The organism is Methanomassiliicoccales archaeon (genome assembly GCA_029907465.1).
GTDB lineage: Archaea > Thermoplasmatota > Thermoplasmata > Methanomassiliicoccales > JACIVX01 > JACIVX01.
On record JARYLV010000011.1, the window covers coordinates 1 to 51,434 of the forward strand.

Annotated in this window: 37 protein-coding genes and 3 tRNA genes; 26 read left to right on the top strand and 14 right to left on the bottom strand. The window is 47.5% G+C overall.

Annotated elements, in window-relative coordinates:
- The 5 genes from QHH00_05330 to QHH00_05350 form a co-directional block, all read left to right on the top strand.
- Positions 1–629, top strand: a 629-nt coding sequence (locus QHH00_05330; GenBank protein MDH7508804.1) for a DNA-directed RNA polymerase subunit B, incomplete at its 5' end; no start/stop codon positions are given.
- Complete coding sequence (locus QHH00_05335; protein ID MDH7508805.1) at positions 626–3,400, top strand: DNA-directed RNA polymerase subunit A'; 2,775 nt, start codon at positions 626–628, stop codon at positions 3,398–3,400. The genes QHH00_05330 and QHH00_05335, both read left to right, overlap by 4 nt.
- Positions 3,401–4,867, top strand: a complete 1,467-nt coding sequence (gene rpoA2, locus QHH00_05340) for a DNA-directed RNA polymerase subunit A'' (protein ID MDH7508806.1) — start codon at positions 3,401–3,403, stop codon at positions 4,865–4,867.
- Positions 4,864–5,142 (top strand): 50S ribosomal protein L30e, encoded by a 279-nt coding sequence (locus QHH00_05345; protein ID MDH7508807.1) that lies wholly within the window; start codon positions 4,864–4,866, stop codon positions 5,140–5,142. Before rpoA2 ends, QHH00_05345 begins: the two co-directional genes overlap by 4 nt.
- A 5-nt stretch (positions 5,143–5,147) precedes the next feature.
- Positions 5,148–5,573 (top strand): NusA-like transcription termination signal-binding factor, encoded by a 426-nt coding sequence (locus tag QHH00_05350; protein ID MDH7508808.1) that lies wholly within the window; start codon positions 5,148–5,150, stop codon positions 5,571–5,573.
- On the opposite strand, the gene QHH00_05355 is transcribed toward QHH00_05350, so the two are convergent.
- Positions 5,560–6,639, bottom strand: a complete 1,080-nt coding sequence (locus tag QHH00_05355; GenBank protein MDH7508809.1) for a radical SAM protein — start codon at positions 6,637–6,639, stop codon at positions 5,560–5,562. The genes QHH00_05350 and QHH00_05355 overlap by 14 nt on opposite strands.
- A 272-nt stretch (positions 6,640–6,911) precedes the next feature.
- Between QHH00_05355 and pyrF the strand changes: the two genes are divergently transcribed.
- The 4 genes from pyrF (at position 6,912) to trxA (ending at position 15,437) form a co-directional block, all read left to right on the top strand.
- On the top strand, positions 6,912–7,598 hold the full coding sequence (gene pyrF, locus QHH00_05360; protein MDH7508810.1) for an orotidine-5'-phosphate decarboxylase: 687 nt from the start codon (positions 6,912–6,914) through the stop codon (positions 7,596–7,598).
- Between the two features lie 84 nt (positions 7,599–7,682).
- Positions 7,683–14,201 carry an STT3 domain-containing protein gene (locus QHH00_05365; protein MDH7508811.1) on the top strand — a complete coding sequence of 2,173 codons (6,519 nt, stop codon included), beginning with the start codon at positions 7,683–7,685 and terminating at the stop codon, positions 14,199–14,201.
- 14 nt (positions 14,202–14,215) lie between these two features.
- Positions 14,216–14,968 (top strand): CARDB domain-containing protein, encoded by a 753-nt coding sequence (locus QHH00_05370; GenBank protein MDH7508812.1) that lies wholly within the window; start codon positions 14,216–14,218, stop codon positions 14,966–14,968.
- Positions 14,969–15,113: 145 nt separating this feature from the next.
- A complete protein-coding gene (gene trxA / locus QHH00_05375) occupies positions 15,114–15,437 on the top strand; it encodes a thioredoxin (protein MDH7508813.1) in 324 nt (107 codons plus the stop codon).
- A gap of 81 nt (positions 15,438–15,518) precedes the next feature.
- On the opposite strand, the gene QHH00_05380 is transcribed toward trxA, so the two are convergent.
- From QHH00_05380 to hypB, 3 genes are all read right to left on the bottom strand, one after another.
- A complete protein-coding gene (locus QHH00_05380; protein MDH7508814.1) occupies positions 15,519–16,145 on the bottom strand; it encodes a hypothetical protein in 627 nt (208 codons plus the stop codon).
- Positions 16,146–16,178: 33 nt separating this feature from the next.
- The gene (gene purD, locus QHH00_05385; protein ID MDH7508815.1) at positions 16,179–17,507 is read right to left on the bottom strand and encodes a phosphoribosylamine--glycine ligase; all 1,329 of its coding nucleotides are present in this window, start codon (positions 17,505–17,507) and stop codon (positions 16,179–16,181) included.
- 194 nt (positions 17,508–17,701) lie between these two features.
- A complete protein-coding gene (hypB, locus tag QHH00_05390; protein ID MDH7508816.1) occupies positions 17,702–18,358 on the bottom strand; it encodes a hydrogenase nickel incorporation protein HypB in 657 nt (218 codons plus the stop codon).
- Between the two features lie 507 nt (positions 18,359–18,865).
- Between hypB and QHH00_05395 the strand changes: the two genes are divergently transcribed.
- From QHH00_05395 to gatE, 3 genes are all read left to right on the top strand, one after another.
- On the top strand, positions 18,866–25,111 hold the full coding sequence (locus QHH00_05395) for a right-handed parallel beta-helix repeat-containing protein (GenBank protein MDH7508817.1): 6,246 nt from the start codon (positions 18,866–18,868) through the stop codon (positions 25,109–25,111).
- Between the two features lie 100 nt (positions 25,112–25,211).
- Complete coding sequence (gene gatD / locus QHH00_05400) at positions 25,212–26,510, top strand: Glu-tRNA(Gln) amidotransferase subunit GatD (protein MDH7508818.1); 1,299 nt, start codon at positions 25,212–25,214, stop codon at positions 26,508–26,510.
- Positions 26,503–28,365 carry a Glu-tRNA(Gln) amidotransferase subunit GatE gene (gatE, locus tag QHH00_05405; protein ID MDH7508819.1) on the top strand — a complete coding sequence of 621 codons (1,863 nt, stop codon included), beginning with the start codon at positions 26,503–26,505 and terminating at the stop codon, positions 28,363–28,365. Before gatD ends, gatE begins: the two co-directional genes overlap by 8 nt.
- On the opposite strand, the gene QHH00_05410 is transcribed toward gatE, so the two are convergent.
- The gene (locus tag QHH00_05410) at positions 28,362–28,931 is read right to left on the bottom strand and encodes a methyltransferase (protein ID MDH7508820.1); all 570 of its coding nucleotides are present in this window, start codon (positions 28,929–28,931) and stop codon (positions 28,362–28,364) included. The genes gatE and QHH00_05410 overlap by 4 nt on opposite strands.
- A 149-nt stretch (positions 28,932–29,080) precedes the next feature.
- Here QHH00_05410 and QHH00_05415 point away from each other — a divergent pair, with 149 nt between their 5' ends.
- Genes QHH00_05415 through QHH00_05430 form a run of 4 tightly spaced genes read left to right on the top strand, consistent with a single transcriptional unit; the run spans position 29,081 to position 31,870 of the window.
- Complete coding sequence (locus tag QHH00_05415) at positions 29,081–29,989, top strand: rhomboid family intramembrane serine protease (GenBank protein ID MDH7508821.1); 909 nt, start codon at positions 29,081–29,083, stop codon at positions 29,987–29,989.
- A complete protein-coding gene (locus QHH00_05420; GenBank protein ID MDH7508822.1) occupies positions 29,986–30,561 on the top strand; it encodes an MBL fold metallo-hydrolase in 576 nt (191 codons plus the stop codon). Before QHH00_05415 ends, QHH00_05420 begins: the two co-directional genes overlap by 4 nt.
- Positions 30,562–30,589: 28 nt before the next feature.
- Positions 30,590–31,201 carry an HVO_0476 family zinc finger protein gene (locus tag QHH00_05425; GenBank protein MDH7508823.1) on the top strand — a complete coding sequence of 204 codons (612 nt, stop codon included), beginning with the start codon at positions 30,590–30,592 and terminating at the stop codon, positions 31,199–31,201.
- A gap of 12 nt (positions 31,202–31,213) precedes the next feature.
- Complete coding sequence (locus QHH00_05430) at positions 31,214–31,870, top strand: protein-L-isoaspartate O-methyltransferase (protein ID MDH7508824.1); 657 nt, start codon at positions 31,214–31,216, stop codon at positions 31,868–31,870.
- On the opposite strand, the gene QHH00_05435 is transcribed toward QHH00_05430, so the two are convergent.
- Positions 31,804–32,532, bottom strand: a complete 729-nt coding sequence (locus QHH00_05435; GenBank protein MDH7508825.1) for an HAD-IB family phosphatase — start codon at positions 32,530–32,532, stop codon at positions 31,804–31,806. The genes QHH00_05430 and QHH00_05435 overlap by 67 nt on opposite strands.
- Positions 32,533–32,592: 60 nt before the next feature.
- On the opposite strand from QHH00_05435, the gene QHH00_05440 reads away from it, so the two are divergent.
- The 7 genes from QHH00_05440 (at position 32,593) to QHH00_05470 (ending at position 37,056) form a co-directional block, all read left to right on the top strand.
- Entirely contained in the window at positions 32,593–33,315 is a 723-nt protein-coding gene (locus QHH00_05440) for a TraB/GumN family protein (protein ID MDH7508826.1), read from the top strand.
- Between the two features lie 53 nt (positions 33,316–33,368).
- Positions 33,369–34,049: an FAD-dependent thymidylate synthase gene (thyX, locus tag QHH00_05445; GenBank protein ID MDH7508827.1), complete on the top strand. Its 681-nt coding sequence runs from the start codon at positions 33,369–33,371 to the stop codon at positions 34,047–34,049.
- 33 nt (positions 34,050–34,082) lie between these two features.
- Positions 34,083–34,274: a 30S ribosomal protein S17e gene (locus QHH00_05450; protein MDH7508828.1), complete on the top strand. Its 192-nt coding sequence runs from the start codon at positions 34,083–34,085 to the stop codon at positions 34,272–34,274.
- Positions 34,275–34,317: 43 nt separating this feature from the next.
- A complete protein-coding gene (locus tag QHH00_05455; protein ID MDH7508829.1) occupies positions 34,318–35,283 on the top strand; it encodes an ABC transporter ATP-binding protein in 966 nt (321 codons plus the stop codon).
- Positions 35,280–36,095 carry an ABC transporter permease gene (locus QHH00_05460; GenBank protein MDH7508830.1) on the top strand — a complete coding sequence of 272 codons (816 nt, stop codon included), beginning with the start codon at positions 35,280–35,282 and terminating at the stop codon, positions 36,093–36,095. Before QHH00_05455 ends, QHH00_05460 begins: the two co-directional genes overlap by 4 nt.
- Positions 36,086–36,940 (top strand): ABC transporter permease, encoded by an 855-nt coding sequence (locus QHH00_05465; protein MDH7508831.1) that lies wholly within the window; start codon positions 36,086–36,088, stop codon positions 36,938–36,940. Before QHH00_05460 ends, QHH00_05465 begins: the two co-directional genes overlap by 10 nt.
- Positions 36,941–36,982: 42 nt before the next feature.
- A tRNA-Arg gene (locus tag QHH00_05470) sits at positions 36,983–37,056 on the top strand.
- 5 nt (positions 37,057–37,061) lie between these two features.
- Here QHH00_05470 and rqcH read toward each other — a convergent pair.
- Positions 37,062–38,981, bottom strand: a complete 1,920-nt coding sequence (rqcH, locus tag QHH00_05475; GenBank protein MDH7508832.1) for a ribosome rescue protein RqcH — start codon at positions 38,979–38,981, stop codon at positions 37,062–37,064.
- A gap of 89 nt (positions 38,982–39,070) precedes the next feature.
- Here rqcH and QHH00_05480 point away from each other — a divergent pair.
- Positions 39,071–39,166, top strand: a tRNA-Thr gene (locus QHH00_05480).
- Between the two features lie 78 nt (positions 39,167–39,244).
- Positions 39,245–40,144 carry an NAD-binding protein gene (locus QHH00_05485; protein ID MDH7508833.1) on the top strand — a complete coding sequence of 300 codons (900 nt, stop codon included), beginning with the start codon at positions 39,245–39,247 and terminating at the stop codon, positions 40,142–40,144.
- A 99-nt stretch (positions 40,145–40,243) separates the two neighbouring features.
- Here QHH00_05485 and QHH00_05490 read toward each other — a convergent pair whose 3' ends face one another.
- From QHH00_05490 to hypE, 7 genes are all read right to left on the bottom strand, one after another.
- Positions 40,244–41,647 carry an Ig-like domain-containing protein gene (locus QHH00_05490; GenBank protein MDH7508834.1) on the bottom strand — a complete coding sequence of 468 codons (1,404 nt, stop codon included), beginning with the start codon at positions 41,645–41,647 and terminating at the stop codon, positions 40,244–40,246.
- 280 nt (positions 41,648–41,927) lie between these two features.
- Positions 41,928–43,139, bottom strand: coding sequence for a DUF1015 domain-containing protein (locus tag QHH00_05495; GenBank protein ID MDH7508835.1), 1,212 nt, complete (start codon positions 43,137–43,139; stop codon positions 41,928–41,930).
- Between the two features lie 272 nt (positions 43,140–43,411).
- Positions 43,412–44,485, bottom strand: coding sequence for a GTP-binding protein (locus tag QHH00_05500; GenBank protein MDH7508836.1), 1,074 nt, complete (start codon positions 44,483–44,485; stop codon positions 43,412–43,414).
- 208 nt (positions 44,486–44,693) lie between these two features.
- Positions 44,694–45,464, bottom strand: a complete 771-nt coding sequence (locus QHH00_05505; GenBank protein ID MDH7508837.1) for an MIP/aquaporin family protein — start codon at positions 45,462–45,464, stop codon at positions 44,694–44,696.
- Positions 45,465–45,970: 506 nt separating this feature from the next.
- A tRNA-Val gene (locus tag QHH00_05510) sits at positions 45,971–46,072 on the bottom strand.
- 310 nt (positions 46,073–46,382) lie between these two features.
- On the bottom strand, positions 46,383–48,569 hold the full coding sequence (locus QHH00_05515) for an immune inhibitor A (protein ID MDH7508838.1): 2,187 nt from the start codon (positions 48,567–48,569) through the stop codon (positions 46,383–46,385).
- Positions 48,570–49,040: 471 nt separating this feature from the next.
- Positions 49,041–50,087 (bottom strand): hydrogenase expression/formation protein HypE, encoded by a 1,047-nt coding sequence (gene hypE, locus QHH00_05520; protein MDH7508839.1) that lies wholly within the window; start codon positions 50,085–50,087, stop codon positions 49,041–49,043.
- 215 nt (positions 50,088–50,302) lie between these two features.
- Between hypE and QHH00_05525 the strand changes: the two genes are divergently transcribed.
- The coding region (locus tag QHH00_05525; protein ID MDH7508840.1) for an iron-containing alcohol dehydrogenase at positions 50,303–51,434 on the top strand (1,132 nt) is incomplete at its 3' end.

Consider the following 51,434-nt stretch of genomic DNA (forward strand, 5'->3'; position numbering starts at 1 on the left):
CGCACGCGATTCCATCGAGGATGACTGTTGCCCATGTCCTCGAGATGATCGGTGGCAAAGTCGGCGCAATGGAATGCCGGATGATCGACGGCACGCCATTCAGCGGGGAGAAAGAGCAATCATTGCGTGAAGCGCTCGTGAGGTGCGGGTTCAAGCATACCGGAAAGGAAGTCATGTACGATGGTATGTCTGGTCGGAAAATCGGTGCGGACATTTTCATCGGTGTGATCTATTATCAGAAATTGCACCACATGGTATCTGGGAAGCTCCACGTGCGCAGTCGCGGACCTGTCCAAATTTTAACCCGACAACCGACTGAAGGTCGCTCGAGACAGGGTGGTCTCAGATTTGGTGAAATGGAGAGGGACTGTCTGATAGGTCACGGCGCGGCAATGGTGATCAAGGATCGATTGCTCGACGAATCTGATGGCACATTCCAGTATGTTTGTGGGAACCCGAACTGCGGGCATATCGCGATCATGGACAGGCGCGGTGTGCTGAGATGTCCTGTTTGCGGTAATAACACGAATATCAGTCTTGTCCAGACCTCATATGCATTCAAATTGCTGCTCGATGAACTTCTTTCGTTGGGCGTTGTAATGCGCCTTCAATTGGAGGATTTAAGATGATGCGAGGTGTCTCCAAAAGGATAGGGGCGATCAAGTTTGCAGTGTTATCGCCAGATGAAATTCGGCGGATGTCAGCGACGAAAATCATCACGGCCGACACCTATGACGATGACGGATTCCCCATCGAAATGGGATTGATGGATCCTCATCTGGGCGTCATCGAGCCCGGTCTGCGCTGCAAGACATGCGGGCATAAAGCTGACGAGTGCCCAGGGCACTTCGGTCACATCGACCTTGCGATGCCAGTAATTCATGTTGGTTTCGTTAAGGAAATTAAGAAGCTCTTGCAATCAACCTGTAGGTCCTGCGGGCGCCTTCTCCTGACTGAGGATCAAGCTAGAGAGTACAGGGAGGCGATGGAGTCGCTCGAAACGCTTGGCGGCGATGCGATCGAGGTTCGCATGGTCTCAAAGGAAACAGCCAAAGATGCGGCTTCAAAACCTGTCTGCCCGCACTGCGGTGCCGAGCAATTGAAAATTACACTTGATAAACCGACGACTTTTAGGGAAAACGGACATAAGCTCACCCCAAAAGAGGTTCGGGAACGTCTCGAAAGGATCCCGGATGAAGACTTGATACCGTTGGGCATCGATCCCAAAGCATGCAGACCTGAATGGATGATCCTCACCGCACTCCCTGTCCCCCCTGTCACTGTGAGGCCGTCGATAACGCTAGAATCAGGTGACCGTTCAGAGGACGATTTGACGCATAAACTCGTTGATGTATTGAGGATCAACCAGCGTCTGAGGGAGAACAGGGACGCTGGGGCACCGCAACTCATTGTCGAAGACCTCTGGGAGCTTTTGCAGTATCATGTAACGACTTATTTCGACAATCAGACCTCAGGAATCCCCCCGGCGAGGCACCGCTCGGGAAGGCCGTTGAAGACCCTCGTTCAGCGGCTTAAAGGAAAAGAGGGAAGGTTTAGGTCAAACCTTTCGGGAAAGAGGGTCAATTTTTCCGCTCGTACTGTCATATCACCTGACCCCTCCCTCTCGATCAACGAGGTCGGTGTCCCTGTCGAAGCTGCGAGGGAACTGACTGTCCCCGTCTATGTGACAAAGTACAACATCGAAACACTGAGGGAAATGGTCAAGCGGGGTCCGAATCCACAAGGTTCAAAATACCTACCAGGTGTTAACTACGTGATTCGGCCCGATGGCAGGAGGATCAGGGTAACGGAGAAAAATGCGGAGAGTGTTGCCGAGACTCTCGATATTGGTTTTGTTGTGGAAAGGCACCTCGTTGATGGTGATATCGTCCTCTTCAACAGGCAGCCTTCGCTTCACAGAATGTCGATGATGGCACATACGGTCAAAGTCATGCCATGGAAGACATTTAGGCTCAATCTCTGTGTCTGTCCACCGTACAACGCGGATTTCGATGGGGATGAGATGAATCTCCACGTTTTGCAAAGCGATGAGGCGAGAGCAGAAGCCCTCATCCTCATGAAAGTTCAGGAACACATCCTCTCACCGAGGTTTGGGGGTCCGATTATTGGTGCTATCCACGACCACATCACTGGTAGCTTCCTCCTCACTCATAAGGATTCGAAGTTCACACTGAGCGAAACACTCTTCATCCTTTCAAAAGTTGATCATAAGCCTCTCCCAGAACCTATTGTCGAAGAAGGCAAAAAATATTGGACGGGAAAGCAACTGTTCTCACTGATATTGCCAGATGACCTTAGGATGACGTTTAGGGCGTCGATTTGCAGGAAATGCCCCGAATGTCTTAAAGAAAAATGCGATCTCGACGCCTACGTGAAAATCAGAAATGGCACACTCTTATGCGGCACGATAGATGAAAAAGCGATCGGCGCTTTCAAGGGCAAAATTATCGACAAGATCGCCAGGGATTACGGCTCAGATGTCGCGCGTACGTTTATTGACAACCTGACGCGACTTGCAATCGGCGCAATCATGGTACGTGGATTTACGACAGGAATTGATGATGAGGATATCCCTGAGGAGGCGAAGAGACAGATTGAGGAGGTGCTTCAGGACGCGGCAAAGAAGGTCGATGAACTCGTGACTGCGTACCGTGAGGGCATTCTCGAACAGCTTCCAGGAAGGTCTCTCGAAGAAACCCTTGAAGTTGAGGTCATGAAGGTCTTAGGAAGGGCGAGGGACGAAGCGGGGCAGATTGCGTCAAGGCATCTCGGTCTCGAGAACTCCGCCGTGATTATGGCACGATCTGGAGCACGAGGTTCGATGCTCAACCTGAGCCAGATGGCTGGTTGCATCGGTCAGCAGGCGGTCAGAGGAGAGAGGCTTTCGAGAGGATATTGGAATAGGACTCTGCCGCACTTCAAAAAGGGCGATCTCGGTGCGAGAGCAAAGGGATTCGTTGTCAATTCCTATAAGAGCGGTCTGACGCCAACTGAATTCTTTTTCCACAGTATGGGTGGTCGTGAGGGTCTCGTCGACACAGCCGTTCGTACATCGCGATCGGGTTACATGCAGCGCCGTCTTATCAACGCGCTCGAGGATCTCAAGTTGAAACAGGATGGCACCGTGAGGAATACCGCGGACATGATCATCCAGTTCAGGTATGGAGAAGATGGCATAGATCCATCGAGAAGTGTACAGGGCAGCCCAATCGATGTCGATGATCTCTTGATCGAAGTGCTCGGAGATGAAGCTGAGTTGCTGGCGAAAATCGAGGAGAAGAAGGTCGGCGGATATGCGACGATTGAGAAGGATCTGATGGAAGTCGAGGAAGAAGAGGAGTATGAGGAGCCAGAGTTCGAAGCCGGAGGTGAGGAGTAAGTGGCGCTGAAGGACACGATCAATGCACTCAAGCGGAGAGGTCTCAGCGAGGAAGCGATTTCAAAGCTCGTTTCGAAGTACAAGTCAATCAGCGAAATTGCATCAGCAAGCGCCAAGGAAATTGCATCGCTCGGCTTCACCGACGACGAGGCAGCGAACATTCTGGCCAAGGTCGGAGGTAAGCCTGTTCAAAAGTTGGCGAAAAAGATAGCTCAAAAGGCGGAGAAAAAGGAGGAGAAGCCTCAAGAGATTAAGGAAAGCAAAACGGAGATCTATATACCTATTAAATCGAAGCCCTTGACAGAACTACAATCAAAAATGCTCAAACTAGCAGAAGAAATGGACATCGACGTCCCGTTGCGTGTTATTATCGATATTTCTGAGCGGCTAGAAGGGATCGACGTCCCAGATGAGACCCTGAGGAAAATCCTCCAGAGAGCTCATGAAAAATACGAGCAACATCTGATGGACCCGCACGAATCTGCAGGAATCGTTGCAGCACAGAGTATCGGGGAGCCAGGTACACAAATGACGATGCGTACTTTTCACTATGCAGGTGTTGCCGAGATTAACGTCACCCTAGGTCTTCCGAGGCTCATCGAAATCGTTGACGCGAGGAGAATCCCAAGCACACCCATGATGGAGATCCACATCGATCCGAAGATCAGGAACGACGTCGAACGGGTTAGGAAGATCGCAACGGAAATTGAAGCGACCATTCTACTCGACATTGCTGACATCGAGACGGATATCATCAACATGAAAGTGATCGTGCATCCTGATGAGAGGAAAATGATACAGAAGGAGATTACTCTTGACGATGTCTATGCGCAGCTCCAGAAACTCCGTGCAATCAAAGGCCTTGCGGAGATTGTGGATGGTAAGATTGTGATCACGTCCGATGAACCTTCTTTCAAGAAATTGCAGAATATTGTGGATACAGTCAAGGAGTGCAAGATAAAAGGGATCGATAACATTAAACGTGCGATCCTGCGAAAGAGCGGAGATGAGTATGTGATTTACACTGAGGGGTCAAACCTGCAGGAAGTCCTCAAGATCGAGGGCGTCGATCGGACCAGGACCACGACGAACTGCATTCAGGAGATATACGAAGTGTTGGGGATAGAGGCAGCTAGGAACGCGATTATCAACGAAGCCTCGCGAACATTAGAAGAGCAGGGTCTGACCGTCGATATCAGGCATATCATGCTCGTGGCGGACCTGATGACTCATGACGGCGACGTGAAGGCGATCGGCAGACACGGTATCTCCGGTAGAAAGTCGAGCGTTCTTGCAAGAGCAGCCTTTGAGATTACCGCGACGCATTTGCTACACGCCGCTATCACAGGAGAAGTTGACCACTTAGACGGTGTAGCAGAAAATATTATAGTAGGGCAACCAGTTACTCTTGGCACAGGAGCTGTTAATCTAGTTTATGTGCCGGTGCGCAGGGAGGCGAATAAATGATAGATTTGGGAAGAGCGTTGAAAACTGCGGCATCGACCGGAAAGGTGGTGTTTGGGACACAGAGAACAGAAAAGGCAGTCAAGAAAGGAGAGGCGAAGCTGGTCATCATCGCAAAGAACTGCCCGAGCGAGTTCCTCGTATCTGGAAATCATGGCGTCAAGGTCTACCGATTTGATGGGACGAATATTGAGCTCGGTGCACTATGTGGGAAACCCTTTTCAGTAGCGGCACTCGCCGTCATTGATAAGGGGGCTTCAAATATTCTTTCGTTGTGATTGTCATGCCAGAGATCACTCTTACTGAGGAGACTCTCCGATACATCTCACTTTTTGAGAGTATCACGAAGACGAGAGTCAGGGACTGCCTCGAAACAGAAGACAAACTTGTTTTTGTTGTCAACCCCGGTCAGGCAAATAAGGCAGTTGGAAAGGGTGGCGAAAACGTTATAAGGATGAAGAATGCGACTGGCAAGAACATTCAGGTGATTGAGTATTCTGATGAGCCCGAGGAATTCATCAGGAACGTATTTTACAATTACAATGTGCAGAGCGTTAAAATTGAAAATCGTGGAAATATCATCCATGCAACTGTGACGGTCGATCCGAAGGTTAAAGGAAGGGCGATCGGGAAGAACGGGAAGAATCTAAAGATCGCAAGGGATATAGTCAACAGGCATCACAACATACAGAGCATCAGTGTAGCTTAGATCTAGAGGGGAGCCTCTCTCTTTCAACCTCAAGCCTGTCCGCCGTTGGGTATTCTTCAACGATATAACAGTCGTAGGGTAATGAAGTTGAGATCTCTTCAAGAACCCACGGAGCGACCTCGACCCTTTTCTTCTCCATATCGATGTGAATGAGATCATCTGGTACTTCAAAGACGTCTAGGAGCATCTCTCTGATTTTAGATAGATCCTTGCCCTCTACGATACCTTTCAACAACGTCCCATCTCCTGTTATGATATCGCCGGGCCGTGCAACGTTTTTCGCCCTTCGCCTGATCCTGTTTCTCAACTGAATGCGGTCCTTGAAGCTTGATGAACAGTAGTGGCGGGGAATCGAAAGATCAAGTTTGAGTATCTCGAGTGCGAGTTGCTCGCTCCCATCAATTGCACTTGAAAGATCGTCTTTGACTGTAAATCCCCTCATTTTAAGTCTCTTCCAGTTTGTTTCGGAGAATTCGAGCTCATTGATGTTGATAAAATCCATGCCGAGACTGTCCGCGTAAGTCACGAGCGAAATGATTTCATCTTTTTTATCGGGTAGCGCTGGTATCTCGAGCCCAATCTTCATCTTCTTCGACTCAATGGCCCTTTCAATTCCTGTGTCTCCCATTTTGTCCCAGAGGGATATATCCGGATGGATGCGCAATTCGTCGAGACCTGCGCTCTCGAGCGCATCAAATGCCTCCCGGTCAATTGTGGCCGTGTAAAGATGAATATGATGGTCCTGGCCGAATTCATCTTTTAGCATCGAAATAAATTCAAGCGTCCGCTCGAGGACGAGTAAAGGATCCCCACCAGTGATACCTGTGCCCTCGGCATCGATGAGCTTTGCCTCCTCGATAACATCCTCCCTTCTTCTTACCTTCAGTTCATTTGCATAAATGACGTCGCGCCCCTTCTTTTTCAACGATAGGGGACAGTAATAGCATGACGCGTTACATTTGCCAGTGACCAATAAGACCAGCTTTGCGCCTTCTTTGCAAATCCTGCAACCTTCTGGTAATGGGCCAACGTACCTTGAACCGGCCCCTAACGACTTTAATTTCATCAAAAGGCGCAGAGCTTTCGAGTCTTAAATCTTTCTCTCGCTGGAAAAGACTACCGTTTTAGCAATTTGACCGTTTTACTTATTTAAATTCAGAGATTTTCATATAATCCTGTAGACTCGACTTCAATGATTTGAGGGTCTATCTGAGATTGCGTTAGAAATCTTGACCAAATCTAAAAGGAATTAAATCGATGGAATGTATGAGTACCTTTTAAGAAAAATCCTGAAGATTTTAGTTAAATGGCTAGAAGAACAGTTTCCAGGTGAGCAGAATGAAGAAGAACACGAGACTGATAGTCGCCCTAGACGAGACTGACAGAGAAAGAGCGCTGAAAATTGCTGAAGAGCTCAGCGACATCGCTGATGCAATTAAGATCAATTGGCCTCTTGTTCTTCATTCTTCTCCTTCAATCATCAGTGAGATCTCAGAATTGTGTGATGTTATCTGTGATTTCAAGGTCGCTGATATCCCCAACACCGTAAGGCTGATTGTTGAAAAAGCAGTTGATCTAGGCGCCTCAGGAATTATTGTGCACGGATTTGTGGGTCATGACTCTGTTCGTGAGGCAGTTCAGTCTGCAGGGGAATCTGCTGACATTTTTGTCGTCACAGAAATGAGTCATCCTGGTGGAAAGGAATTCACCGCGCCTGTCGCGGAGAGGCTTGCGGCCCTCGCAGTAGATTGCGGGGCCTCTGGCGTGATAGCACCTGCGACGAGGTTGGATCGCATCAAAACGATCAGGAGGATCGTGGGTGATCTTCTCATACTTGCACCTGGTGTTGGCGCGCAGGGCGGGAGTGCAGGAGACGCGATTTCGATGGGTGCTGATTATGTTATTGTCGGGCGCTCAATTTACAAGAGCTCAAAGCCACGCGATGCCGCAGAGGCGATCTGCGATGAAATCGCGAGCCGCCTAGGAAACGATCGATCGCGTGCGTCTGATAAGATATCCAGATAATGATATATTCAAGTATGGATGTGGACAATTATTTATAGTGGGTGTGTTATCGACTTCGCACGATTTTATCGGGGAGACTCTGAGATGGAGTGGCGAGAAGAAGGCAGAGCAGGCCTCGTCTCAAGAAATCCGTTCAGGTCATTGAGTAGTTTGAAATCTCGCTTTGGCGATTCGTGGCTTGGAAAGAACTGGCAGACTGTTGTCGTACTATTGATGATTTTTTTGATCGCCCTTTTCATGCGGAGTTATTTTGGCTACTCTCTTTCCGTCGAAAATGGGTTCCTTGTATCAGGCGGTTCGGACTCGTATTACCATCAAAGAGTAATTGATCATGTCACATCGACAGGTACGCATCTCGTTAACGATCCGCTTCTCAATTATCCGATGGGAATGAGGAATCCACGTCCACCGCTCTACGATTGGTCCATCGCTGTGTCGGGGATGCTCATCTCTGCATTAACTGGTATTGCTATAGCGGATGCAGTTGGGTATTCCCTCATTTTCTCAACGGCGATATGGGGTGCCCTGACTGTTGTGCCTGTCTATTTGATCGGGCGGACGGCTTTCGGTAAGAAGGCGGGGATTATTGCGGCCTTCCTCTTCGCAATTATGCCTGGTCATATTACCCGTAGCGTCCTCTCCTTCGCGGATCACGACCCAATGGTCCTATTCTTTGGGGTATGCTCATTCTACTTTTTGTTGACCTCTCTTAAGGCAATCCAGGGCGATCGGTGGGTTGAAAACTGGAGGAGTTTTAAATCGATTCGCACAGGAATTGTTGATTATTTCCGTAAGAACTGGGTATCAACGATATACGCGGCACTCGCTGGTATCTCACTTGCCGCAGTGGGTATGATCTGGACAGGGTACGCATACCTCCTCATCATAATTCTTGCTTATTTCCTCGTGCAAATTCTGATCAATCGATTTCGGAACACTGATTCTATGGGCGTCTTGATCACCATTATCGTCACTCTTCTTGTAGCCTTTGCCATAATGGCGCCTGTTTATTACCAGATGAATTACTGGGAAGTCTGGTTTGATGTCCCATTTTATCTCTTTGCTGCTGCAGCCATCGTCGGCGTGATTTTCGTCACGACGAGGGACTATCCGTGGACCCTCGTTCTCCCCTCTTTTACACTTCTTGCGGCAATATCACTTCTCGTCTTGTCCGTTTTGGCACCGAGTATTTTCGAGGCGATCATAACGGGCCAGGGATACTTCGTCAAGAGCAAACTTTACTCGACGATTTCTGAAGCGCAGGCACCAAGTTTCTCCGACCTTGCCCTGTCCTTCGGTGCGGTCACCTTCTGGCTATCATTTGCAGGGGTTGTGATTGCCGCGATTAAGATTAGAAGGAACGTCGCGGCATATTTTGTGTTCATCGTTATATGGACTACCATCTCGATGTTTATGGCGGTAATGGCGGCAAGATTCATGTTTAACGCGAGTCCTGCATTCGCAGTCACGAGCGGATGGGTTCTCGCATTGATTATCGAGAGTGTTAGGTTTTCGGACATTTCGCGCGCCTTCTCCGCCAGCGCGGGAATAGGGTTTTTCAGCCTCCTGCGACGGGCGATCAAAATCAGACACATATTTGCGGCATTCTTTCTTGCATTTCTCATTGTCCTTCCAAATGCCTGGGGGGCAACAGACGCAGCAATCCCCTCCGAGCTGAAAGCACAGTACGACAAGCAGGTCTATGACATCATGCCGAACTTTGCTAAACCTTCAAGTTATGATGCAATCAATGGATCAAACTGGTATTTCGGAGCCTTCACATACAGCATGCCACTGCCGACGCAGTATTGGCCTGCAGCATGGAGCTGGTTTAGGACGGTTGATTCAGACGTCCTCCCAGCTTCTGCGAGACCTGCTTTTCTATCGTGGTGGGACTATGGTTTCGAGGCCATCCAGGCGGGACAGCATCCAACCGTTGCTGATAACTTCCAGAACGCTTACCAGTTCGCTGGCAACTTCATCATGTCTCAAAATGAGACGGTTGCGGTCGCGCTTTTCGTTGTTAGAATTCTCGAGAAGACGGGACTTGAAAACGAAACAATCGCTCAAGTGCTCGTCGATCATGGCGTCGACTACACGAAATTGCGGGACATTATGGTGAATCCAGATAGGTATGTTGAAGTGGTCAAGAATCATCCTGAAATCTACGGTCCTAGGGATGCTGATTTGAGTCCCGCTAACGCAAAGTATTCTGCTGCGAGTGTGGAACTTTCAAAGGCTGGCCTTGAGAATCTTGTCAAGATCTATAACGAGCTCCGCCAGTTGACAGGGGTGGACATTTCCTATTTCGCCATTGACAGCAGATTATTCCCGTTCACGGCCCTGAGTGCAAACATTTTCTACGCGCCTGCAAAATTGGCTGATTATAGAATCGACACGATCTCTAATTCCCCGATTGACTTTTTCGAGATTAAGGCGATCGACAGCGAGGGCGGAATCCACGATCTTGCGAACGTCACCTCAGACATGACGATCGTCAGCTACCAGATCGTTTACAAGGAGATGTTCTACAACAGCATGCTTTATCGCGCCTTCATGGGTTATGGACCATATGACATAGGTGAGACGAGCCAGGGATTACCCGGTCTTACCGGCACTTTAGCGAGCTACCCTCCTATGCAGGGCTGGAACATGACACATTTCAGAATGGTCTATCGAACCGCGTATTATAACCCATTCCCTCCAGATCAGGTAAAGAACCATTCCAATGCATGGCGTGCAGTTAGCTACGATGAAGCAATCGAACTCCGTGAGAAAATTGAGCGTGGCGAACTGCAAGGAACGGTGGATGCGAGCGCGAACGCCCTGCTACAGGGTGTTGTGTTTCTCCAGTATTATGATGGAGCCATCGTCGACGGAACGGTGACGACCAACAGCGGGTTGCCATACCCTGACCTCTGGGTCACGGTCCTTGATGAATATGGTATTCCGCATCAGACGGTGAAGACTGATGCGGACGGGCATTACGAGGTTATAGTTCCATTCGGTAAAGTCACACTTGTTTTCTCTTACGGAGATCTTGATTTGAGGACGCAGATTGCAACTGAACTGAGTAGGACGACCTTCAATGTGAGCTACGATCAGGCGATGAGGAAGAAGATCGATGCGGACAATGATGGGAAGTGGGATTACTACCTGACAAAGAATGCGATCGTCCAAGGTAGTGCTGTTAAGGGGAAAGTATACTGGGATATGGATGGCGATGGGGCCTACACTTCTGGAACTGATACGATCATCGAAGGGGCAAGAGTGATCGTTGAAAATGAGAGTAGAGGGCTTCGATACGAAACTATCTCGAATGCGGTTGGCTACGGACTCTACGGCTTGCCACCAATGAACTCGACCATCTATGCTGTACTCGACAACCACTCTTTTGGTCATATCCAGGTAGATCTGCGCCCGATGGGTAATATCACAAAGGATATCGGATTGAAACCATCCTCGCTTAGCGGTACAGCGACTTCTGCCGAGGGTAAGGCGGCATCGGGACTTAGCTTGCAGATTATTGACACAACCAGTGGAAAAGAGATTATTGCAACAACAGATTCAAACGGCCACTTTTCAGTTGGATCTTTGCTTTCAGGTCATTATCTCTTGAAAACGCGCGACACCTCCTATACAGTTGTGCCAGATGAAATAAGTCTTGCAGAAGGCGAAAACAAGACGACCAGTCTCACGGTTTACGGTTCGATGAAAGTTTCGGGTCGCGTTATAATTGGAAGTTCGGTTGTTTCCAATGCAACAATATCATTTGTCTCTGAAACAGGTGAATTCTGGACGAAGAGTGATTCAAAAGGAATTTACGATGTCACGCTGCCGATCGGGAATTACAGCGTGTTCTGTTTAGTAATCCAGAACGGTGAGACATATGTCTCTCTCGCCGCCTTGAATTCTTCCAACTCTGCGATGAATTACAATATCAGGCTCATGCCGGCAAACATCATCGACCTTCATGTCTCTGATTCAATGGGATCTGTGAGTAATGCGGAGATTCTGATGCGATCGAGGGCCAACGGCGCGACTTTAGAGGCAGTAACAAATGCAACTGGTCTGGCGAAGATCATTATCCCTCAGGGCACATACTTTGTCTATATCAAGGGAAACGAAAAGGCATACTGGGGTGACATATATTTCGACTCATCGAGGCGCATGAATCTGGTACTGTCTTCTGCCGCCTCAATTTCTGGTGTGACTTGGTATGACGCAAACAACAATGCAGTCATGGACTCGGGTGAGCAGATCTCGGGAGTGAAATTGAAGTTGCAGGATCGCAACGGCAGGGTGATCGAAGCGACAAGCGACTCACTCGGTGGTTTTTCCTTTGTTGTGCCCTCAGGTAATTCATATGATCTATCAATAAGCAAAGAGGGATACGCGTCCAACGTATTGAGTTTCCCACTTATCGAATCATCGACCTCGATCGATGTGAAACTCGTCCCCCTCAACCGCACAATTACCGGTACCGTTTATTATGAGTCGACACCAGTTGCTGGCATTGCGGTAAAATTTGTTTCTTCCACTGGGAGCGTTTTCACGGCTAATAGCGGCTCATCAGGTGCTTTCTCGATCTCACTCCAACCGGGAGACTACGAGGTGGTTGTCGACCAGAACGTTTCTTCAGGTAGCAATGCAACGAAATACCAGTACAGCTCATCAATAGATGTTATTATAGGCGCCGATCCCGCCCCGTTGCGCATTGACCTTGTGAAGAGGGTGAGAGTTTACGGTTCACTTTATCCCGAAAGAACCGGCGCGACAAAGATAACCTTCAGCGGACCTGAGGAAAGAACGATCACGACATACAAGAATTTTGATCTTTATCTTGCAGAAGGTGAGTATAGTGTCTACGCACTTAACGACCAGGCAATTGCTGATTATGCGTTTTTCGATCGCATCTATATCGATGCATCCGCCTCGCCATTAAATCTCACAACATCTATTGCAAAAACGGTCAGAGGGTCGATATATTTTGAAGGATCGCCCTTCTCTTATGTCGTTCCTGTCACAATCAGAAATGATGCTGGTGCCACGATGAGGGTCGATTCTTATGTTACCGGCATCTTTGAAGCTATATTGCCATATGGAAACTATACAGCGGAGGTCGACTACCACACGAAGACGAGAATCGGCTTAGACATGCGGTATGTACGGTATACTGGTAACACATCATTGGTCGTTCCTTCTTCAGCGGTTGTCATCGTTGTGTTGGAGCGCGCTTATGATAATGCGACCCTTAGTGGATCGATTTCCGATTCAAGCGGATCTTTGGTGCCAGCGACAATAGATTTCATCTCGATGTCTTCCACAGCAATGAGCACTGTAACTACATCTGAGATCGGTTCATACGCAGTATCGGTAGCGCCCGGAAATTACAGCGTTTACGCAAGACAAGTCGGAGGACAGGGCGTATTCCTCGGTGTTATCAGCGTACCGCCGCAAACAAACAAGACGTTTAATCTCACTCTGTTACCTGGATTCCGGTTTGCCGGTGAAACTCTAAAAGGTTATACCCCTGGCAATGCGACGATCGAGATCACATCAATTGATGGAGCAAAATTAAGTGCAATTTCCTCTCCTTCAGGGTCGTTTGAAATTGTCCTCCCATCGGGCAGATATGGTGTGAAGTTCACTTCTTCTGGAATGGAAAAAGGGGTCCTCGTTAATTATTACGCAAACACATCGATCGATTTGATTACTGATGTGAGTCGTGCGATCACAATGGAAAAAATAGTTAAAAGGGGCGTCGACCTCCAGTGGAATGAGGCTGAGAAAACAGCGCTTGGAGCTGGCCAGACAGCCGTTTACAATATTAGGATCATCAACAAAGGAAATGTGCCTGATACCTTCAAACTCCAAGCTCAAGCAGCGAACTGGAACGTGGTGTTTTCTCAGGACACGGTTAGCGTCGACTTCGGCTATTATAACTCTCAGCTGGTCACGGTATGCATCACACCCTCGGCGGGCGTTTACGTCTCGCATCAGCCGATCAAGATCACTGCAACCTCAACTAACAACGCATCAGTACAGGATTCAGTATCAATAGACGCGATCATCCTTCCATACTACAGTCTAAATCTCAAGTTCGACAAGCCCTATCAGGTAAACGGGACGCCGTATTCTTACAGTATAAAACTCGAGAACAACGGAAACGATGAGGACACGATTGACATCACTGTTGCAAATCGAGTTGCGCTCGCTGAGCTGGGTTGGAACGCAGAGCTGAGACTCGGTGACGAAAATCCTGTTGATAATCTTACCGTTACTTTGCTGGCTGGAAAAGTCAAGTATTTCGATCTCCTTCTGACACCAACACGGGAGAACCCCAATCCGAATATTGAGGTCATTATCTCAGCTGAATCTCAGAAAGCCCCAAATGCATATGCATTGCTGACAGTGAAGCCCCCACTACCTGTGGTCCTTTTGCCTTCAGATGGTGTGAAGATCGGCGGGGAAAACGTGTATTTTGAACCAGCAGCGATTCCTGTTGAGACTATCGCTCTTGCAGGTGCTGCTTTGGCGGCATTTGTGGTGTTCATCCTCATGGGTATACATAGGGGGGTGTTCAGACGAAGAAAGCGCTGATTGCGATCGCATTTATGTCAATCCTTGTTCTTCTCATTTATCCACTCACGAGTATCAGTGCCGCCTCTTATGATCCCATATACGTCTCTGTCGATGGCAGAAGTTGTATCGCTACTGGTGAGAAATCTGAATATGTGATAAGGGTCATTGGGGGCCCTGGAGAGGAACCTGGAGGAAATTTTAGTTTTACGGCGAAATTAATCGGACCATCACCGGCAGAGGCAAAGGTCATCCCTACCAATGGAAAATCGCCAACTGGTCTTTTTAGAGTCAATGTGACCGCGCCCCCGAAAGCTCAGGACATGGTTCTGCGCATAAATGTCTCTTCAGTTTCTGCCAACGGGACGCTTGTCGAGAAGGTCACGAAAGACTTTCCGATAAAGGTTCTCGTTCCAGTTGTCATCACAGCAACTGTGGTGAACGACGGGAACATGTCAGTAAAGAATATCCCCGTTGCGATTTATGCAGATGGGTCGAAGATTTATGAAACAACGATAAACCTCGATCCGAAGACATCAAAGACAATTGTTTATAACTGGACCGACCCCTACATGAAGCCCGGGGAGCACGTCATCACGGTGTCAATTGATCCAGGAAATTCTCTTGTCAAACTCGATACCGGTGGCACCACATTTACGGCGACAATTTTCGTTGGAAAGACCGACTATGGGCTTGTCAACGCGCTGCTCGTTGGTATCCTCCTTTTATCAATATTTTCGAGCTATTTGGTATACCGGCGTCCGAAGAGAAGAAGGATGAAGCGTTAAACCTAGACTTTATGCGTTTTCTCATCACATGTGGTTGATCGAATTTTTATCACGTTCTAGAGCTGTCCCAAATCATGAAAAAATCTGCCGAAACGACTGCAAATTTGAGACGATTTATATATGCGATTCATGATAGGGCGAGTTCATGGGTGAAAATCTCATCGAGATCACGGATGGCAATTTTGAACAGATCAGAAAGGAGAATTCCAAGCTCATCGTTGATTGCTGGGCCGAGTGGTGCGGTCCTTGCAGAATGCTCGCTCCGATTTTTGAGAAACTTGCAGCCGAGTATTCGGGAAAGATCGTCTTCGGCAAAATGAACACCGATCAAAATCCCGAGCTCGTGAGACGATTCAGGATCATGGCGATTCCAACATTACTCTTCTTCAAGGATGGGGAAGTCGTAGATCAAATTGTTGGCGTCGTACCGAAAGAGAAAATTACGGAGGCAATAAAGAGGAATTTCTGAAATCGATGTGATTGATTCCCTTTATCACATTCTTCAGAATGTCTCTCCTAGCTCTCCTCGATCTACGACATTTCCTCAACTTCATCGGGTGTCCAGATGCCTTTGAAAATCCTCTAATTTCTCCTGAAGACGTTTGGAACTCACCGCAACAGCGACCTCTCCTCTCGTCTTTTCGAGTAGCGATCGTGCGACGTCTTGCTTCCTCCTTATCGGAACAATCGCATCTGGATAATCGAAGCGCATGAGAACGAGAAACAGATCCTCCATCATATCGAGGTATTTCACCGCCTTCTCTGTCTCATCTTTTCTCAGTGCCTCGAGTGCGAAGCGTCGCAGTTCGCCAATAACATCGGCGAGACCGAGAAGATAGGAAGTCGATGTGATGTTCAGCTCTTCGGGATCTGGAATGGCCTCGTCATTGACTATCGCCATAAGTATTGAAGCTTCGGCCATTTCGGCCATCGCATCTTCAACTAGACCTGAGTTCCAAATATCGGGGTGATCTTCGAGGAGACTCCTCAGGCGGTGAACCTCCTCCTTCGCTTCAGCCAATGCCTCTTTGACATCCTCCCGCCTATGAATAGAATGGACGATGCCAGTCGAAATTCTGATGATCGCCCTTGATGATTTAATCGCTACTTCCCTTACAGCGTCTTTTTCATCGAGCTTATACTGTATTCGATCGGCAATCTCTTCCAGATTCTTCATATTCCAGAAATGGGCGACATCGTTTAAATACGATTATGTTTGGTTGCGTAACTTGTTCATGTGTTCGATCCTTTTCTGAATGAGCTCTTTTTTTCCGATGTCATGGCGCACATAGATAGCTTCACCGGAAATGTGCTTCAGGCCGCGCTCACATTGCGCTTCAGCCCCTCCTACGGTGTCATCTATACCCACAACTGCAATTGCCCTTGAGGTCGTCGTTGTGATCACGCCATTGTCCTCGTTGACAGACGCGTAAAATAATTGAGCGCCCTCGCGTTTCACGGCGTCTTCATCGACCGTTATCTTCAGACCGCTCTTAGGCTTCGTGCCGTAACCCTCGGGCACCACATATTTGCATACCGTTGCTTTGTGTTCAAATGTGACCTTCGATTGTGATAAATTCCTGTCGACAATTGCGGCGCATATATCAACGAAATTGTTTTTAAGTAACGGGAGAACATTCATCGCTTCTGGATCTCCCAGACGTGCATTGAATTCAATGATCTTTGGCCCTTCGGGTGTGAGCATGAATTGGCCGTAGAGGAATCCAACGTAAGGGCACCCCTCGTCCCTCATCGCACTGACGGTCTTTTTCATGATTTCCATCGCTTTGTCAAAATCCTCAGCTGTCATGAAAGGCAAGCGGTGATCCTCCATTGAGTATGAACCCATGCCCCCAGTGTTTGGCCCCGAGTCTCCCTCGTACGCCCTCTTATGGTCCTGTACTATTGGCATTGGAACCACCGTACGTCCATCGACAAATGACTGGAGTGTGAACTCCTCACCTTCCAGTCGCTCCTCGAGAACGACGCCGACTCCACCAATTTTTTTATCAAAAATCTCCCTGATATAATCAATCACTTCGTTTTTGTCCTTCAGGTGTTCCCCCTCGATCTTTACACCTTTGCCGCCCGTTAGTCCAATGGGCTTGACAGCAAGTTGTTTATCACAATCAATTGCAAACTTTCTTGCCTGTTCAAAATCATTGAACGCTTTAAAATAGACATTCCCTGGAATTTCATATTTTTTCATGAGGTTTCTCATAAACTGCTTTGACGTCTCAATTCTTGCAGCAGCCTTGTTCGGCCCCACGCACCCAATGCCCTGTCGGGAAAGCGCATCGACGAGGCCAACATCGAGGGGTGCTTCGGGTCCAATAACCGCCATTTCGACTCCTGCGTCGACGGCGAACTCAGTGATTGTTTCAAAATCAATTTCCTTGACCAGCTTAAATTCCCTACAAATTTTCGCTATTCCTGGATTTCTGTTGCTCATCGCGGCGTAAACCTCAGCTCCACCATCGACGAGCGCTCGCACAATTGCGTGCTCTCTTCCTCCTCCACCGACCGAAAGGACTCTCATTATTGATCCCGAGTATGAGAAAGGTTTTGGTGCATATAAATATGATTTAGTGAGGATAACATAACGGATCAAGAACTCATCTGGAAACACAATTGAAACGCGTTATAAGGATCTGGACCTGATGCATTTCCTCCTTAGAGCGTTTTAGGCGACAAATCCCAATGTCGAGATTTCGCTGTCAACTAAATCAATGCTCAGAGCTCAATTCCGAGATCTCTCATCAGCTCTTCTAGCCCCTCTCCCGTTTTGACGCTAATGAGATGAAGGACAGCATTTTTCTTAATTCTCTGATAATCACTCAGGATCCTTTGCGGGTCAACCGTGAGATAGGGAACCAGATCTATTTTATTGAGTGCGGCTACGTCCGCTACTGAAAAAATCATAGGATGCTTTCTCACCATGTCGTCTCCTTCAGTGACGGAAATAATGACTAGCCTCTTATCGGTGCCCAGTGGAAAATCCGCAGGACAGACAAGGTTTCCAACGTTTTCAATTAAGAGAAAATCGATTGAATCAAGGTCCAACTTTTCGAGTGCGTGACCGACTAGGTGTGCATCAAGGTGGCATTCTTTGCCGGTATTGATATTGACTGCGGGGATATCAAGTGCCCGGAACCGATCGTAATCGTCCTGGCCTGCGACGTCTCCAGCGATTGCCGCTGGTCTCTTGCCACTCTTGATAAGCTCTAAGGCGATTCTTTCGATCAATGCAGTCTTTCCCGATCCAATTGACCCCATGACATCGATTGATCGTATCCCCTTGCTTCTAAGTAGTCGGTGATTTTCGGCAGCAATCCTCCTATTCTCGGCAAGAACGTCGATTTCCATTGAGACCTCTGTTACTTTGTGCATGAATATGCAACAGTTGATTGGGATAGAAATTTTGCCCCGCAGTCCCCTTATGATACGGAATTTCGTGGCGGCCTTACTTCTCTTCTCTTGTGAGATGCAAGACCCGAGACGGGAAATAGGAATGAATGAGACGACTCAATTGCTGGTATTGTGAGGATCATAGATCGTGGATGTCGTATAAGATCATTTCAGAAAACGATCTGGAAAAAAAATGGAATATCTTCATTCTCAATAACTTTCAAGTCCGAAATCATTCTTTCGACATTCCAGATATGACTCGAGGGTTTGATTTTCTTCTCGATATCAAGATCGAAAAGCGAAGTTAAACTATGCGATCAAGCCAGATACCACAGGTCCTTGAACAATACTCCAAGATAATTGTCCCGTTTAGGGATGTTCCAGCATTGAAGTGGAATCCGACAACCTTTAAATAAAGAAACTCCAATACTACATATAAATCCTTATAACAGGGAGGAAGGATTTGAACAGTCTTTGGGGTGAAATACTATGAGTTCAGACGATATAAATGAACGTGAGCCTGCCATAGCTCACGTTCTGGGAAAACGAACGCTGGTGTATCTCGGTGCACTTGTTTTCTTATTCGCACTGTTTCTTATTCTGAACAGTGGGAATGCAAGCGCGGCGGGACCCACCTACGTTTACGAAGACATCACCACCGACACAACCTGGGACGAAGCTGGTAGCCCCTACATCCTGAATGCATCGATAGAGGTGAAGTCTGGAGCGACATTGACCATTGAAAAGAACGTCACTGTTTTGGCGGATGCGTTCAACACACTGACGATTAGTGGGAAGTTAGTCGCTCAGGGTACACCCGATGAACCGATTCTTTTCTCGGCAAATACGACATACTGGGGAGGTCTTATCTTTACATCAACCAGTACTGACTCGGTCCTTTCTAATGCAATTATTGAGTACACTCTCGTTGCAGTCAGTGTGAACGGCGGTTACGTTACGATTTCCGATACCCTGATTTCCGACGCTCTCGATAACGGATTGTGGTGGGAAACGGATTCTGACCTGGATGTCGAGGTATCCGGGTTGAACGTCCAGACGATTAACGGCGTCGCGATGATGTTCTTGGTCAACGGCGGAAATGCAACGGTTTCGATTTCGGGATGCCATGTTTCCAATGTTAATTCAGGCATTGTGGTGCAGGCGACTGGGTGGATCGATGTGACGATCGCCGATACTGAGGTGGTCAACTCGAATCTGAGTTCTGGGGTGATCGTTTACTCGACTGGTGGCGATATCGAGGCAAGCATCAACAACTTGTTGGCGAGTGCATGTTACCAGCACGGTGTTTTGATTTACGCGGCCAACGGAGCTGTTAAAGCCGTCGTCGAATCTTCGTCGATTGGACTTTGCGGTGAAACAGGCCTCCAGGTAGAGGGATTGGAAGCCGTGGACCTTGGCCTCTCGATATCGGATGTGTTTGAGAACGCCGTGGGCGTTGCAGCATATGCCGATGAAGGCGACGTCAGTGTGGTGCTTTCCGACGTTTCACTCGCAGACAACACCCAGTACGCGCTCATTGCGAACTCAGCGACTGGCAATGTGTACCTTAACTTGGCATATGTCAGTATCGAGAACGCTGATTTTGGGACTGGTGTATTCGCGGAGTCGAACGAGGCGGACTTGAATGCTGAGATCGCAGATACCATAGTCAGCGGCGGTATGACTGGAATGGACCTTGAGGCGGGCGGAAATGTAAGTATCATCATCACCGATTCTGTTTTCGTTGACAATTATCTCATCTCAATATATGCCTACGCCGACGGACAAGCGTCTCTGGATATGCAGGGAACCGAAATAAACAACGAGGGAGCTCCCAATTACGCTGTATATTACCCAAAGGAGATTGATTACGAATACGCGATCATTAATCCCGGAAGCAATTATACAACATCATCGAGTATGTACATATCGCTGCCATTTGAGTTCCCGTTTGGGACGAGCAGCTACACAGACCTGTACGTATATAGAAATGGGTACATCTCGGTTGGATCCCCCTACACAGGCAGTTTCCCGATCGATCTTGATTCAACAGGTGGAAATCTCATCGTTCCCTGCCAGGATAACTTCAACTTTGTTACTTGGCCGTATATGAGCTATAAGATCTATGACGATGACATGATTGTCATCCAGTGGTGGGTCTACAAGAGCGGCGAATATCCTCTCACGGACACATTCGAGGCGGTGTTGTATTCTAATGGCGACATACAGTTCATTTATGCTGAAATGAATTCGTTGAATTACAGCGATTATTCAAATGATTACGGAGTAAGAGCTCCTGGTTTCTATGGGACACTTAACGACATTTGGATTCCAAATGTTTATGATGCTGATTACAGGAGCATCTACTTGACCAGAATGACCATGGGTGGATACGGCCTTATGGTTTTCTCAAAGAATGACATCGAAGCCTCAATGTTAGACAGCTCAATCAGTCATGTGCTTTCAGGAGCAGTGTTTAATTCCTTCAATGGAGACGTCAGCCTATCTGTCAACAACATTAGCATGAGCCATGTTTACGGAGGTTTCGTAGAGGCAGGGCTAATAGCATATGCAGACAATGGGACAGTGAACGCGGACGTCGCAGATTCCACATTCTCGTACTTCGGTGCGGTTGCTGTGGCCTTTGTATCAGATCCTCAATGGGGTGGCGAAGATGTTATTTCAGTGACAAACAACAGATTCACCGAGATCAATTCCGTGTCAGTTCTGATCGTGAGCGAAGTATATGATGACGATGGCCTCAATGAGATCGTCGAATATAAGGCAACAAGAAGCATCGCTCAGAATGTCGGTGAGAACAGCGGCGGCATTGCAATAGGCACGTATATAGAAGTTGATGATAGCTCCGTATGGGACATCGCGATCGAAGAAAGCATCACGGAGAATGTCTTCGTAGGAGAGCCAACATTGGGGATGTTGTCCTTAATCGAGTACTCGGTCATCTATTCGGGTTTCTACGTTTATTCGTACGCTGCTGTTAGTGTAGTCTCAAGTGTGCAAATCGTTGGGAATTCAATTGAGTTGCCCAAATACTTTGATGGTATTGAAGTAGATCAGTCTGCGGATACGGATGGCCTGGTGATATCTTCGGACATCGCGATCTCAGAAAACGAAATCGATGCACTGTCGACTGAGTATTGGGTCTCTGGCATAATCTGCTATTTGGATCTATATTCTCAGGCAGACTTTGAGTCCTCAACAAATGTGGAGATTGTGGGCAATGAGATCGCCAGTTTGACTGAATTGGCAATATGGGATGGTATATACTTTGAGGTCGAACAGGGACAATCTGACGGTACAGGAATAGGCACCTCAGAAACAACGGTCGTCGTAGAAGGGAACAAGGTCCAGGGCGCATATGAGGGTATTTACATCGGAATCTATTCTGGCGTGTACAACTACGCGGGAACACAAAATGCTACACTATCGCTCAGCGTCTCGAACAACGAAATTTATGCAGTATATGGGATTTACATAGATGTCGAAGCATATGCGGAATTCGATTATTATTATCCGCCGAACGAGGTGGAAGTCTCTGGCACAACCGAGATGTCATTTACTGTTGATGTCATTGCAAACAAGATCTCAGCCTATCCACTGGTTGAATGGTGGGGTTACAACGGCTGTGGGATCGAGGTATACACGTACGCCTATGTCCAAGACTATATCAGTGTGTTCTCACAGCCAGAGGTGTTGATGACTGGGACATGCAGTATTCTGGAAAATGAGATTGAAGTGAGCGGAATGGCGGACATGGAATCCTATTATGCCGCGATTTACATGGGCAATGATGCGGAAGCATATTGGGGTAACGCCATCGCTTCTGTTCAGGTTGACACAATAATCAGCGGCAACAAGATTCTGGTCGCAGAGGATTCATCAATAGGGTACGGCATTTATGTCTACGACTGGGTAACTGCTCAATCACATTCTCTTGCAATGGATTATTCGCCACAAGTATCCAGCATTTACACATATTCCATCACCCAGAACGAGATAAACGGTAGTGTCGATTATGGGATAGGCTATGAATCGTACCCAGGCTCATATTACGGGCAGTCTGCAGTTGATGTTCAATCCCAAGTTGAGATCACTGACAACAAAGTTACGGATTTCAACTCAGATGGTATTTGGGTGTATGTTGATGTCTCTCTCTACCAGTATTCGTACTACGATCTGACAAGCAATGCAAAAGTGGGCCTTGACCTCAATGTACTCATCGAGAACAATGAACTGGGCACTGCGGAGTCTGAATGGGCAGATGGGATTTGGATATCCGCATACGTAGACACAAATGACTATGACGAGAATGACTTCGAATTAGCGATCGCATGCTCAGTCATCGGTAACACGATTGCATCAGAGGACTCAGAATATGCGGGAGGAGTTTATGTCGAGTCAGATTCGGAGTTGCTCGACACATTCGCTGTAGAAATCTCAGGAAATACGATAGTGAATGCGGCCTATGGAATTGAGGTCTATTCCGGCAATGTGTCTATTAGCCAGAACACGATCATGAATTCGGAGGTAATCGGAATTTCACTGATGTACTCGACAGGCGAGGTCGTTGACAATCAGATCATCGGCGGCGCATATGCGACGGGGATTGACATCGACTCGTGCGAGGCGGTGAACATATCGGGTAACGAGGTCGATTCCTGCGGTGATGGCATTGTCGTTGAATACTCGTGGGACATCATCATATCGGAAAATGCGGTGACAAATAACGGACTCGAATCAGGTGACACATACGGTCTGTACATCTATGATTCATCGAGCGTTAATATCACAAGTAACACGATCAGCGGCAACCTCGTCGGAGTCTATATCGATTATGTTGAGATGCTGGTGTTCTCAGACAACGCAGTTACTGAGAATGTGTATGATGGAGCATACTTCTACGAGTGTTGGTCAGTGATCATCGAGAATAATATATTTAGCCAGAACGGTGGTGGGCTGTACCTCGAGTATTGCGAGGATGCAATTATCGGCAACAATACGGTCATCGAAAATGTGGAGTACGGTCTCTATATCTACTGGTCATACTCCGTTATCGTGTACAATGGGGTCTATACCGATAATGCGTACGATGGTGTATATGTATACGCATATGCGGAGTGGATAGTGGATAGCGTCTCCGTGGTCAGAAACAACAACGTCGAGCTATATTGTGATTTGACCATCATCGATGGTGGCACTTTGACGCTCGATAATGTCTGGAGCCTTGTCCTTGCCGGTGATTATCAGGACGGTGTCGCTCAGATCACAGTAGAAGCTGGCGGCACATTGAACGTCGTATCTTCGGAGATCACATCGTACGTCTGGTGGGAGCCGTGGATTAAACAAATGGGAGGTGATTACTTCGCCTTCAAGGTCTACGGAACGATGAATATGGATACGAGCTATGTCAACAATGCGGACGAGCTATATCTTGGTCCAGGTTCAACTGTTGAAATCAGATCAAGCGTCATTTCAGATAACCAGAGAAATGGTATCCACGTAGACAACTGCTCACCGGTCATCTCGAGTACAACGATCATCTATAACGGTATGGACGGAGTGTTCATTGAAGGAGAAGACGCAGCACCATCGATCAAGGACTGCACTATCACGATGAACAACCGCGGTATATACGCAGTTGGAGCGAATCTGGCAAACGTTATTGACAACATGATCATAATGAACTGGGCGTCCGGTATTTACCTGCTTGAGGTGAACGGGGCACTGCACGACAACATTGTCATGTTCAACCCAATCGAGATTTATGTCAAGAACAGCAATGTTGCGGTTCAGGATAACCAAATCGGATACTCAACGCTCGTTGATGTCATGTCAGCTTACGCACCTTTGATTCTATCTGGAGAATCGGTTCCGATATTCGGAGACTGGATGATCACACCTGAGATGATCGCTGAGATGCAGTTCAACCACTACGGTATCTTCGCCGTTGATTCGACCGTGACCGCAAGTGACAATGTTTACGGAATGCTCCAGTACGCTATCTACGCAGTAAGATCGACTATCACATGCAGCGACACAATAGAGATGACAACACTTGTGCTACCGTATTATGACAGCTATGGCACGCTGTGGAACGTTTCGCTCCCAATCTTTGTGTACGACGGTATATATGCCTCTCAATCGACCGTTACAATTAACGGTGGTATGATCAAAGTCCTCGATGACGCAGTCTTCCTTGCATCCTCGACAGCAGAACTCAGAAATGTCGTGTTGGATGCGGGCGACTTTGACATCTACCTGACCGGTGGCTCGACAGCGTCGGCCGTTGAAGTGGTCTTTGAGAAAGCAAAGGTGGAGGACACATCAGTTCTGACGATCTACTACAAGATCACGGTAAGGACTCTTGATCAAGACGGTCTGCCAGTGAGCGGTGTTTGGGTTGTTATCTACGATGAGGAGGGAAATGTTATCGGAGAAGGTGCGACAGACGACAATGGCTATTTCAGTGTATGTGCAATCGGATTCGTACAGACAAGTGCCGGTATAGGTACGGCGAGGATATACACAGTTAATGCATCATTCGATCAGGGATTTGTAGAGAAGAACATTGTACTAGACAAGAACACCGAAGTCATCATCGAGACCCCAGTAGAGAAGGCCGTAACATACAGCCCTGGATTCGCGTTCATATTCCTGATGATCTCGATATTCCTGGTCGCTGTAGCACTTCTCGTTGAGGCCGGAAAGAAATAAACTCCTTTCAATTTTCTTTTTTTAATTTTTTTGTTTTTCTCTTAACCATCTTTTACCAAAATAGTTAAGCCTGGACTCTATTCTCTTTTCGGGGTCATTAATGAGCTACTCCGCACAAGTCCTCTCGCTATTGGAAAGAAGTGGGGCCAAAGAAGGCGATCGAATTGTCGTGGAAACTGATCGGAAGAGAATCGAAGGCATTCTTATGCCACATCACTCCTTTAGTAATCCAGATATTATTATTTTGAAATTGAAGAATGGTTATAATGTCGGGGTTAAGATTTCGGGAACTTCGAATATTAACCTGATTGAGAAAGCACTCAGTAAGGGGACAAAACGATCTGAACATGCAATGAGGCCTGAGAAAAAAACAGTTTCAATCATCGGAACAGGAGGTACAATCGCCAGTTATGTCGATTACCGGACGGGGGCGGTGCACCCTGCACTGACAGCCGATGAGCTCGTCAGCGCTGTGCCGGAGATCGCAGATATTTGCAACGTAAAGGCCAGGGTCCTATTCTCAATCTTCAGCGAGAATATGACGGTCGAGCGATGGCAGATGCTTGCGGAGGCGGTTGCGGATGAACTGAGGGACGGCGTTGAAGGGTGCATCGTCCCCCATGGGACTGACACGATGGGATATACTGCGGCGGCCCTCTCCTTCATGTTTGAAAACCTCCCGCGGCCTGTCATTCTTGTCGGTGCACAGCGGTCCTCTGATCGTCCCTCGTCGGATGCGTATACGAATCTTATCGCAGCTGTGAGGTTTGCGGTCGAATCGGATGTTGCTGAAGCGTGTGTGCTCATGCACGAGTCCCCGTCAGATACATCTGCTTTAATTCATCGTGGTACAAAAGTGAGAAAGATGCACACGAGCCGACGGGACGCTTTCGCGAGCATTAATGCGAGACCGATCGCGCGGATTCATTTTGAAGGAGGCATTGAATATCTGTCGCATTACAAGAAAAAGAACGATGATCGAGTTGTCTTAAAAAAAGAAATGGAAGAGAACGTTGCGCTTCTGTATTTCTATCCTGGTATGAGTGCTTCTAAGTTCGAGAGAATCCTGAATGAGCACAAGGGGATAGTGATCGCCGGGTCAGGTCTCGGACATGTCTCGTCTGATATGGTCCAGTCGATCGCGAGAGCGATCCGATCAGGGACCACTGTCGTCATGACATCCCAGTGTCTCTACGGAAGGACTAATCTCAATGTGTACGACACTGGAAGGGATCTTCTTGCCGCAGGCGTGATTCCTGGTGAAGATATGCTTCCCGAGACGGCGTATGTGAAATTAATGTGGGTACTTGCTCACGCCTCGTCGGAGAAGGAGATTGAATCGATGATGCGCGAGAATCTTCGAGGTGAGATCTCGCCCAGGAGGGAACTCGATGACTAAGGAAGCGATCATCGGCCTTGAAATCCATCAGCAGCTCGATACGAAGAAACTCTTCTGTTCTTGCGACTCGACGCTTGTTGATCACGAAGGTGCTTCTATTACGCGGAGGTTGAGGCCTACCCAGAGTGAACTCGGTGACATCGATCGTGCAGCGCTCGCCGAGGCAGAGAAGCGCTTAAAGTTTAACTACCAAGCACCTCCAGGCGTCTCGTGTCTTGTAGAGGCAGATGAGGAGCCACCACACGATGCGAATCGCGATGCAATTGAGATCGTTTTGACCATCGCTTCGCTTCTTAACGCGACACCGGTTGATGAGATACACTTTATGAGAAAAATTGTTATCGACGGCTCAAACACGACGGGTTTTCAGAGAACTGCACTGATCGCGATGGACGGTTCGATTGAGATCAATGGTAGAACGATCTCGATCCCGACAATCTGCCTCGAAGAAGATGCTGCAAGGAAGATTGAGGTGAAGTCCGGTGAGGTCACATACAAACTTGACCGCCTCGGTATGCCACTTGTGGAGATCGCAACGGGCCCTGAGCTCCGAACGCCTGAAGAAGTCAAGATCGCTGCTCAGAAGATCGGATCTCTCCTAAGAGCGACGAAGCGGGTGAAGCGCGGAATCGGCACGATCCGTGAGGACCTCAACATTTCAATTCCAGGCGGGGCGAGAGTCGAGATCAAGGGGGTTCAGGACCTTCGGATGTTACCGACTTATGTCGCAAAGGAGATTGAGAGACAGGAGATGTTACTCGAGATAAGGGATATGCTACTGGCCCGTGCTACGCAGGATATTGCACCGTGTTTAGTTGATTGTACGGATGTTTTTAGAGAAACAAAGTCAAAGATCATTCGGTCATCGATCTCCTCGGGCGGGAAGGCTCTCGCACTTCCATTGAAGGGTTTTGGCGGTGTGCTCAAGAGCGCGGACGGCCGCCTCCGTCTCGGTGCGGAGCTCGCACATCATGCGAGGGCAAGAGGAGCTGGAGGAATCTTCCACTCGGATGAGTTACCAGCATACGGAATCGACGAAGCCGCGGTCACTGCTGTAAGGAAAGAGCTAGGCCTAGACAAAACAGACGCTTTTGTTATTTGTGTTGATCTGCCGGGGAGAGTCGAAAGGATTCTTGAGGCCGTTGCCATGCGCGCTCGATATGCCCTGATCGGCGTACCTGAGGAAACACGAGATCCGTTGCCCGACGGGACAACGGCATACAGCAGGCCACTGCCAGGTGCTGCAAGGATGTACCCCGAAACCGACGTGAAACCGATTGCGGTAGACACTGAGCTGGTCGCTCGTATCAGAGAGAGGCTGCCAGAGTTGCCCGAATCAAAAGTCAAGCGCTTCGTGTCGGAATACGGCATTCATGAGCAGCAAGCTGAGCAGATCATCAGAGAAGGGTTCGAAGAGATTTTCGAAGAAATCGCATCGAGATGGGGCCTCGGGAATATCGTCGCGAAAACGCTCCTGAACACCTTTCCGGAGCTCGAGAGGGAAGGCATTGGCGTTTACTCAATCGACGATAGCAGAATTGTGGAGATTTTCCAGGCGCTTCACGATAATAGATTCGCCAAAGAAGCGCTCCCAGATATTTTGCGACTTATCGCGAAAGGCATTCCTCTCGAGAAGGCGATCGAGGACCTCGGTCTGAAGACGATTTCAATGAACGAGGCCATGACTATCATCGAGCAGATCGTGGAGGGGAGAAAAGAACTTATCAAGGAGAGGAAGATGAACGCGATGGGCCCGCTCATGGGGGAGGTCATGTCGCAGTTGAGAGGAAAGATCGACGGCAAGATCGCAAGTGAGTTATTGAGGAAAGCAATTGCGAGGGTCATTGGAGATTAAGGAAGTCGGAGGCGAAGAACAGCCAGTTCCTCAAAGAACATCCTCCTCCTCGCGATGCAGTCAACTTTGAAGGGGGCAAGCACTTTCTCCAGAGTGTCCTGATTCATGAGTGATGAAACGACGATGAAGACTCTCCCGGTCTCCTTCAGAAACTGGGGAACATAGTACAGGAAACGCGCTAATATTTCGACGCCGCCCCTTCCTCCAGCCCATGAGACGGATTCGTCCCTATCCTGTTCAACAGGCAAATATGGCGGGTTGAAAATGATTGTGTCAAACTTTCCGGTGATCGCTGAAAAGAGATCGGAACGGATGACGTTAACATGCGCACAGTTTCTTTCAGCATTGGTTCTCGTGCACTGTACAGCCGCGTCATTGATATCAACGGCGGTGACGATGGCACCGGCTATCGCGCAGTGAATCGAAATGATCCCAGTCCCGCAACCAATTTCAAGGACTTCCTCGTCTCTTTCTACTTCAACTGATTCAAGTAGAAGGAACGTGTCTTCCCTCGGTGGATAAACGCCAGGACATTCTGTAATTTGAATCTGCTCGTTGATCCGCATATTCTTTCCTTGTCTGCGGCTCGATACAATTGTACAGCATAAAAAGGATATTCTTGTTGTCAAATTCGCAAAAAATCAGCGGGGTCGTTTTCATTGACTTGCGAAATGCAGATAATGCTGGAGCTTGCTACGCTCTGCCAGGTGTTTGAATGAACTCTCTTTCGTGGATTGCAATCATCGTTATCATTTTTTCGATCTCCATCGGCTTCACGAAACGAGTCAGCATGACAAACTCTTTGATCATGGGGAATCTCGTTGTTTATTTTCTCACGATCATTTCATTGAGAGATTTTGGCTTCTTTGCGATATCTCCAGTCCAGCTTGAATTGGGGTTTAGACCAGTGTATCTCATTTCTCTGGAGAATTTTTACACACTCTTCACGCAGATGTTCGTGCACTCGTCGATTGCGCATATCTTATTCAACATGCTTTTTCTTTACCTCATTGGTGGGCACCTCGAACTCAGGATAGGAAAATCGCGCTTTTTTGTGATTTATTTGCTCGCTGGGTTGCTCGGGGTGTTGATGGAATCTCTCGTTCAATGGGGTTCCAATGTGCTAATAATCGGTGCCTCTGGTGCGATCTCTGGGGCTATGGGGGCTCTCCTCCTTCTCTATCCGAGAGAAGAGATCCCGATGTTTCTCGGACCTCTTTTCTTACCTCGCGTACCTGTTTGGCTCTCGGTCGGATCGTGGTTTGCGATCCAAGTCGTCATGGTTTTTATTGACTCCGGACCGATCGCATATACCGCACATATCGGCGGATTCCTCGGTGGTGCGTTGATCGCTTCTGTGATGTCGCCAGGGATCAAAGCCGCTGAGCAGAAAAAACAAGAAGTGTCTCGGCTAGAAGCATCTGCGCTCGAATCTCTTGCGACAACGCAAGAATTGAAGAACGCGCTGGCAATAATAAGGGAAGAAAGATTTGAAGATGTGAGAAAGGCCTGGCTTGAATATTTTGTAAAGAGGGCACGTTGTCCAAAATGTGGCTCGTCCCTCTCCTTCAACGGGTTCCAGATTCGTTGCACATCATGCGATTTCGTGACGGTGGTGAGATGAAGGGAATGACTGTAGAAGTCCTCTGTGAGGGTATGATCCGGAAAGCTGGTGGTTTCGTCGTAGAGGCGCACTCAAGTTCAACTCTCATTTATAATGACGAGATGAAGGTAATCGTGGACACGAGTAGTCCCGCGTATCGTGAAAAAATACTCGCGTCCCTCAGAAACCTGGGTATTGGATGCGACGAGATTGATGTCGTAGTGCTCACGCACCTTCACCACGATCATGCCGGAAATAACGATCTCTTTGCCAACGCGCAGTTCATTGCACACGCGAGCGAATATCCCCCAGATCAATTCACGAAAATTTACAGTGATATCGATCTCTCTGAAGGTGTCCGCATCGTTCACACGCCTGGGCATACGAGGGGAAGCATCAGTGTTTTCGTCAAATCTGGATCGAAATTTGCGATCGTAGGTGACGCATTGCCAACGAAGGATAATTATACAAAGTGGCTACCGCCAGGGATACATTACGATGCATCAGAGGCGCTCGAGAGCATGAGGAGGATAGTCAGTTTTGCAGACTACGTGGTTCCGGGCCACGACCGGTTGTTCAAGGTCGACCGATAATTATAACTGGGAGTTCGTTAAATGGATTGTGAAGATTGAAATGACGATCCCGACTGCTATTTACTTGGAGTGCCCCTCATGCGGTACGAATACCCTCCATGAGGTTCTCAGGGGCAGGGTTGGAGGAAAGAAGGAAACACTGGAGGCGACCGTGCGCTGCAGAAAATGCGGCACCGTTCACACCACTCTCTACACTGAAATGAAACCGTTGAGGATCCCCGTCATCGTTAGCGACCTTGGGAAATCGCAGAGAGAGGAAATCGAGCTCGGTCCTGACGAGCTGATAACCATCGGCGATGAATTAATCGTAGGGGACACGCAAGTCGTCGTGACATCGATTGAAAGTGGCGAAAAGAGAATGAAGGAATGCGTCGCCAGAGAAATAGGGACGATATGGGCGAAGAGATTTGATAGGGTAAAAGTTAAGATTTCAATCAATAAGGGGAGTAAAACGATCCCCGCTGAGATGCTTGTTCCGCCCGACGAGGAGTTTTATGTTGGCGATCTCCTGACCATCGGGAAGTACAATGTCGTTGTGCACAACATCAAGACAAAAGATAGGATGCTGAGAGATGGCGGAAGCGAAGCGCGGGAGATTGTGAGGATCTACGCAAAGATCGTCAGGACGACGAACGCTTGAGGTGCTTGATGCATGGAATTCGAGGCCGAGAGGAAGCGGATGATCAGATCTCTCATTGAAAAGGGTTACCTCACAAAGCCCGATGTGATTAGAGCTATGGAAAAGGTTCCAAGGCACCTATTCGTTCCTGAGGGTATCCGTCGAAGTGCGTATATCGATACGCCCCTTTCAATTGGGGAAGGGCAGACGATCTCCGCACCGCATATGGTCGCTCTCATGGTCGAAATTCTCGATCTTCATCCAGGGATGAAAGTTCTTGAGGTCGGTGGGGGATCTGGTTATCATGCAGCTGTCATGGGGGAGCTCGTGAGACCGAATGGCCATGTGTATAGTGTCGAAAGAATCGAGTCTCTCGCTGAAAGAGCGAAGAAAAATCTCAAAGAAGCGGGGTACGACGACGTCGTAACGATCGTCATTGGCGACGGATCGAGGGGGCTGAAGGAATATGAGCCGTTCGACAGGATTTGCGTCGCAGCTGCGGCTCCGAGTGTCCCTGAACCGTTGAAGCATCAGCTCGCTGAGGGTGGCAAACTGCTTGTACCGGTCGGCGGTCGATGGTACCAGGACCTCATTCTCGTCGAGAAAAAACAAAATAAGTATCTTCAAATGAATCTTGGTGGCTGTGTCTTCGTGCCATTGATCGGTGAATATGGATACAGCGGCGATTGAGAGGGCTCTTCTAAAATTATAGGGAGGACGGCACGCAAGTCATTCGATCGAACGATGACATCAGCGTTTTTAACGACGACCTCATCGATGGGATTAAATGCGATTGAAAGACCGCAGTCCTCGAACATCGACACATCGACAAAGCTGTTCCCTATGCTCACCACTCTGTTCCTTGAAATGCCCCATCTGTGAAGAAACGAATCCAGTGCCCGCCGTTTATTCGTCAGCTCAACCCTCAAGATTCCTTCGCCGGTCAAGCACCCCTTTTCGTCGAACTCGAGACCATTTGCGATGTAATCGTCGAATCCAAAGATCCGTTTGATTCTTTCGGCGATAACATCTATCCCGCCGCTCACGATGACAGTTCTCATCCCAGCATTTTTCAATGCGCGGACTGTCTCGTCAATCCCTTTTAATAGAGGTAGTGGTGTGAGGATACTTTCGATGTCTTTTTTGCTCAAGTCCTTTTTGCACGCTTTCCAGAGAGCGATGTCCCTGCGCATAAATTCAGTATCATCGATCTCCCCGCGTATGTATTCCTCTAATGAGGTTTCATTAGTCACGCCGAAGTGATTATGTATCCATGTCCATGAGCTCGGATAGTCAACGAGGACGCCATCCATATCAAAGGCAACAAGATCGAACCGTCTTTCCTTCGTCATTTCCGTGTTCAGAGAAGAGCATGAAAAGATTATTAAAAACTTCGCGCAATGAGTTGAACAATGATCACGCTCATCGGTGTGGGCCACGTTTTCAACATATCCGAACAGGTTCGCCAGATCATATTCTCTCACAGGCCCAAGGCCGTTTGCGTCGAGCTAGACCCACGTCGTTACGAGGCTCTCAGGAATCCTGGCGCAATCCGGTCGCTGCCTATCATGTACCGCATGCTCGCGGAAGTTCAGAGAAGAATGGCCAGGGAATTTGGTGGGGAAGTGGGAATGGAGATGATCGCTGCGGCGGAAGCCGCGATAGAAGTCGGGGCGGTCGTTGAATTCATAGATGACGATGCTACGGCAGTTTTTGAAAGACTCTGGAAAGAAATGCCTGTCAAGGAAAAAGTCTGCCTCATGTTTTCAGCAATTACTGGTTTTTTCATTTCAAAGGGGAGAATCGAAAAAGAATTGGCGATGTTCGAGGAAAACGGGGAGGATTATCTCAGGTCATTCGGTGAACAATTTCCGACGATCAAGAGGTTGCTCATCGATGACCGAAATAGAATGATGGCATCGAGAATTGAGGACGCGTATTCGAATTATGGTGAAGTTGTCGCCGTTGTTGGCGACGGGCACATTGAGGGCATAATGAAACTCTTAAACAAGGATGGAATCAAGGTTTTCAGACTACGGGACTTGAGAGAATGGCCACTGCATGATGAAAGGAAATCACTATCTGGCAACGCCGAAGCATCGTTTTGCTTCACTTATTCAGATCAATACTTATGAAAATCATATATCGCACAAGAACAATCTAGAGAGAGGAAGCTGAGAGGCGATCGATGAGGGTTAAACTACTTTCATATACAAAGGACGCCGAGAGACTCTGCGCCGCTGCCGCGCAGTCCTGTTATTCTGAAAAACCAGCGAGCGAATTGTTGGTCGACATCGAGGATAATCGATCGGGTAAAATCATTTCGAGGGTTGTCGGCATGGGCCATCATTCTGTCATCGAGCACGCATGCTACACATTCAGTGTAGAAGGCGTTTCGAGAGCACTGACACACCAGCTCGTGCGCCACAGGATTGCGTCATATTCACAGCAGAGCCAACGATACGTCTCGATGGATCGCGCCGACTACGTGATCCCACCGAGTATCGCCAGAGAGGGGGAGTTGGCCGAAGAGTTCAGAAAATTGATGGATGAGATCTGGGAAGTTTATAGGCGACTATCCAAAAAAGTCGACGTAGAGGACGCGCGGTATGTCCTACCAAACGCATGCACGACGAACATTACTATTACGATGAACGCGAGGGAACTTCTTCATTTCTTTTCGCTCCGCTGTTGCAATCGTGCTCAGTGGGAAATCAGGGAGGTCGCGGATAGGATGCTCGCCGAGGTCAAGAAAGTATCGCCAGCGATTTTCGAAAATGCGGGACCGCCTTGCATGAGAGGGCCGTGTCCTGAGGGAAAAATGAGTTGCGGAAAGCCGAGACGGGACGAGTTGAAAAGGCTTAAATAACAATATGGCTTAACCCGAGCTACCGGTGTAGGCATGGGAAAAATACGACCTACGTATATCAAGAGGGTAGCGCTCGAACTTGTCAAGAAATATCCAAAGGCGTTCAATGATGATTTCGAGCACAACAAGCTGTTAGTAGAGAAGCTCACGGATGTTTATTCCCCCACGATGAGGAATCGGATCGCGGGCTACGTGACGCGCTACTGGCAGCAGCTCGAGCAATGAATCGATATATTTTTCATCACCCTCATTCTTTTCCTCGCCAACGATGAACAATGCCGTTGAGTGCAGGTCACTAAGTCGATCTTTTAAGGGGAACGCGAGGCAGCCACCGATCATTGCCCTCGATAACATCAATCTCGATGTAAGAGAAGGCGAGCTCTTTGGCCTGCTGGGACCGAACGGCGCAGGCAAGACGACGCTAATAAAAATCCTCGCAACTCTATTGCTTCCTTCCTCGGGGAAGGTCACAGTACTGGGGTATGATGTGGAGAGGGAAGCGCACAAGATAAGACCATTGATCAACATGGTTTCAGGTGGGGAAATTTCTGGATATGGATTGTTAACCGTGAAAGAAAACCTCTGGATGTTTTCACAGTTCTACGGCATCCCGAGTAAAATCGCTAAGCGAAGGGTCGATGAATTGCTTCATGAGTTTGCGCTTGTGGACAAAGCAAACGCCAAGGTGAGAACGATCTCGACCGGCCAACGGCAGAGGATGAATGTCGTCAGGGGTTTCGTGACCGATCCCGATCTGATCTTCCTTGATGAACCGACATTGGGTCTTGATGTCAATTCGAGTAGGACGATCCGAGATTATATACGGAGGTGGGTCAGAGGCCAGAAGGGAAAAACGGCGCTGATTACAACGCATTATATGATGGAGGCTGAGGAACTCTGTGACCGGGTCGCGATCATCGACCGGGGACGCATTCTTGCGTGCGATTCGCCCCACAACCTCAAGAAACAGGTTCAAAGAGACGCGGTTTTCACCCTTGAGACCACGCAAGTCATGGATCTCAATTGGTTCGGGCAGATCAGCGGCGTGAAGGGCTACAGTTGTGAGATCAACGGTGAACACCAGAAGATCAGGATCGTCACGGAAGAAGAGTCTGTGCTGGCTGAGGTCATCCAGGCGATTGCGGGTAAGGGGGTCAAGGTGCTTTCCCTCACCAAAGCAGAGCCGACACTCGAGGACGTCTTTTTGCAGCTAGTCGGAAGAGGGCTGGTATGATTGATTGGCGCTTGAATCTCCGTGCTGTTATCGGAAGGGCTTATCCTCGGATTATTGGATCTTTCAGGGAGCCGAGTTGGCTATTCTTTGACATCTTCCTCCCTCTCCTCGGGATAGCGGCGTTCGCCTTTTATTATCAGGCGCTTGGCGCCCCTCCAGTTTTCATCGGTTTTGTGATTCTCGGCGGCGCGATGACAGCATATTGGCTCAACGTCCTTTGGAGTATGGCGGCACAATTCTACTGGGAGAAAGAGGTGGGTAACCTCCAGTTATATCTTATGGCGCCGATGTCGCGCATGTCCGTTCTCGCGGGGATGGCGCTCGGTGGCATTTTTTTCACATCAGTCCGTGCACTGTCAACGCTCACCTTAGGTATACTGATTTTTGGTATAGAAATCAAGATCGTTTCCCCAGGTAGCCTCCTGATCGTCTTCTTCCTCACCCTTTTCGCACTGTACGGTATGGGGATGATGTTCTCCTCTTTGTATCTCCTCTACGGCAGGGGAATTTGGCATTTATCGAGCGTTTTTCAGGAACCGATCTATTTCGTTTCTGGCTTTTATTTCCCGGTCAAAGCGCTTGGATTTTGGACGGCGCTTCTGGCTTCGATTGTTCCAATTACTCTCGGTCTCGATGCGATGAGGCAGCTGATTTTCGCAGGACAGGAGACAATGGGATTTCTACCGGTCAATCTCGAGATCATTATACTTGTCTTTTTGACGGTCGCTTTCATTTACGGCGCCCGCGTTGCGCTCAATTTCATGGAAAATCTGGGTAAAAAAGAGGGGAGGCTGACTTTGCGATGGCAGTGAATGAACATCTGCGAACGATTAGGTGGGCGGCGTGGCTCGGCTGGCAGATGGAGTCGAATTGGACAAACCCCTTTCTTTTCATCATTTATTCTATCATCAAGCCAATCACGGCGACACTGATACTTGTTTTCATGTACCTCATTATTCTCAAGTCTGTTAACGCTGACCCCGTGCTCTTCTCGTACATGTTCATCGGGAACGCTTTTTACATGTATGTGGCGCAGGTCTTATTTGGCATCACCTGGGTAGTGCATGAAGATCGAGAACATTATCAGACCTTAAAGCAGATTTATATCGCACCGATCAACTTCTCAGTTTACCTCGTTGGGCGAGGGATCAGCAAGATCATCATCACAACGGCAGCAGTCATCGTGACACTCGCCTTTGGGATACTGGTCCTCGGTTTACCTGTTAACCTCTGGAGAATCGATTGGTTGGCACTTGTCGTTGCAATGATCCTTGGGCTCTTTTGCATCTGCACGATAGGCATCGCGCTCGCAGGTATTTCCCTGCTGACGGCGCGCCACGGGGCAGGAATCAACGAAGGCGTCGCTGGCGTTTTCTATCTGTTCTGCGGCGTGATCTTTCCAATAACTTTTCTACCTCCATGGGGACAAACGGTAGCCCTATTCATTCCGATTACTTACTGGCTCGAACTTCTAAGGCGTGCGATGATGCCCGAGACCGTCTCGATCAGCGGTCTTGGAGGCTATTCAACGCAAGAGATGGCGGTCTTACTCCTTGTCTCTATACTTCTCTTCCTTTTCCTCTCATTAATCATCCTCAGGTACGCGGATTTCCTAGCCCGAAAGAAAGGAAAACTGGATATGACGACAGCTTATTAGGCAGAAAGTGAATTAAAGGGGACACTGATATCCCGGAAGGAAGCCCGAGTGGGGTAGCTTGGACATCCTAGGAGGCTGCGGACCTCCAGACCCGGATTCGAATTCCGGCTCGGGCACTCTCCTAAACCTCTATCTCCACATTTCTCTTCTCTTTAATGGAGATATCACCTGGTGGGAGAACTCTCGATATTTCTTCTTCAGGGACACCGAAAAATTTTGCAAGGGCTGACGAAATCAAATTCCTATCGGTATCCCCTGGTACGATCACAATAAACCTCGTCGACCGCTTTTCTATGGCACTCCGAGGTCCGCACATGATCTTCCTTTCGCCCTGGTATTCGATCTCACCAATTGCCAGTTCGATAGGGAGATGGTGAAGATAGTTCCTTTTCCCCCTGATGATAAATGCACCTCTGGGCACGAACTCACCCGCTTCTGGCGTCTTCGAAACCTGATCTGGCAATACCCAATACGCACTCCCTTCACCTGCGCCAGCTTTCCAGATCTTTGAGTGTGCGAGTGCAAAGATCCCCGCTTCCACCATTTCCTCCTCACTCGCTGTCGCCCCATCTTTGACAATGACGCTCGGTGCACCATGAATGTCCGCGTGAACAAATCTGTCAGTGGAAGTCATGTGCTTTTTGACGAGTTGTTCGTTAGTCTTTGCGTCCCTACCAGCAAGGACAATTTTCCCGCCAGACGTGATGAACCATTTGTACCTCTCAAACCAGAACTCTTTTGTTTTCTTCGTATCTTTAGCGAAACTAGCTCTCTCCCTGCACGCTTCTCTCTGTTCAATTTTAGCCTCAGTCTCCTTGATAGCTAGAAGGGCCCCTTCAATTTTTTCTTTTAGACGTTTAGACTCCTGGTAAAGGGTATCAGCATTTTCCTCAAGACTTTTCAGGTAATCAAGTCTGATCCTCCTGCCCTGGATCTCAAGCTCGATCGAATGTTCGGAAGGATCAATTTTTTTTATGAAATCAAATCCCTTTGAGAACTCTACGATCTCATTCCATTTGGACGAAGCAGCTTTTTCTCTAAACTTGCAGAGGACTTCGTTGATCGGGATGTAATTGACGAAAAGGAGCTCTGCCAGCTCTGAGCATTCCTCCGCGCGTGTCCTCAACTCTTGAATCGCGCCTCTCTGTTGTTCGAGTTGTCGCTGGAGTCTCTGGAGCTCTTCATCGACCGCCTCTTCATCACTTCTTGGTTTCAATTCTAGGAAACGTGCTATCGCATCGGAAAAAGAAACGAACTGTTCAGAGCGAGCTCCAGCATGGATTATCAGTCTGATTGGTGCAACGTCAATAGGGGAACAATCGTCATATACAATATTCGGTTCAGGCTTGGTGCGAATCGAGTTGATGATTTCCTGCAATGCAAGGTTCAAGCTCTTGAAATCCTCGTCCGTCAAGGAATCGGCCTTTCTGTTCTTATCAATGCCGGCCCTGAGGCAAATTTCTTCGGCATACTGGCCACCAAGATTGACAACGGTTGCGAGGCTCCTTACGACATCAGATCTTGATGCTTGAAGTGCTGCCCTGAACGATTCGAATGTTGCACTAATTGGGTTGAACCGCGGTGGTGGGAATTTGTACTCCACGCCCGGTCTGATTTCTCTGTGCTTCCACTGTTTTGATGCGAGCGCGACAATGATCTTTCCTTCTTGTGCGACGATTAAGTTGCCTTCTCCAAAAATCTCAAAAACGACTTCATATTTCTTATCCCGTTGAATTTCAAGAACAACGATCCGGTCGAAATCTTTCTGATAGACTGATGTGATACGCCCACCTGACAGGTGTTTTCTCATCGTCATCGCGAGCTGCGAAGGAATGCCAGGGAGCTCAGGGCGTTCGCTGGCTAGATAGAGCCATCGCCCCTCTTGAAAGATGATCTCCTTTCTTCCAGACCCAGGCACATTGATTCTGAAGAGGAAATTGTTCGCTTCCCAGTGGAAAACCTTATCGATAAATCCGCCAATAATTGAGCGCATCTCGGCTGTCAATGCAAGCACATCAAAGGCGCTCATTTCATTTTTCATCAAAAATACCCATATGCCGAAGTGTCATAAATGCTTGTTTTCGATTTTTGGAAAACTTTATGAACACTCATCTGATAGGAGGACTCGCGGCCACTGTGGCTTAGCGGTAGTGCCTCGTGGCACCGCCAAATAGCGACGCCTTGGTAAGGCGTAGGTCGAGGGTTCGAATCCCTCCAGTGGCTCCATTCTTACCTTGCTTCACGGGAATCAATAAATATTTATTCCCACGTGTTAAAATCATTACCTATATCAGGGGGTTGCGTTTGAAGCATCGGAGACTGCTCTATTCTCTTTATGGATTATGCGCTGTCGTAATCATAGGTACTGTAGGGTTTACACTCTCGGAACCGACTGTCGATAATCCTATGGAAGCGCTTTACTTCACCCTCGTTACGATGACGACTGTCGGGTATGGGGATATCGTACCGACGACTGCCTTGAGTCGGGTCATCGCATCGATTGTCATGATCGGTGGCATCGGGGCGGGAATTACTGCTCTGCAATCGATTTTTGATACTGTCGTGAGTAGGAGTGTAAGGGAAGAATTGGGATTACCTGAAAGGAGGACAAAGATGAAAGATCATTACATAATTTGCGGATATGGGAATGTAGGTCGCCAGATTGCCGAACAATTGGGTGCAAAAGGTGAGAAATTTGTTATAATCGAGAAGGACAAAGAAAAAGTTACAGCAATGGTGGAGGAGGGAATACCCGTAATCGAGGGTGATGCTGTTTATGAGGAAGTCTTACAAAGAGCGAATATTGAAAGTGCAAAATCCCTCCTAACGACCATGAAGGACAGCGATAACGTGATGGTCGTCCTCACGGCGAAAATGTTGAATCCGAATCTGCACATTGTTTCAGAAGTTGAGGATTATCGAAATGCGATAAAGCTTAAGAAGGCAGGGGCTGACGAGGTGGTCCACTGTCACGAGATGGGTGCTCGGGTCATGGTCTGCAAAGCGAGACGCGTCGTTCTCGATCCTGTGTGTGGCTCGGAGATCGATCCTACAAGAAAGGTCTTGTCTTATGACTATGATGGTGAATCCTATCGTTTCTGTAGTGAAGAATGTCTCGAAGCGTTCAAGAAGAACCCTGTCCGATTTATAGAAATGCAGAGGACGCTCGACACGACCTGCCGGATCAAGTTCGGCCTGGACTAAGATTTACACAGTTTACTTTTGCTTAGAAAAGCGACTAAATAGAACAATCTAACACGCCTAAAATTATAAAAAAAGAAAAGGGAAATTGAATCCCTTAGTTTAGTAATAACCGCCTTCAGGCTGGTTGTTGATGTAGTCCGCTAGATTCTTTGCCTTTTCATATTTTCCGCTGCAGTACCAATCTAGTATCTGGTGAAGCGCATCACCTATTGTCATATCATCGTCGCCTGGAAGATCTACGCATCCCTTCAGGTAATAGTCTGGACCGAAGTAATCATTGTACCATGCATTTGTCAGGAGTAGTGCGAGAATCTGTGCCTGTGCTTTCTGCATCATGTTGTTGGCATTGGGGATAGATAAGATGTTGTATGCCTGTGATGGTGTGATATTCCGGATCCACTCCATGCATCTAGCTTTGCAGTGTCCGGTTTGCCCGTCAAATATATCGTTGATTTCTTCGAGGTAGCTAACGATTTTTGCTTTTGGAACCTGAATGCCACTCCCTTTCATCCAGCCCCAATTCTTGCCGATATTTGTCTTCCAGAAACCTATTGTGAATCCATCTGGGTAATAGCAGCACTTGACGATTGACGAGTCACAGATCTCATTCGGTACAACGAGGTTCTGCACATCAACCGTAGGATAGTTCGTGTTTGGTGGGTTGGCATCGTCCCATATCAATATGCCCTCACCGCCGTTTATGCAAGCAGTAACAACTGCCATTGTCGAACCATTGAGATCTAGGTAGACGACCGCCTCACCGGTGGAATTCGTCAGTACCTCATCGTCGCTCAAGACGCCTGATGTTGTTGAAAAGCGAACGAGAACGTTCTCCATCGGATTACCGTATTGGTCGAGGACGGTTGCCGTGATCGCCGCCAAATCATCACAGTCAATGCATTGAACCTCAGGCTCGAGCTGCAGCGAAGATGGGTATGAGCACGGCTCTGGAATCGATCCGACGATTTCCAATGCACGAACTCTTATTGCATCCCCGTAACTCTCATTCCAACCGTCGTACCTAGGACCAGTCGCATCATCCATCATGAAGGTGTCGTTTTCATCAAGGGTGACAATATGCCAGATCGCGCACTGGATTGCAGCAGCCTCCAGATTCGGGTCAGAGGCCATCTCAGGTTTGAACATACTGATGATATAATTCACCGCACAGGACTCATTTTCAGTCAAGAAATTTGTCAAATCGCCATCGGCCCAGAGTATGTCGTCCACATCGATTACCATGTTGAAATCGATGCAATAACCATTATATTCTACGCCAGTACCCGTATCATTCTCTAAGAGATAATATCCGGCCCATGCCCATATCCAATGACCCGGATGATATGTGTCATTGACAGCGACGTCAGCCCCGTAAACCCCTTTCCCGACCAGTCTTACTCTTTCTCCTTCTTGAGGTACGGCGCCGGCTATCGCAGGCAAACCGAAGCTCACGACGAGAAGAAAGGTAAAGAACATTGCTACCAGTATTTTTGTCGAATTCATTTCCTCCCCTCTTTGCAACCAAAAGGAAAGACAAAAGTAGCAAATCCTATAGCGGATAAGTGCCTTTATCTCCTTTTTGTTGTAATATATTCTACATGCGAGTTACTATTTGAATTTTTCCTATGATCCAGCTATTATCCAATTTGATAATTACATTTGATACCAATTACCCATCTTATTCTATTCAAGTTATTGTTCTCATTGCTCGAAACGTGTCATTTCGATATGGATTAACATTAGCGAAGAATTTTTCACTATCTGATGAGGTTCTCTGTGCGTCTTATTTTTTCATCGAATAAGCAACAAACCCAGACCATATTTTAGGCCAGAAGTAAGTCGTTTTCTTCGGCATTCTGAGCCCTTGCTCTGCAACTTTCCATATCTGATCTAATGTTGGTGGTTTGAGAATCACCGCGAGATCGTATCCATTACTTGTTATTTTCCTAAAAACCTCATTTGCGTCGTGTTCGTATTCAATACTGATTTTGTCTTTAGACTTCGCTCTCTCCAAAAGACTGTTAAAACCGAGCTCCTGGAAGACAAAAGCATCGATATCCCATAGCGTGGTATCTGATCGCTTCATTTTGGGGGTGATGATCGCACATTCGTGATCGCTTGTAATGATACCAATTCGAGAGGCATCAGATGCGAAGACATGTTTCTTAAGTTCATGGAAATCCTTCACTGGCATGATATCGAAATTTCTTCTAAGAATCTCGACGATCTCGTAATTCCTCAGCCCCGTCCCGTAGATGATTCTATGTGTCGGAAAAACGATCATTCCAGGATCGTCCGAACTGACAATCGTTGCGAGGACGAATTGGCTTTTTTCATCACCCCGCTCCCGTGAATATCTCAAAGCGGTCTCATACCTGTGATGACCATCAGCGATCAGGATTTTTTTTTGATCCAGACATTCAGAGATGATCTGTATCGTCTGCTGATCACTTATTCTCCTAAATGAGTGCTGAACGCCGTCCTCATCTTCACATTCCCAGAGGACTTTTGCGGTTGATATCGTTCTTTCTATAATTCCATTGTCCAGATGGTCGATAACCCCGAAGATCGATTCAAGATGAAACTCTGTTGCCCTCAATAGATTCAGTCGATCATCCTTAACTTTTGCAATTGTTTCTTCGTGTGGTAGAATATTAGCCTTCTCATAGTCCTCTACCTTTAGCAGCCCCACAATACCCGTTCTCGATAGCTCTCGTCCGTTGTACTTGAACGACTGTCTGTACAAATAAAACGATTCCTGAAGATCCAGAATTAGTCTCCCTTCCTTTAGCCAGCTTTCCAATTCTCTTTTTGCAGAATCGTAATTATCGCCATTATCTCCGAGGGTAATCCTCGCAATATTGAAAGGTTTGTTAAGCAAGTCTCGCTTCTTATTATCGTCTATAACATCATATGGAGGTGATATCCTATCACAGATGTCCTCTCCTTCACTGAGGTTTGGAAGATAACCTTTGAATGGCCGGAAGATAACCATATGCACACCGTAGATTTTGGCGTTATACTTACGCCGTTTTAACACCTTTTCTCCGCTCGTATGCAATGGAGCTATTTATCTCTCGCGCTTCAGCTCATGATTTATAGAAGTAAGACGCCACATACTCTCTAGTCATCTTTCCATGTTAAGAAATGACAATGTGATAATACAATCGTTTAATTACAGATCGATTCGACATTGAAACCAAGGATGGCGTGTATCTTTTTGTGGAGCACGCAACTAGTAACTCCTGGTACTTCTTTCAACACAATCTAATGCATCATTTTGTGAGTAGGTTGAGGTCTTGACGGTGCAAATGATGAATCTTCTATACTCTTGATTTCAGCACCAACCCTGAGCAGGGCGCCATGAATCGACTCCCTTACGACTCTCTTCAATTTTTCCGGTGATGAAATGACCCTTGCGTTAACGGTCATTAGTGTCTTTCCCTCGCCGTATCGCCCACCTTTAATGCCGTCAACACTCACCTGTTGATCAACTAAGCTGACCTTAAGCGCATTTGATCCAGACATTATCATTAACTTGACATGCGCAATCTCTCCAGCCTTGTAATTGACAGCAATTGATTTGAGTATATCAATCGCGAGCCCATATAAATCGCTGTGGCAACCTAGTTCGAATTCCAACGAACCATTATACCAGCCGAGCTCCGCTTCAGCCGCAGCGTATTTATCGTAGTCTACCTCAATTGGCCGTTTTTGACTAGTACTCTGCGAAGTCATAATGCTCATGATCAAATCGAGACCTTTGTTATCCACTGCTGAGTATTGGATGATCTCTGCATTAGGATTGATTCCCCTGATGATCCGTACGAGTTCCGGTATATCTTCCTTTGAGACCATATCTGTTTTCGACAGAATGATGATCTCGCCCTCCTCTATCTGGCATTTCTTAAGATAATCACCTAAATCCTCGGACTTCATCCTATGCGAGAGAAGTCGGGGACTGTCGACCACGACAAGAAGCGGAGCGATATCGAACTCGTTGGGATACAATGTCTTTAGGGGAACAATCACCGTAGATAATAGGTCTGTGCAGCTGCCGACAGGTTCGGCGAGAATTACATCAGGTCTTGACTTCATAGCAAGAATTCTCGCACTCCTGAGAAAGTCAGGAAATCGGCAGCAGAAGCAACCCCGGAGCACCTCCTCGACGGCGATGTCCATCGATTTCGTGTATTGAGTATCTACCAAAGTTTCCCCTTGGTCGTTCGTTATGAGCGCTGCCGTTTTGCCCATTTCCCTGAATTTCGCAACCACTTTGGTTGCCAAGGTTGTTTTCCCAGCTCCGAGAAAGCCGCCGATAATCACTATTTTGGTCTTCATTAGTTTTCACCTCAAGAAGGCTCTTGTTGGAGAGACGTTCCTATTATTCCCTCCTTGTTCGAACCGATGCCTATCAAAGTAGCAATCTCCTCGTGATCTATCATCATAGAAAACGGTATCTCACACTCACACATCAACATACTATCACCGTTTTATCTGGCACGAACATCCAGGTGCAATCAATTCTGTATTTTTGATTGTCAAGAAATCATTGCTCCTTTGCCATTTGGATCGATTTTGCACTTTCCAACTGTATGGACCTGTCACCGAGTTTTCTTGGATAAAGATAACTGAACGTCATTGTAGCCATTAATGCCCCAACAAACTCCGCGACTATAAAAAAGATCGCACTAGTGGGAGCTATGCCACATATGGCATAAGTAAAGACCCGTGCTAACGTGACTGCTGGATTTGCGTACATGGTGCTTGATGTTGACATCAGCATCCCTCCAACTACAGCCCCCACAGACAGACCAGCGAACTTGGACCCTCTCTTGATACAACCCAAGATAACTGCAACTAAGAGGAATGTTCCGATAAATTCTGCGAAGTACATGCCTGGTGTCTTGGTGTTTTCAGATACGACGAGAAGCGTAGGCGTAATATCATAGAACATCGCATGAGTTGCCATAACGCCAATGAATCCACCAGCGATCTGTGCTCCGATATAACAGGCAGCCTTCTTTTTCGTGATTTCTTTCGACAGAAGAAAAGACATTGTGACTGCCGGATTAAGATGACCTCCAGAGATTGATCCGAACATCTCGATCAATGCGATGAGTACGAACGCGACCGCGATCGCGTTCATAAACACCGCGAGAGCCGCATCAGATTTGAGGATATCCACCGGCAATATTGTCGACGCAATTGCTGCGATGATGAGAAAAAAGCTACCGATAAATTCTGCGACAACGCTTCGCCCCAGTGTCGACATATGTAATGCCCCTAGTGGCTCGTTCCCTACGTTTCGTCTTTTCAATACCTCTCCATTGAACAAGAGTATAAATAATAATCCAAGAACTCAAATATTTCACAAGATAAGCTAAATATCAATGGCGCAAAGGATAATTGTAATTTTACCCATTTGATCTCGAAGAATTGAGATATTATTCATCAATTTGCTCGCCAGTTCGTCAGTCCTGATCATAATTTTGAGTATAAGGGAATATTAAGTAGGCGATTTCTAGGAGATATTTTTAGAAAACGATTAGTCTGGAAACAGCCAGTCAATTGATGAAGAAAGAACTAGTCTCTTGTCCAATATTTGATCAATCACCTCGAATATTCTTGAGTGTAAAGGACAAAAGATGGAAAGCGGATGGACTAGGGAGAACGAAGATGTATTGTTAACGCGTTCGAACCGAGTCCGACACATTCATTTCAATCGACTACTTAATCGAGTTTGTTTGCTTACGCGGTCATAATTATAAAGGCCAATTTGGTCGGTATTAAAAAAAAGACCGATCGCCACCCAAATGGAATGGATGGGCTCACCCGGATTCGAACCGGGGACCTACGCCGTGTAAGGGCGTTGTCTGCCAGTTGACCTGATGACAGGCCAACTCATGACCACTAGACCATGAGCCCGCTGCGATAATAAGCAAGCCGTTATTAAAAAATTAGCTGTTGGTTCTTTCAAAAATCGTTTTCTATGCCTATCCGTTATCCATTCTTGAGATCTATGATCATTCATACTGGTATTCTCGAAAGGTATTTAATGCGAGTTAGTAATCCATTTATCTCTGGCTTCCACACCAATTTCTTTTTTTCAATCTTTCGATCGATACTTCAGTTTATTACAAGCGCAAAAAAAGAAAACGGAGGCGTTCCTAACTCACGTGGATAAAGATTACAAAAGAAATAGAAAATAGAAAGGGAAATGGTTTTAAGGTCGGCTTCATGCTATGCCGGTTATAGGCCAGTTTATCACAGTTCCGATTCCGTAGTCAACAGGTCCCTGTGTAGTGCTGACGATGACAATTATGTACTCGTAGAGTGAAAGTAGACTCGCCACGCTTCTGAATACCGTCTCGTCATCGTGGTTTATATTGATTTCAAGAAGCATTGGCAGCAGATAATTGCCTGATACAGTCACCTGGCTCGGCGCATAAATGGTTATCGTGAAATCAGAGTCTGGGTAAACTGGAACCAAGGTAGAGATCGAATCTCCGCCATCGTCGACCAGTTCGTCATTGATGTACACGTTATCAATATACCACCCTTCTTCAGCGTATGCCCAGTCCGTCATGTATCTGAAGCGGTACATGATCTCTTGTCCGACGTACTCAGAAAGATCGAATGACATCGTTACGAACCCACCGGACCATCCTGTCAAACCTGGCAAATTCTCAATAATCGCTGGATGGGCATCTGGATCTGTTTCATTAGTTGTGTACTCATTCTCAAGCGAGACCCATGTGTTTCCCCCATCGACTGAGACCTGTACAAAGCCGAAATCCCAGCCTTCCTCTATTTCATAATATGTATCGAATGTGAGCGTTGCCTCCTCCATTCCCGAGAGATCAGCCGTACCGACAAGAGAGACGTCCCTAAGATCGGAAGCGCCTGAGTACCACATGTAGCCGTAAGGCCAACCTATCCACTCGTTTGTCCAACCAACTTCGGCATAATCATCGCCGTCAAATGCAAGGTTCAGTAGTGTCTTAGTGACATCAGGTGAATTGACCACGACAAAGTAATCTGTCGCGTATGACCCTAGTGTGCTAACTTCCGTGTCATAGCCGTCATAAGTCCAAGTTGTTCCATAGAACGAAGACTCGTCGACAAAGCCCCATTCTGGATCATACAAGTGATATGTGAGCCACAAGCCCGAGAGATCAATTGATTCGTAATCGTAAAGTCCGTTGCCTATGACATCAGACCTGATCAGGTTTGCCAATGAAAACGCATGATAGACCTTGTCGAAGTCCCAATCCGTGTATCCCTGATCCTGCAATGCCTGAGTTACAGAAGCGGCACCATTCAACGTGCTCTTTGCGAGATCCGAAATCAGTTCAGACCCGCCAAAGTGATCGTTCAGGTAAACCATAAATAATGCAGCGCCACCATAATCAGCGAGGATGTTGATGTCCCCTTGGTCTCCCCATTCCGTCAATGAGTTATCAGGAGTGTAAAGGTATCTTGCGAAATAATCATAGGGTATTCCGTAACCACACAGAACTTCTGCATACATAGAACATCCTTCGTTTAACCAGGTATCCTCATCGGGATCTAGGTAATCATGTAATAGGTGCTGATATTCGTGTGCGACCGTACCTTCATATAGCCATGGTCTTGGAGAGCTCGGTCCCGTCCTGTTGTCCCAGTCCCAGCAGTCGATATTGATTATATTTCGGTCGTAGTAGAGATCTAATGTCGGGCTGAAGAAGCCAGCGATGTAGTATGGATATGACGGGTCGTAATAATTACTGTCCCTGATGTTAAAGATCATGATCATGACTTTGCCAGTGTCGTTCGTCTCCATAAATGGATATCCCCAATCTTTGAATAGGGCATTAGATCCGTCCAATGGTGGTGGCTCTGAGAAATACGAAGTCATATTGGGATAGATATTGCTGTCAAATTGGTCGATAATCCAAGCCACATGGTCATCGGTGATTGTGATTCTGGAAGTGTATGCGTTCCTGGGATCACCAGCCGGGAAGCTTAGATCGAGTGCCACCCACACTTCACAATAGTTACCCTCGCCCCTCTTCTCGAATGGTTTAAATCCGCCACTATAGGAACCTGCGTAGTACCATTCGATGTCACCAACGTTGTAGAAGTCGCTAAGATCGTGCTTTAATGGAGTCGCACCAGCAGCCGATGCTGATGAGGCAAGTGCGCTGTAGTCAGGGATTTCCGCTCTAATCGACGGCCCTGCGTCTATTTTTTCCACGTCAGCAATAACTGGATCCTCTGAAGGGGCAGCGATTGTTGTCGGGAAAACAACAGCAAAAACCCCGAGCACCATAACCAGCGCCACTGCAACGCTAAGAACCTTTGTTACTTTTTTCAATTCATAACCCCTCCTAAGTTTTCTGCTTGCCAATGGTCCAGATATTCTCTTACCCAGTGGCAGCATTTGCTGTAAATGTATCGAATACATCTATATATATAAATTTGGTATCTGGGGTTTTGACCCACTTGCTTTTGTCAGAAGTTTCAAATGTAAATGGAACTCTGAAATGGATGTCACGATCTGTTGCAATCAATAGGGTTTCTTTGGGTATTCGATTGGGTGGTAGGAGTATGATCTTCTTGGAAGCTTCTTAATGATTCATACGGCGACTAGGTAACTGCAGATCGTTGTAGTACGCTGGTGCCAATTTCAGAATCTGAGGCGACCATATCTTGCCATGCCGCTATTTGTCTATCGATGATCTCTTAGTTTCAACCTTTCTCACAATGGATTTCTCAAATGTGGCGATATACATTCATCCAGCTTCTAGAATGATAAAAACTTAGTCACGGTAAGGCAATTCAGGTAAGATATCAAATTTCCGTTAGTGTTATCAATCACTCTCTGGCAAATGAGAATTTTCGTATGTTAACCTCAACATATTCTCGGCACTGGATCCCCGATAGGTCTTTCAAGAATCCTTTTTCCGCCGATTTCAGTTCTTAAAACAACTCGCTTGTGTTTTGACGTCGCTTTTCCGATGATTTCAGCCCCCTTTCCGAGAGGCGACCCTTTCATCGCCTTGAGCACTTCCTCTGCCATTTCCGGCACAACGGCAACAACCAATTTCCCCTCGTTACCGATTGTGAGCGGATCGAGTCCAAGCATCTCGCACGCGTTTCTGACAGGTTCCGCAATCGGAATGGCCTTTTCATCGATCTCGATCCCCACTCCTGATTTCTCTGCCCATTCATTGAGAGTATTTGCTAGACCGCCCCTCGTCGGATCCTTCATCGCAACCGCGCCGCCAACACTGAGTATTTCTTCAACAAGTTCATTGAGGGGCGCGACGTCGCTTTTGACCTTCGTTTCGAAGCCGTAACCCTCTCTAAAGGAAAGAATGGCAATGCCGTGGTCGCCTACGGTTCCAGAGACAATGATGACGTCTCCATCTGCAACATTGTCATCGGTTAACCAATTACTTCGTACTTTTCGAGACGAAGAGGCGACTTTAAAATTGTGATCGAGGTACTCGCTCCTCCGTCCCACGGCTGATGTCGTAATGATCATACCATCTGCTGCCCCCTTTTCAACGACTTTCGTGTCCCCTGTCACGATCGGAACCCCAGTCAGAGCGGAGTACTTGCCCATACTCTTCATAACTCTCTCGAGTACATCGAATTCCAACCCTTCCTCTAAAACCAAGGCGCAAGACATTGCAAGTGCTTTCGCACCCATGACCGATATGTCATTAATTGCCCCACAGATCGCCAGTGCCCCTATATCACCTCCAGGAAAAAAGAGCGGTTTAACAGTATGAGCATCGGTCGTGAAAACGATGCCATCCACTACGGCAGAATCGTCAAAAGATTTCAGAGGCACTTCAACCGGGAAATCCGGCAAAAATGGTACGATGTGTTTTCCAATGAGTTCCTGCATCAACTCTCCACCAGCACCGTGCCCCATCGTCACCCTGTTCATGCGATCATAAATTCAAGGGTGTCGTTTAAATCTTTTTAAATAAAGGCGGAAAACGATCTTTGATGCACCCCTTGCAACTTTTGATCGATAATTGTCTTTGATTCAGTTATGAAATTGATCGTTTATAGACAATTTAAACAAAATCAGTTCATTTTTGAAGCAAAGGTTTATCATCGATTCTTGCTTTTCGAAGTCCCGCACCACGGAAGATTTGTATGAACTCCTTCAGATTTCACGTACCAACGAGAGTCATTTTCGAAAAGGGGAGTGCCCACTCCATTGGTAAAATCCTCCTTGCACATGGAATTCACTCAGCATTTATTGTTACAGACAAGGGGGTGCGGAAGGCAAGCTGTGTTACAAAGGTGATCGGCGCTCTTGACGAAAGTGGGATTGTTTACGATATTTACGATGGCGTGGAGCAGAACCCAAAGGAAGAAAACGTCATTGAAGCTCTCGAGGCTCTCAAAGCCTCATCACATGAATCTATCATTGCTGTTGGTGGTGGTAGCGTAATCGACACAGCAAAGGCAACGCTTGCGCTGATGAAGGAATGTTGCGACATTCATGAGCTCTATCATAGGGAAGTGACAGGTGTTGCGCCGATCACGCTGATCGCTATCCCAACAACCGCAGGCACGGGCAGCGAGGTGACAAGGTCGGCGGTCATTACTGATACAAAGGCGAAGGTAAAGGAGACAATTCGTGGAGAGTGTCTTTACCCTAAGATTGCGTTGGTCGATCCCGAGCTAACGATCTCTTTGCCAAAATCGATCACTGCATCGACAGGCATGGATGCACTGACTCATGCCCTCGAAGCTTATACATCAAGAAATGCTCACTCTATGTCCGACGCCCTCGCCGTTGAAGCGGCGAGATTGATCTTCGAAAACTTGAGGACGGCTGTTGAGGACGGCAATAACATTGAGGCAAGGAGTTGCATGAGCGCCGCTAGTACACTTGCTGGGATGGCGTTTTCAATTTCTGGGCTGGGAATGGTTCATGCGATGGCAGAGCCCCTTGGCGGAAGGTTCAATGTGCCGCATGGGGTCGCTAATTCCGTACTTCTTCCGTACTGCCTCGAATTTAACTGTGGTGCGGTCATGGACAAACTCGCACGATTGGCTAGGATTTTGAACTTACACGCTGATGGGAACTGTAACTCTTCCATCGAAGATGATGCTAATAGCGTTGTCAATGCGGTCAGGAAACTGTCAGCTGATATCGGTATCCCTCATCACCTTAATCATTTTGAAATCAGCCAAGATGAATTTGAAATACTCATTGATGATGCGATGAAGAACAGTTGCCTCCCTGCAAACCCTAAGAAAGTCAAGAAAAGTGAAC

Bases quoted from the DNA above. Each gene is read 5' to 3' on its own strand.
- QHH00_05420 (MDH7508822.1), top strand. From the start codon at position 29,986: ATGAAGGGAATGACTGTAGAAGTCCTCTGTGAGGGTATGATCCGGAAA.
- QHH00_05495 (MDH7508835.1), bottom strand. From the start codon at position 43,139: ATGGTTATCTTCCGGCCATTCAAAGGTTATCTTCCAAACCTCAGTGAA.
- QHH00_05450 (MDH7508828.1), top strand. From the start codon at position 34,083: ATGGGAAAAATACGACCTACGTATATCAAGAGGGTAGCGCTCGAACTT.
- rqcH (MDH7508832.1), bottom strand. From the start codon at position 38,981: ATGAAAAATGAAATGAGCGCCTTTGATGTGCTTGCATTGACAGCCGAG.
- QHH00_05345 (MDH7508807.1), top strand. From the start codon at position 4,864: ATGATAGATTTGGGAAGAGCGTTGAAAACTGCGGCATCGACCGGAAAG.
- hypE (MDH7508839.1), bottom strand. From the start codon at position 50,087: ATGAACAGGGTGACGATGGGGCACGGTGCTGGTGGAGAGTTGATGCAG.
- QHH00_05395 (MDH7508817.1), top strand. From the start codon at position 18,866: ATGAGTTCAGACGATATAAATGAACGTGAGCCTGCCATAGCTCACGTT.
- gatD (MDH7508818.1), top strand. From the start codon at position 25,212: ATGAGCTACTCCGCACAAGTCCTCTCGCTATTGGAAAGAAGTGGGGCC.
- QHH00_05335 (MDH7508805.1), top strand. From the start codon at position 626: ATGATGCGAGGTGTCTCCAAAAGGATAGGGGCGATCAAGTTTGCAGTG.
- QHH00_05465 (MDH7508831.1), top strand. From the start codon at position 36,086: ATGGCAGTGAATGAACATCTGCGAACGATTAGGTGGGCGGCGTGGCTC.
- QHH00_05410 (MDH7508820.1), bottom strand. From the start codon at position 28,931: ATGCGGATCAACGAGCAGATTCAAATTACAGAATGTCCTGGCGTTTAT.
- QHH00_05365 (MDH7508811.1), top strand. From the start codon at position 7,683: ATGGAGTGGCGAGAAGAAGGCAGAGCAGGCCTCGTCTCAAGAAATCCG.
- QHH00_05435 (MDH7508825.1), bottom strand. From the start codon at position 32,532: ATGACGAAGGAAAGACGGTTCGATCTTGTTGCCTTTGATATGGATGGC.
- trxA (MDH7508813.1), top strand. From the start codon at position 15,114: ATGGGTGAAAATCTCATCGAGATCACGGATGGCAATTTTGAACAGATC.
- QHH00_05350 (MDH7508808.1), top strand. From the start codon at position 5,148: ATGCCAGAGATCACTCTTACTGAGGAGACTCTCCGATACATCTCACTT.
- QHH00_05355 (MDH7508809.1), bottom strand. From the start codon at position 6,639: ATGAAATTAAAGTCGTTAGGGGCCGGTTCAAGGTACGTTGGCCCATTA.
- QHH00_05370 (MDH7508812.1), top strand. From the start codon at position 14,216: ATGTCAATCCTTGTTCTTCTCATTTATCCACTCACGAGTATCAGTGCC.
- QHH00_05500 (MDH7508836.1), bottom strand. From the start codon at position 44,485: ATGAAGACCAAAATAGTGATTATCGGCGGCTTTCTCGGAGCTGGGAAA.
- thyX (MDH7508827.1), top strand. From the start codon at position 33,369: ATGAGGGTTAAACTACTTTCATATACAAAGGACGCCGAGAGACTCTGC.
- QHH00_05415 (MDH7508821.1), top strand. From the start codon at position 29,081: ATGAACTCTCTTTCGTGGATTGCAATCATCGTTATCATTTTTTCGATC.
- QHH00_05460 (MDH7508830.1), top strand. From the start codon at position 35,280: ATGATTGATTGGCGCTTGAATCTCCGTGCTGTTATCGGAAGGGCTTAT.
- pyrF (MDH7508810.1), top strand. From the start codon at position 6,912: ATGAAGAAGAACACGAGACTGATAGTCGCCCTAGACGAGACTGACAGA.
- purD (MDH7508815.1), bottom strand. From the start codon at position 17,507: ATGAGAGTCCTTTCGGTCGGTGGAGGAGGAAGAGAGCACGCAATTGTG.
- hypB (MDH7508816.1), bottom strand. From the start codon at position 18,358: ATGCACAAAGTAACAGAGGTCTCAATGGAAATCGACGTTCTTGCCGAG.
- gatE (MDH7508819.1), top strand. From the start codon at position 26,503: ATGACTAAGGAAGCGATCATCGGCCTTGAAATCCATCAGCAGCTCGAT.
- QHH00_05455 (MDH7508829.1), top strand. From the start codon at position 34,318: ATGAACAATGCCGTTGAGTGCAGGTCACTAAGTCGATCTTTTAAGGGG.
- QHH00_05430 (MDH7508824.1), top strand. From the start codon at position 31,214: ATGGAATTCGAGGCCGAGAGGAAGCGGATGATCAGATCTCTCATTGAA.
- QHH00_05380 (MDH7508814.1), bottom strand. From the start codon at position 16,145: ATGAAGAATCTGGAAGAGATTGCCGATCGAATACAGTATAAGCTCGAT.
- QHH00_05490 (MDH7508834.1), bottom strand. From the start codon at position 41,647: ATGAATTCGACAAAAATACTGGTAGCAATGTTCTTTACCTTTCTTCTC.
- QHH00_05515 (MDH7508838.1), bottom strand. From the start codon at position 48,569: ATGCTGCCACTGGGTAAGAGAATATCTGGACCATTGGCAAGCAGAAAA.
- QHH00_05440 (MDH7508826.1), top strand. From the start codon at position 32,593: ATGATCACGCTCATCGGTGTGGGCCACGTTTTCAACATATCCGAACAG.